The organism is Citrobacter sp. CK185 (assembly GCF_030333565.1).
In the GTDB taxonomy this organism is placed as follows: Bacteria; Pseudomonadota; Gammaproteobacteria; order Enterobacterales; family Enterobacteriaceae; genus Citrobacter_B; species Citrobacter_B koseri.
On the sequence record NZ_JAOWFR010000015.1, the window covers coordinates 57672 to 114224 of the forward strand.

General features: G+C 57.2%; 57 protein-coding genes and 1 riboswitch (2 of these 58 running past the window's edge). Of the genes, 22 read left to right on the forward strand and 35 right to left on the reverse strand.

Going from position 1 to position 56553, the window contains the following annotated elements; all coding sequences use genetic code 11:
• A protein-coding gene (gene pitA, locus OGV79_RS02540) for an inorganic phosphate transporter PitA (protein ID WP_012135626.1) crosses the window boundary here: on the reverse strand, nt 1–605 show its 5' end (the start). 892 nt of this gene lie to the left of the window's left edge; the window shows 605 of its 1497 coding nt (coding positions 1–605); the start codon lies at nt 603–605; its stop codon lies beyond the left edge, outside the window.
• A 230-nt stretch (nt 606–835) separates the two neighbouring features.
• Between pitA and OGV79_RS02545 the strand changes: the two genes are divergently transcribed.
• The gene (locus tag OGV79_RS02545) at nt 836–2029 is read left to right on the forward strand and encodes a BaiN/RdsA family NAD(P)/FAD-dependent oxidoreductase (RefSeq protein WP_047460455.1); all 1194 of its coding nucleotides are present in this window, start codon (nt 836–838) and stop codon (nt 2027–2029) included.
• A 37-nt stretch (nt 2030–2066) separates the two neighbouring features.
• Here the strand turns inward: OGV79_RS02545 and OGV79_RS02550 are convergent, their stop codons facing one another.
• The gene (locus tag OGV79_RS02550; protein WP_049011520.1) at nt 2067–3080 is read right to left on the reverse strand and encodes a magnesium transporter; all 1014 of its coding nucleotides are present in this window, start codon (nt 3078–3080) and stop codon (nt 2067–2069) included.
• 56 nt (nt 3081–3136) lie between these two features.
• Nucleotides 3137–3320, reverse strand: a riboswitch (M-box (ykoK) riboswitch).
• Nucleotides 3321–3733: 413 nt separating this feature from the next.
• On the opposite strand from OGV79_RS02550, the gene OGV79_RS02555 reads away from it, so the two are divergent.
• From OGV79_RS02555 to OGV79_RS02565, 3 genes are read left to right on the forward strand one after another with little or no spacing between them, the layout of a single operon-like run.
• A complete protein-coding gene (locus OGV79_RS02555; protein WP_012135621.1) occupies nt 3734–4801 on the forward strand; it encodes an HlyD family secretion protein in 1068 nt (355 codons plus the stop codon).
• Nucleotides 4798–7545: a ribosome-associated ATPase/putative transporter RbbA gene (gene rbbA, locus OGV79_RS02560; protein ID WP_200075915.1), complete on the forward strand. Its 2748-nt coding sequence runs from the start codon at nt 4798–4800 to the stop codon at nt 7543–7545. Before OGV79_RS02555 ends, rbbA begins: the two co-directional genes overlap by 4 nt.
• On the forward strand, nt 7545–8669 hold the full coding sequence (locus OGV79_RS02565; RefSeq protein ID WP_049011518.1) for an ABC transporter permease: 1125 nt from the start codon (nt 7545–7547) through the stop codon (nt 8667–8669). The genes rbbA and OGV79_RS02565 overlap by 1 nt, the downstream gene beginning before the upstream one ends.
• Nucleotides 8670–8773: 104 nt before the next feature.
• On the opposite strand, the gene nikR is transcribed toward OGV79_RS02565, so the two are convergent.
• The 26 genes from nikR to OGV79_RS02695 all read right to left on the reverse strand — a co-directional run bounded on the left by nikR (nt 8774) and on the right by OGV79_RS02695 (nt 31480).
• Entirely contained in the window at nt 8774–9175 is a 402-nt protein-coding gene (gene nikR, locus OGV79_RS02570; RefSeq protein ID WP_012135616.1) for a nickel-responsive transcriptional regulator NikR, read from the reverse strand.
• A 5-nt stretch (nt 9176–9180) separates the two neighbouring features.
• Nucleotides 9181–9987 carry a nickel import ATP-binding protein NikE gene (gene nikE, locus OGV79_RS02575; RefSeq protein WP_104868070.1) on the reverse strand — a complete coding sequence of 269 codons (807 nt, stop codon included), beginning with the start codon at nt 9985–9987 and terminating at the stop codon, nt 9181–9183.
• Nucleotides 9984–10748: a nickel import ATP-binding protein NikD gene (gene nikD / locus OGV79_RS02580; protein WP_012135614.1), complete on the reverse strand. Its 765-nt coding sequence runs from the start codon at nt 10746–10748 to the stop codon at nt 9984–9986. Before nikD ends, nikE begins: the two co-directional genes overlap by 4 nt.
• On the reverse strand, nt 10748–11581 hold the full coding sequence (gene nikC / locus OGV79_RS02585; protein WP_012135613.1) for a nickel ABC transporter permease subunit NikC: 834 nt from the start codon (nt 11579–11581) through the stop codon (nt 10748–10750). The genes nikD and nikC overlap by 1 nt, the downstream gene beginning before the upstream one ends.
• Complete coding sequence (gene nikB, locus OGV79_RS02590; protein WP_012135612.1) at nt 11578–12522, reverse strand: nickel ABC transporter permease subunit NikB; 945 nt, start codon at nt 12520–12522, stop codon at nt 11578–11580. Before nikB ends, nikC begins: the two co-directional genes overlap by 4 nt.
• Nucleotides 12522–14096 carry a nickel ABC transporter substrate-binding protein gene (gene nikA / locus OGV79_RS02595; protein WP_047460476.1) on the reverse strand — a complete coding sequence of 525 codons (1575 nt, stop codon included), beginning with the start codon at nt 14094–14096 and terminating at the stop codon, nt 12522–12524. Before nikA ends, nikB begins: the two co-directional genes overlap by 1 nt.
• Nucleotides 14097–14271: 175 nt before the next feature.
• On the reverse strand, nt 14272–14859 hold the full coding sequence (gene acpT, locus OGV79_RS02600) for a 4'-phosphopantetheinyl transferase AcpT (protein WP_012135610.1): 588 nt from the start codon (nt 14857–14859) through the stop codon (nt 14272–14274).
• Nucleotide 14860: 1 nt separating this feature from the next.
• Nucleotides 14861–16090, reverse strand: a complete 1230-nt coding sequence (locus OGV79_RS02605) for a beta-ketoacyl-ACP synthase (RefSeq protein WP_286467088.1) — start codon at nt 16088–16090, stop codon at nt 14861–14863.
• On the reverse strand, nt 16087–16818 hold the full coding sequence (locus tag OGV79_RS02610; RefSeq protein WP_104868075.1) for a 3-ketoacyl-ACP reductase FabG2: 732 nt from the start codon (nt 16816–16818) through the stop codon (nt 16087–16089). The genes OGV79_RS02605 and OGV79_RS02610 overlap by 4 nt, the downstream gene beginning before the upstream one ends.
• Nucleotides 16815–17291: a hotdog family protein gene (locus OGV79_RS02615; RefSeq protein ID WP_286467093.1), complete on the reverse strand. Its 477-nt coding sequence runs from the start codon at nt 17289–17291 to the stop codon at nt 16815–16817. Before OGV79_RS02615 ends, OGV79_RS02610 begins: the two co-directional genes overlap by 4 nt.
• Nucleotides 17288–18457, reverse strand: coding sequence for a beta-ketoacyl-[acyl-carrier-protein] synthase family protein (locus OGV79_RS02620; RefSeq protein ID WP_200093147.1), 1170 nt, complete (start codon nt 18455–18457; stop codon nt 17288–17290). The genes OGV79_RS02615 and OGV79_RS02620 overlap by 4 nt, the downstream gene beginning before the upstream one ends.
• A 1-nt stretch (nt 18458) precedes the next feature.
• Nucleotides 18459–19010, reverse strand: a complete 552-nt coding sequence (locus tag OGV79_RS02625) for a DUF3261 domain-containing protein (RefSeq protein ID WP_198448740.1) — start codon at nt 19008–19010, stop codon at nt 18459–18461.
• Between the two features lie 122 nt (nt 19011–19132).
• Nucleotides 19133–21457: an MMPL family transporter gene (locus OGV79_RS02630; RefSeq protein ID WP_286467104.1), complete on the reverse strand. Its 2325-nt coding sequence runs from the start codon at nt 21455–21457 to the stop codon at nt 19133–19135.
• The gene (locus OGV79_RS02635) at nt 21426–22031 is read right to left on the reverse strand and encodes a LolA family protein (protein ID WP_047460500.1); all 606 of its coding nucleotides are present in this window, start codon (nt 22029–22031) and stop codon (nt 21426–21428) included. Before OGV79_RS02635 ends, OGV79_RS02630 begins: the two co-directional genes overlap by 32 nt.
• Nucleotides 22028–22450 carry an acyl-CoA thioesterase gene (locus OGV79_RS02640; protein WP_012135602.1) on the reverse strand — a complete coding sequence of 141 codons (423 nt, stop codon included), beginning with the start codon at nt 22448–22450 and terminating at the stop codon, nt 22028–22030. The genes OGV79_RS02635 and OGV79_RS02640 overlap by 4 nt, the downstream gene beginning before the upstream one ends.
• Nucleotides 22451–22453: 3 nt before the next feature.
• A complete protein-coding gene (locus tag OGV79_RS02645) occupies nt 22454–24145 on the reverse strand; it encodes a glycosyltransferase family 2 protein (protein WP_286467108.1) in 1692 nt (563 codons plus the stop codon).
• Nucleotides 24136–24489, reverse strand: coding sequence for an ApeI family dehydratase (locus tag OGV79_RS02650; protein ID WP_200075922.1), 354 nt, complete (start codon nt 24487–24489; stop codon nt 24136–24138). Before OGV79_RS02650 ends, OGV79_RS02645 begins: the two co-directional genes overlap by 10 nt.
• Nucleotides 24476–25837, reverse strand: a complete 1362-nt coding sequence (locus OGV79_RS02655) for a class I adenylate-forming enzyme family protein (RefSeq protein WP_115626009.1) — start codon at nt 25835–25837, stop codon at nt 24476–24478. The genes OGV79_RS02650 and OGV79_RS02655 overlap by 14 nt, the downstream gene beginning before the upstream one ends.
• Nucleotides 25834–26415 (reverse strand): COG4648 family protein, encoded by a 582-nt coding sequence (locus OGV79_RS02660; protein WP_024131036.1) that lies wholly within the window; start codon nt 26413–26415, stop codon nt 25834–25836. Before OGV79_RS02660 ends, OGV79_RS02655 begins: the two co-directional genes overlap by 4 nt.
• A gap of 6 nt (nt 26416–26421) precedes the next feature.
• Nucleotides 26422–26673, reverse strand: coding sequence for an acyl carrier protein (locus tag OGV79_RS02665; RefSeq protein ID WP_012135597.1), 252 nt, complete (start codon nt 26671–26673; stop codon nt 26422–26424).
• A gap of 12 nt (nt 26674–26685) precedes the next feature.
• Nucleotides 26686–26943 (reverse strand): phosphopantetheine-binding protein, encoded by a 258-nt coding sequence (locus OGV79_RS02670; RefSeq protein ID WP_024131035.1) that lies wholly within the window; start codon nt 26941–26943, stop codon nt 26686–26688.
• Nucleotides 26924–27694, reverse strand: a complete 771-nt coding sequence (locus OGV79_RS02675; protein ID WP_502873212.1) for a lysophospholipid acyltransferase family protein — start codon at nt 27692–27694, stop codon at nt 26924–26926. The genes OGV79_RS02670 and OGV79_RS02675 overlap by 20 nt, the downstream gene beginning before the upstream one ends.
• A gap of 41 nt (nt 27695–27735) precedes the next feature.
• Nucleotides 27736–28458, reverse strand: a complete 723-nt coding sequence (locus tag OGV79_RS02680; protein ID WP_114848077.1) for a beta-ketoacyl synthase chain length factor — start codon at nt 28456–28458, stop codon at nt 27736–27738.
• Between the two features lie 57 nt (nt 28459–28515).
• Nucleotides 28516–29577, reverse strand: coding sequence for a class I SAM-dependent methyltransferase (locus OGV79_RS02685; RefSeq protein WP_012135593.1), 1062 nt, complete (start codon nt 29575–29577; stop codon nt 28516–28518).
• A gap of 151 nt (nt 29578–29728) precedes the next feature.
• Nucleotides 29729–30106 (reverse strand): hypothetical protein, encoded by a 378-nt coding sequence (locus tag OGV79_RS02690; RefSeq protein WP_130028288.1) that lies wholly within the window; start codon nt 30104–30106, stop codon nt 29729–29731.
• Nucleotides 30107–30430: 324 nt separating this feature from the next.
• Entirely contained in the window at nt 30431–31480 is a 1050-nt protein-coding gene (locus OGV79_RS02695) for an AI-2E family transporter (RefSeq protein WP_047460519.1), read from the reverse strand.
• Nucleotides 31481–31611: 131 nt separating this feature from the next.
• On the opposite strand from OGV79_RS02695, the gene OGV79_RS02700 reads away from it, so the two are divergent.
• On the forward strand, nt 31612–32829 hold the full coding sequence (locus tag OGV79_RS02700) for an MFS transporter (RefSeq protein WP_012135588.1): 1218 nt from the start codon (nt 31612–31614) through the stop codon (nt 32827–32829).
• A 3-nt stretch (nt 32830–32832) separates the two neighbouring features.
• Here OGV79_RS02700 and OGV79_RS02705 read toward each other — a convergent pair whose 3' ends face one another.
• Both OGV79_RS02705 and OGV79_RS02710 read right to left on the reverse strand, forming a co-directional pair.
• Nucleotides 32833–33390: a DcrB family lipoprotein gene (locus tag OGV79_RS02705; RefSeq protein WP_024131033.1), complete on the reverse strand. Its 558-nt coding sequence runs from the start codon at nt 33388–33390 to the stop codon at nt 32833–32835.
• A gap of 72 nt (nt 33391–33462) precedes the next feature.
• Nucleotides 33463–34128 carry a 7-cyano-7-deazaguanine/7-aminomethyl-7-deazaguanine transporter gene (locus tag OGV79_RS02710; RefSeq protein WP_012135586.1) on the reverse strand — a complete coding sequence of 222 codons (666 nt, stop codon included), beginning with the start codon at nt 34126–34128 and terminating at the stop codon, nt 33463–33465.
• A 170-nt stretch (nt 34129–34298) separates the two neighbouring features.
• On the opposite strand from OGV79_RS02710, the gene tusA reads away from it, so the two are divergent.
• Both tusA and OGV79_RS02720 read left to right on the forward strand, forming a co-directional pair.
• Nucleotides 34299–34544: a sulfurtransferase TusA gene (gene tusA, locus OGV79_RS02715; RefSeq protein WP_012135585.1), complete on the forward strand. Its 246-nt coding sequence runs from the start codon at nt 34299–34301 to the stop codon at nt 34542–34544.
• Between the two features lie 176 nt (nt 34545–34720).
• Nucleotides 34721–35704, forward strand: a complete 984-nt coding sequence (locus tag OGV79_RS02720) for a TRAP transporter substrate-binding protein (RefSeq protein ID WP_012135584.1) — start codon at nt 34721–34723, stop codon at nt 35702–35704.
• Nucleotides 35705–35794: 90 nt separating this feature from the next.
• Here OGV79_RS02720 and zntA read toward each other — a convergent pair whose 3' ends face one another.
• A complete protein-coding gene (gene zntA, locus OGV79_RS02725) occupies nt 35795–37993 on the reverse strand; it encodes a Zn(II)/Cd(II)/Pb(II) translocating P-type ATPase ZntA (RefSeq protein ID WP_286467129.1) in 2199 nt (732 codons plus the stop codon).
• A 76-nt stretch (nt 37994–38069) separates the two neighbouring features.
• Complete coding sequence (locus OGV79_RS02730; protein WP_012135582.1) at nt 38070–38696, reverse strand: lysoplasmalogenase; 627 nt, start codon at nt 38694–38696, stop codon at nt 38070–38072.
• 141 nt (nt 38697–38837) lie between these two features.
• On the opposite strand from OGV79_RS02730, the gene OGV79_RS02735 reads away from it, so the two are divergent.
• Nucleotides 38838–39197 (forward strand): DUF2500 domain-containing protein, encoded by a 360-nt coding sequence (locus OGV79_RS02735; RefSeq protein ID WP_104868086.1) that lies wholly within the window; start codon nt 38838–38840, stop codon nt 39195–39197.
• An 88-nt stretch (nt 39198–39285) separates the two neighbouring features.
• Here the strand turns inward: OGV79_RS02735 and OGV79_RS02740 are convergent, their stop codons facing one another.
• On the reverse strand, nt 39286–39555 hold the full coding sequence (locus tag OGV79_RS02740) for a DUF1145 family protein (protein ID WP_012135579.1): 270 nt from the start codon (nt 39553–39555) through the stop codon (nt 39286–39288).
• Nucleotides 39545–40141 carry a 16S rRNA (guanine(966)-N(2))-methyltransferase gene (gene rsmD / locus OGV79_RS02745; protein ID WP_012135578.1) on the reverse strand — a complete coding sequence of 199 codons (597 nt, stop codon included), beginning with the start codon at nt 40139–40141 and terminating at the stop codon, nt 39545–39547. Before rsmD ends, OGV79_RS02740 begins: the two co-directional genes overlap by 11 nt.
• A gap of 136 nt (nt 40142–40277) precedes the next feature.
• Here rsmD and ftsY point away from each other — a divergent pair, with 136 nt between their 5' ends.
• The 6 genes from ftsY to livJ all read left to right on the forward strand — a co-directional run bounded on the left by ftsY (nt 40278) and on the right by livJ (nt 47415).
• A complete protein-coding gene (gene ftsY / locus OGV79_RS02750) occupies nt 40278–41780 on the forward strand; it encodes a signal recognition particle-docking protein FtsY (RefSeq protein ID WP_200075926.1) in 1503 nt (500 codons plus the stop codon).
• 2 nt (nt 41781–41782) lie between these two features.
• The gene (gene ftsE, locus OGV79_RS02755; protein WP_012135575.1) at nt 41783–42451 is read left to right on the forward strand and encodes a cell division ATP-binding protein FtsE; all 669 of its coding nucleotides are present in this window, start codon (nt 41783–41785) and stop codon (nt 42449–42451) included.
• Complete coding sequence (gene ftsX, locus OGV79_RS02760; protein ID WP_286450127.1) at nt 42444–43502, forward strand: permease-like cell division protein FtsX; 1059 nt, start codon at nt 42444–42446, stop codon at nt 43500–43502. Before ftsE ends, ftsX begins: the two co-directional genes overlap by 8 nt.
• A 258-nt stretch (nt 43503–43760) precedes the next feature.
• Nucleotides 43761–44615 carry an RNA polymerase sigma factor RpoH gene (gene rpoH / locus OGV79_RS02765; protein WP_012135571.1) on the forward strand — a complete coding sequence of 285 codons (855 nt, stop codon included), beginning with the start codon at nt 43761–43763 and terminating at the stop codon, nt 44613–44615.
• A 224-nt stretch (nt 44616–44839) separates the two neighbouring features.
• Nucleotides 44840–46105 (forward strand): 4-aminobutyrate--2-oxoglutarate transaminase, encoded by a 1266-nt coding sequence (locus tag OGV79_RS02770; protein WP_286467139.1) that lies wholly within the window; start codon nt 44840–44842, stop codon nt 46103–46105.
• Nucleotides 46106–46311: 206 nt separating this feature from the next.
• Nucleotides 46312–47415 (forward strand): branched chain amino acid ABC transporter substrate-binding protein LivJ, encoded by a 1104-nt coding sequence (livJ, locus tag OGV79_RS02775; protein WP_024131030.1) that lies wholly within the window; start codon nt 46312–46314, stop codon nt 47413–47415.
• Between the two features lie 100 nt (nt 47416–47515).
• Here the strand turns inward: livJ and panM are convergent, their stop codons facing one another.
• Nucleotides 47516–47899, reverse strand: a complete 384-nt coding sequence (panM, locus tag OGV79_RS02780) for an aspartate 1-decarboxylase autocleavage activator PanM (RefSeq protein WP_024131029.1) — start codon at nt 47897–47899, stop codon at nt 47516–47518.
• 545 nt (nt 47900–48444) lie between these two features.
• On the opposite strand from panM, the gene livK reads away from it, so the two are divergent.
• The 8 genes from livK to ugpE form a co-directional block, all read left to right on the forward strand.
• Nucleotides 48445–49554, forward strand: a complete 1110-nt coding sequence (livK, locus tag OGV79_RS02785; RefSeq protein WP_012135565.1) for a high-affinity branched-chain amino acid ABC transporter substrate-binding protein LivK — start codon at nt 48445–48447, stop codon at nt 49552–49554.
• 61 nt (nt 49555–49615) lie between these two features.
• Nucleotides 49616–50542, forward strand: a complete 927-nt coding sequence (gene livH, locus OGV79_RS02790; RefSeq protein WP_012135564.1) for a high-affinity branched-chain amino acid ABC transporter permease LivH — start codon at nt 49616–49618, stop codon at nt 50540–50542.
• Entirely contained in the window at nt 50539–51816 is a 1278-nt protein-coding gene (livM, locus tag OGV79_RS02795) for a branched chain amino acid ABC transporter permease LivM (RefSeq protein ID WP_012135563.1), read from the forward strand. Before livH ends, livM begins: the two co-directional genes overlap by 4 nt.
• Nucleotides 51813–52580 (forward strand): high-affinity branched-chain amino acid ABC transporter ATP-binding protein LivG, encoded by a 768-nt coding sequence (gene livG, locus OGV79_RS02800; protein WP_047460588.1) that lies wholly within the window; start codon nt 51813–51815, stop codon nt 52578–52580. The genes livM and livG overlap by 4 nt, the downstream gene beginning before the upstream one ends.
• A gap of 17 nt (nt 52581–52597) precedes the next feature.
• Nucleotides 52598–53311: a high-affinity branched-chain amino acid ABC transporter ATP-binding protein LivF gene (gene livF, locus OGV79_RS02805; protein WP_047463875.1), complete on the forward strand. Its 714-nt coding sequence runs from the start codon at nt 52598–52600 to the stop codon at nt 53309–53311.
• 206 nt (nt 53312–53517) lie between these two features.
• A complete protein-coding gene (gene ugpB / locus OGV79_RS02810) occupies nt 53518–54834 on the forward strand; it encodes a sn-glycerol-3-phosphate ABC transporter substrate-binding protein UgpB (RefSeq protein ID WP_024131025.1) in 1317 nt (438 codons plus the stop codon).
• A gap of 100 nt (nt 54835–54934) precedes the next feature.
• Nucleotides 54935–55822, forward strand: a complete 888-nt coding sequence (gene ugpA, locus OGV79_RS02815) for a sn-glycerol-3-phosphate ABC transporter permease UgpA (RefSeq protein WP_024131024.1) — start codon at nt 54935–54937, stop codon at nt 55820–55822.
• Nucleotides 55819–56553: the 5' portion of a sn-glycerol-3-phosphate ABC transporter permease UgpE gene (ugpE, locus tag OGV79_RS02820; protein ID WP_012135557.1), read on the forward strand. It continues 111 nt past the right edge of the window; the window shows 735 of its 846 coding nt (coding positions 1–735); the start codon lies at nt 55819–55821; the stop codon falls past the right edge of the window. The genes ugpA and ugpE overlap by 4 nt, the downstream gene beginning before the upstream one ends.

Genomic DNA, 56553 nt, shown 5'->3' on the forward strand with positions numbered 1-56553 from the left:
CCGTCTTTCTTTTCACGTTCAGCAGGGGTCAGGTGGATACGTGCGCGCTTTTTAGTGCCGCTCCAGTAGCGACGCAGCAAAAAGATCAGACCGCCAGCAAACACCAAGCCTACGATAGGGGAGACAATCAATGACCCAAAGATATTGATAACTTTAGGTATATTTAGCGCATCCACCACTGAAGTGCCGGTCATCATTGCATTGGTTAAACCGATACCAATGATGGCGCCAATCAGCGTATGGGAACTGGAGGCAGGCAGACCAAAGTACCATGTACCGAGGTTCCAGATAATGGCCGCCAGCAACATAGAGAACACCATAGCGAGGCCATGTGCGGAACCCATGTTAAGCAGCAAATCCGTAGGCAACATATGCACGATGGCATAGGCTACACTCAGACCGCCCAGTAGAACGCCAAAGAAGTTAAAGACCGCAGCCATAACAACCGCCAGTTGCGAACGCATCGCACGGGTATAAATCACGGTTGCCACTGCGTTGGCTGTATCATGGAAGCCGTTAATCGCTTCGTAGAACAGCACAAAAGCCAGAGCAAGCAATAATAAAAGCCCGGTATGTAAATCCAGGCCAGCAAACAAATGTAGCATAGGACGTTACGCCATTTTGAGGACATGAACGCGGCGCATTATCAGTGACTTTCGCGGCGCGGGCAAAGTGAAATATAGACTTTTTTTGATATAACGCCTGCTTAATGTCATGCCACTAAAGAATTATCTTATAGAATTCAATTAAATACTCATATCCATTGATTTTGTCGCTGGTGCGACCACTGAGGAATCTTTACAATTCACGCCCTGTTTTCAGAGAGGATCGCAAAGTGGAAAGGTTTGATGCCGTTATTATAGGCGCTGGCGCGGCGGGTATGTTCTGTGCGGCGCAGGCCGGTCAGGCGGGTCGCCGCGTGCTGCTCATCGATAATGGTAAAAAACCGGGGCGTAAGATCCTGATGTCCGGCGGCGGGCGCTGCAACTTCACGAATCTGTATGTCGAACCTGCTGCCTATCTGAGCCAGAACCCCCATTTCTGCAAATCGGCGCTGGCGCGTTACACCCAGTGGGACTTTATCGATCTGGTGGGCAAACACGGCATCGCCTGGCATGAAAAAACGCTCGGCCAGCTGTTCTGCGACGACTCTGCGCAGCAAATTGTCGATATGCTGGTGGCGGAATGCGCAAAGGGCAACGTGACGATGCGCCTGCGCAGCGAAGTGCTCAGCATTGCGCGTGATGACGAAGGGTTTACCCTGGAACTGAACGGCATGACGGTCGCGGCGAAAAAAGTGGTGATCGCCACGGGCGGTCTCTCCATGCCCGGTCTGGGCGCGTCGCCGTTGGGTTATAAAATTGCCGAACAGTTTGGTCTGGATGTCCTGCCGACCCGCGCCGGGCTGGTGCCCTTCACGTTGCATAAACCGCTGCTGGAGCAGCTTCAGGTGTTATCCGGCGTTTCGGTGCCTGCGGTGATCGCGGCGCAGGACGGTACGGTATTCCGTGAAAATCTGCTCTTTACCCACCGCGGGCTGTCAGGCCCGGCGGTTTTACAGATTTCGAGTTTCTGGCAGCCCGGCGAATTTGTCAGCATCAATTTGCTGCCGGAGGTCGATCCTGATGATTTCCTCAATGAACAACGTTGCGCGCACCCGAATCAAAGCCTGAAAAATACGCTGGCGATGCAGTTGCCGAAGCGCCTGGTGGAATGTTTACAGCAGCTTGGGCAGATCCCGGATGTTTCCCTGAAACAGTTGAACGCACGCGAGCAGCAAGCGCTGATTGAAACGCTGACCGAATGGCGCGTACAGCCTAATGGTACGGAAGGCTATCGCACGGCGGAAGTGACGCTTGGCGGCGTGAACACCGATGAACTTTCTTCGCGCACGATGGAGGCCCGAAAAGTGCCGGGGCTTTATTTTATCGGCGAGGTGATGGATGTCACCGGTTGGCTGGGGGGCTATAACTTCCAGTGGGCCTGGTCGAGCGCGTGGGCATGCGCGCAGGCGCTGAGCGAAGGATAACGGGTTTGCCCGACCAGAGAGCGGTCGGGCGAAATTGTCAGTTCAGGCCAAGAAAATACTGGGCGATTTTAAAGTAGATAATCAGTCCGGTGCCGTCGATCAGCGTGGCGATAAACGGCGCAGAGACCACCGCAGGGTCGATGCCGATGCGCTTGAGCACCATCGGGATCACTGATGACACCACCGCGCTCCACAGCGTAATGCATACCAGCGTCAGGCTGACGATCAGCGTGATTTCCACGCCGATACCCATCATCCAGGCGCGCAGACAACCCGCCAGGCCCAGCGTTATGGCGATCAGCAGCGAGGTCGATGCCTCTTTGCGAATGACCCGCCCCATGTCGCGCAGCCGCACTTCGCCCAGCGCCATTGCGCGCACCAGCGTAGAGGTTATTTGCGTGCCGCTGTTGCCGCCGGTGCCAATCAGCAGGGGAATGAAGAAGGCCAGCGCAATCGCTGACTCCAGCGCCTCTTCGAAATGTTGCAGTACGCTACTGGTATAGGCTTCCGCCACAAACAGCAACAGCAGCCACACAGAACGTTTCTTCCACAGCGTCCACGGGCTGATGTCCAGATACGGTTTCTCCAGCGGCAGCGTCGCCCCCTGGCGCTGCACGTCTTCAGTGACGTCATCTTCCAGAAGATGGGCAATCTCTTTTTCCATCAGGCAGCCGACCAGCTCGCCTTTATCGACGACCGGCACCAGATCGAGCTGGCGTTCGGTCAGCTCGGCAATGATGTGTGGACGTTCGTCGTCGGGTTTGACGCGAAACAGGCAACTGTCCATTAAGGCGCGGATAGATTGCGCCGTGTCGCTTGCCTGCAAAAGTTTCTTGATGGATAAAACCCCGCGCAGCTGTTTTTCCGCAACCACAAACACCTGGCCGGGAATATCATCTGAGGTGAGTTGCGACACAAAGAATTCACGCGCCTCATGAACGCTGAGATGATCCGGCAGCGTAATAAAATCGGTACGCATATATTGCGCGATAGCGTCGCCGTCAAAAGCCGGAGCCGGGTGATGTGCGTTGCAAACGTGGATGGATGACATTGATGTAATTCCCTATAAAAAGCTCTCATAGGGGCGAACAAGACAGGATGAGCACAGGCAGATCCCTACGTCCTGGTTTTAGCACTGCACAACGTATCTGCCCGATAGTGATATCGTCAGAAGTTACCTTGGCAACACCTTGATTCGATGGATGCCTGTATTTCCCTGAGTGGTCTCTCTCGATACCAGCAGGGCGGTAACTTATATTTGTGCAGGAGCCTCGCCATAACGAGATCAATAAAATGAGCCGCCAGTATAGAGAATGTTAACCATTCACAATGTTTATAATTTAGATGGTTTATCAACGGTTGATATACCACATCGTCTCTCTGCCAATAAAAGCCAGCGAAACCCATTAAAGAATGAAGTGAATAGACATCACGGGTATTGGTGTTAGTATTTCATTGATAGTACATATGAGTATGCGTGTTTCATTTACGGCCAGGAACGCTGATGATGACAACATTAGTACCCGTTTTTCGAGCATTTCCGTCATTCACTTTCCTTTACGGCGAGCGCCGCGCTGACGCCTGCATGCCGTCTGGCCATTTTCTTTTTTTCCTTCTTATCCCGGATGGAATATCCCGCTGAACATGTGTTCGGGGGTGTTGTGACACGCATTGTTGGCTAACAGGGATCACGGCGGGTCGGATATGGACAAAATAAAGCGTCATCTGGTGTGGTGGAGTGTTGGCATCCTGGTGGCAATAGCAGCCGTAGCGTGGTGGATGCTACGTCCTGCTGGCGTACCGGATGGCTTTGCCGCCAGCAACGGCAGAATTGAGGCAACAGAAGTCGATATTGCCACCAAAATCGCCGGTCGAATTGACACCATTCTGGTGTCGGAAGGGCAGTTTGTGCGCCAGGGCGAGGTGCTGGCGAAGATGGACACCCGCGTGTTGCAGGAACAGCGGCTGGAAGCCATCGCGCAAATCAAAGAGGCTGAAAGCGCGGTTGCCGCCGCGCGCGCCCTGCTGGAGCAACGCCAGAGCGAAACGCGCGCCGCCCAGTCGGTGGTGAAGCAGCGTGAAGCCGAGCTGGATTCGGTCTCCAAACGTCATGTGCGTTCCCGCTCGCTGTCGCAGCGCGGTGCGGTTTCCGCTCAACAGCTGGATGACGATCGCGCCGCTGCCGAAAGCGCTCGCGCCGCGCTGGAATCCGCCAAAGCCCAGGTCTCTGCGACGAAAGCGGCGATTGAAGCGGCCCGCACCAGCATTATTCAGGCGCAGACCCGCGTAGACGCGGCGCAGGCTACCGAACGACGCATTGTGGCGGACATCGATGACAGTGAATTAAAAGCGCCGCGAGATGGCCGCGTCCAGTACCGCGTTGCCGAACCGGGAGAGGTGCTGTCTGCGGGCGGCCGGGTGCTGAATATGGTCGATCTCAGCGATGTCTACATGACCTTCTTCCTGCCGACCGAGCAGGCCGGCCTGCTGAAAATTGGCGGAGAAGCGCGCCTGGTGCTGGATGCCGCGCCCAGCCTGCGCATTCCGGCCACCATCAGTTTTGTCGCCAGCGTCGCGCAGTTCACGCCGAAAACCGTCGAAACCAGCGATGAACGGCTGAAGCTGATGTTCCGCGTGAAGGCGCGTATCCCGCCAGCGCTGTTACAGCAGCATCTGGAATACGTGAAAACCGGTTTGCCGGGTATGGCATGGGTGCGGCTGGATGAACAGCGCCCCTGGCCTGACGATCTGGCGGTGAGGCTACCGCAATGACGAACCTGGCGCGTCTTCCCATTCCTCCCGTGGCGCACCTTGACGGCGTGAGTCAGCATTACGGGGCAACGGTGGCGCTGAACAACATCACGCTGGATATCCCCGCTCGCTGTATGGTGGGGCTGATTGGCCCGGATGGCGTCGGTAAGTCGAGCCTGCTGTCGCTTATCTCCGGCGCGCGCGTTATCGAGCAGGGCAATGTGCGGGTGCTGGGCGGCGACATGCGCGACGCGACGCACCGCCGCGATGTCTGCCCACGGATAGCCTGGATGCCGCAGGGGCTGGGAAAGAACCTCTACCATACGCTGTCGGTGTATGAGAACGTCGATTTCTTCGCGCGTCTCTTCGGGCATGATAAAGCGGAGCGTGAAGCGCGAATTACCGATCTGCTGAACAGCACCGGGCTGGCGCCGTTTCGCGATCGCCCGGCGGGGAAGCTCTCGGGCGGCATGAAACAAAAACTGGGGCTGTGCTGCGCGCTGATCCATGACCCGGAACTGCTGATTCTTGATGAGCCTACCACCGGGGTTGACCCGCTTTCCCGCGCCCAGTTCTGGGCGTTGATCGACAGCATTCGTCAGCGGCAGACTAACATGAGCGTGCTGGTCGCCACGGCCTATATGGAAGAAGCCGAGCGTTTCGACTGGCTGGTGGCGATGAACGCAGGTGAAGTGATGGCGACGGGCAGTGCGCAAGAACTGCGGGACAAAACCGGCAGCGCCACGCTGGAGCAGGCGTTTATCGCCCTGTTGCCAGAGGCGCAGCGCCAGGCGCACAAACCCGTTGTTATCCCGCCTTATGATGCGACGCAGGAAGAGATCGCTATTGAGGCGAAAGATCTGACCATGCGGTTTGGCAATTTCGTCGCCGTCGATCACGTCAATTTCCGCATCCCGCGCGGAGAGATTTTTGGTTTTCTGGGCTCGAACGGCTGCGGCAAGTCCACCACCATGAAAATGCTCACCGGGCTGCTGCCTGCCAGCGAAGGGGAAGCCTGGCTGTTCGGACAGGCGGTTGACCCGAAGGATATCGAAACCCGCCGCCGGGTGGGTTACATGTCGCAGGCGTTTTCACTCTACAGCGAGCTGACCGTGCGGCAAAACCTGGAGCTACATGCCCGCCTGTTCCACATCCCGGACGCAGAGATTCCGCAGCGCGTAGCGCAGATGAGCGAGCGTTTTATGCTCTCTGACGTCGAAGATATGCTGCCGGAGGCGCTGCCGCTCGGTATTCGCCAGCGTTTGTCGCTGGCGGTGGCGGTGATCCATCGCCCGGAAATGCTGATTCTGGATGAGCCGACCTCCGGCGTGGACCCGGTCGCCAGGGATATGTTCTGGCAGTTGATGGTGGATCTGTCGCGCCAGGATAAGGTGACCATTTTTATCTCCACCCACTTTATGAACGAAGCGGAACGCTGTGACCGTATGTCGCTGATGCACGCCGGAAAGGTGCTTGCCAGCGGCACGCCGCAGGAACTGGTAGAGCGGCGGGGCGCTGCCAGTCTTGAAGAGGCGTTTATCTCCTGGTTACAGGAAGCCGCAGGGCCAGCGCCAGTATCACCGCTGCCGACAGCGGACGCGCCAGACGTGCATAAAGCGGGTAAACCGCCGCGCCAGGGTTTTAGTCTGCGACGCCTGTTCAGCTACAGCCGCCGTGAAGCGCTGGAGCTGCGCCGCGATCCGGTACGATCAACGCTGGCCTTGCTGGGGACGGTCATTTTGATGCTGATCATGGGCTACGGTATCAGCATGGATGTGGAAAACCTGCGCTTTGCCGTGCTCGATCGCGATCGGACCGTCAGCAGCCAGGCCTGGTCGTTGAACCTGGCGGGGTCTCGCTATTTTATCGAGCAGCCGCCGCTCACCAGCTATGACGATCTTGACCGGCGTATGCGCTCGGGCGAGGTGGCGGTCGCGATAGAACTTCCGCCCAATTTTGGACGGGATATCGCCCGCGGCACGCCGGTGCAGATTGGCGTGTGGGTAGATGGCGCAATGCCCAGTCGCGCCGAAACGGTAAGGGGATACGTACAGGCGATGCACCAGAGCTGGCTACAGGATGTGGCGAGCCGTCAGCCGAATGCCAGCAGCCAGGGCGGGCTGATGACCATTGAAACGCGCTATCGCTACAACCCGGATGTGAAAAGCCTGCCAGCGATTGTGCCGGCGGTGATTCCGCTGCTGTTGATGATGATCCCGTCGATGCTCAGCGCCCTGAGCGTGGTGCGTGAAAAAGAGCTGGGATCGATTATTAACTTGTATGTGACGCCGACCACCCGCAGCGAATTTTTACTCGGTAAACAGTTGCCGTACATCGCGCTGGGGATGCTGAACTTCCTGTTGCTCTGTGCGCTGTCGGTGTTTGTTTTTGGCGTGCCGCATAAGGGCAGCTTCCTGACGCTCACCCTGGCGGCGCTGCTTTACGTCACCATCGCCACCGGGATGGGGCTGCTGATTTCGACGTTTATGAAAAGCCAGATCGCCGCGATTTTCGGCACCTCGATCATTACGCTGATCCCGGCGACGCAGTTCTCCGGGATGATCGACCCGGTGGCGTCGCTGGAAGGGCCGGGGAGATGGATCGGCGAGATCTACCCGACCAGCCATTTTCTGACGATCGCGCGCGGTACGTTCTCGAAAGCACTGGATCTGATGGATCTCTGGCCGCTGTTCGTGCCGTTGGCGATCGCCATTCCGCTGGTGATTGGCCTGAGCGTATTGCTGCTGAAAAAACAGGAGGGGTGATGCGCCGATTACGCAATATTTATAACCTCGGCATCAAAGAGTTACGCAGCCTGCTGGGGGATAAGGCAATGCTGACGCTGATTGTCTTTGCCTTCACGATTTCGGTGTACTCCTCCGCCACCGTTCTGCCGGGTTCGCTGCACCTTGCGCCAATCGCGATTGCCGATATGGACCAGTCTCAGCTGTCGAATCGCATTGTGAACAGCTTCTATCGCCCGTGGTTCCTGCCGCCGGAGATGATCACCGCCGATGAGATGGACGCCGGACTGGATGCCGGACGTTACACCTTTGCCGTCAATATTCCGCCCAATTTCCAACGGGATGTGCTGGCGGGGCGGCAGCCGGATATTCAGGTGAACGTCGATGCGACGCGCATGAGTCAGGCGTTTACCGGCAACAGCTATATCCAGAACATCATCAGCGGCGAGGTGAACAGCTTTGTGGCGCGTTACCGCGACAATAGCGAGCCGCTGGTCTCGCTGGAAACCCGGATGCGCTTCAACCCGAATCTGGACCCGGCATGGTTCGGCGGCGTAATGGCGATTATTAATAACATCACCATGCTGGCGATTGTGCTGACCGGCTCGGCGCTGATCCGCGAGCGGGAGCACGGGACGATTGAACACCTGCTGGTGATGCCGATCACCCCGTTTGAGATCATGATGGCGAAGGTCTGGTCGATGGGGCTGGTGGTGCTGGTGGTTTCCGGGCTGTCGCTGATGCTGATGGTAAAGGGGGCACTCGGCGTGCCGATTGAGGGCTCCATTCCGCTGTTTATGCTGGGTGTCGCGTTAAGCCTGTTCGCCACCACGTCTATCGGCATTTTTATGGGCACCCTGGCGCGTTCGATGCCGCAACTGGGGCTGCTGATGATTCTGGTGCTGCTGCCGTTGCAGATGCTCTCCGGCGGTTCCACGCCGCGTGAAAGTATGCCGCAGATGGTGCAGGACATCATGCTGACGATGCCGACCACTCACTTTGTCAGCCTCGCGCAGGCGATACTTTATCGCGGCGCCGGGTTTGGCATCGTCTGGCCGCAGTTTCTGACGCTGCTGGCGATCGGCAGCGCTTTCTTCCTGATAGCACTGCTGCGTTTCAGAAAGACGATTGGCACGATGGCGTAAACATTATTGCCGGATGGCGGCTGCGCCTTATCCGGCCTGTGAACTACCAACGGAAACGGACGTAGGCCGGGCAAGCGAAGCGCCCCCGGCAACGAAACGGGCAATCACTCTTCCTTCGGCAAACACTGCAAATGACCGTGGCGCACGCCGCGCTGGGCGATGACGTCATCGGCAAAATGCTGAACGTCGCCCATGTCGCCTTTCAGTACGGCGATCTCCAGACAGTCGTCGTGATTAATGTGTACATGCAGCGTCGCCACCGACAAATCATGGTGATGATGCTGAGTGGAAACGATGCGGCTGGCTAAATCGCGTTTCTCATGCTCATAAACATACGAGAGCACCGCGAAGCCCTGGGTGCCGTGCTCCTGCGTGGCCTCCTGCGCCAGCGCGCCGCGCAGAATGTCACGAATCGCTTCGGAGCGGTTGTTGTAGCCCCGGCGCTGGCTCAGGCTATCCAGCGTTTCGAGTAAATCATCATCGAGAGTAATAGTGACACGTTGCATCTGAATTAAACCTTTTCTGTTGCGCGACGGCGCACGGGAAATGCGGGAAGTACCGCATTTTGTAACACACGCCCGGCGTCAGAGGAAAAGGTTAATGTGTCACCTACGGTTCGCGTCTCAACAATCTGCCCTTCATCCATCACCATTACCCGGTGGCAAAAACGTTCCACCAGACGTAAATCGTGGGTGATAAACAGACAGGCGGTGCCGAACTGCTGTTGCAGCTTTTTGAGCAGACGAATGACGCCCGCCTGCAATACCAGATCGAGGTTGGAGACCGCTTCATCCAGAATCAGTAATTTGGGTTCGACCGCCAGCGCCCGCGCCAGGCAGACGCGCTGTAATTGCCCGCCGCTCAGCTGTGGCGGACGTTTATCCAGAAGCGTGTCGTCCAGATCCACCGCCCGCAGCATCTCGCTGGCGCGCGCGATTTGCTCGGCTCTGGAAAGCGACAGCAAATGGCGCATCGGTTCACGCAGGATCTCGCGTACGGTTTTACGCGGGTTTACCGCGCTGATTGAGTCCTGAAACACCATCTGGATATCACGGCGAAACGCTTTTTGTCTGGCCCGGTTAAGCGTGGAGAGCGGCTCGCCCTGCCAGCAGACGCGGCCCTGCGTCGGCGATTCCAGCCCGACCAGCAGGCGGGCAAGCGTGCTTTTCCCGCAGCCGCTACGCCCCAATAACGCCACGGTTTCGCCGCTTTTCAGGCTTAATGACACCTCTTTCAGCACCGTGTGATGCTGATGTTTGCCGCTGAGGTTAGCGTGCGCGTATTGATGGGAAATACCGCTTACCGTCAGTAACGTCATGAGGCTAACTCCATACCGTACAGCGCGAGATGCGCCGAAACCAGATTACGCGTCACGCTATGCTGCGGAGTGCGGAATAACGTTTCAACGTCACCCAGTTCTACGATCTTGCCGTTGTCCATTACTGCCACATCGTCCGCCAGTCGCGCGACGACGCCCATATCATGAGTGACCAGCAGCATACCGGGCGCGCGGCTGCGCATAATGCTTTCCAGGAGATCGAGAATTCGTGCCTGGGCGACCACGTCCAGGTCGGTTGTTGGTTCGTCCGCGATGATGAACGGCGCGTCGCACAGCAGCGCCATTGCAATCATCATGCGTTGCAGCATGCCGCCGCTCATCTCGAACGGATAAAGCTTCAGCACCCGCGCGGCATTTTCCAGACCTACCGCCTCCAGCGCCGCGATAAGCGTGGCGTCATCCGCCGGTTTACCTGACGCCAGGCAGGTTTCTTTTGCGTGGGCCGCCATCGTGTGCAGCGGATTAAAGGCGCTGCGCGGGTTCTGCATGATGGTCGCGACCTTAATTCCACGCAGCTTGCAGGGGGAAATCGGCTGACCATCGGCCAGAATGGCGCCCGCTGTCTGACGCACGCCTGCGGGCAGGATGCCCAGCGCCGCCGCGCAGGTCAGCGATTTACCGCTGCCGCTGCCGCCCACCAGCGCCAGTACGCGCCCGCGCCTGAGCGCTAACGACACGCCGTGCACCAACGGTCTGTCTGCTTGCAACACAATGTTTTGTAATTCAATTTGTTGTGGCATCAGTGGGCATGCTCCGTCACCAGATGAGGGTCGAGGTGATCGCGCAGGGCGTCACCCACCATGTTAAAGGCCATCACGCTGATAAACAGCGCCAGTCCCGGCCAGAACATCTGTAGCGGCTGAGTCCAGATATACTGGCGCGCATCGTTAATCATTACGCCCCATTCCGGCGTTGGCGCAGTGACGCCGAGGCCGAGGAATGACATCCCGGCGACGTGCAGCATCATATGACCGATATCCAGCGTCGCCAGCACGAGCAGGGAGGGGATCACCGCCCCGGCCAGGTGGTCGATAAACACGCGCACATGCCCGGCGCCGGAAAGGCGCGAGGCGAGCACAAATTCACGCTGGCGCAGGGAGATCACCAGGCTGCGCACCATCCGCGCATACCAGGCCCAGTGCGACAGGGCGATTGCGATGATGACGTTGGTCAACCCCGTCCCCAACACGCCCACGAGGAAAAAAGAGAGGATGGAGGTCGGGAACGTCATAAAGATATCCGCGACGCGCATGGTGAACTGATCGACGCGACCGCCCATCAGTCCGGCGCTGCCGCCGACGATCAGCCCCAGCGCTAACACCAGCAACAAACAGGCGATTACGGAACCGAGCGAGACGCGGGTTGCCGCCAGCAGGCGGGAGAAAATATCGCGCCCCAGATGGTCGGTGCCCAGCCAGTGCTGGCTGTCCGGCGACAGTAAACGTGACGGTAAATCAATCGCCTGCGGATCGTACGGCAACCACCACTGGCTGGTGAGCGCGATGATCGCCAGCAAAGCGATAATGAGGAGCGCCAGGCGCACCGGCCAGCGTGCAGAGAGAAAAAAATTCACGAATGCGCTCCTTCATGGCGACGAATGCGCGGGTCCAGCGCGGCGTTCAGCAGGTCAACAATCAGGTTACAGACCACGAAAACCACCACCATAATGAGCGTAAAGCACTGAATGACCGGGTAGTCGCGGTTAAAAATGGCTGACACCGCATAGCGCCCGACGCCCGGCCAGGCGAAGATGTTTTCGATAATCATCGTGCCGCCAATCAGTTCGCCAATGTGCATCCCGACGGCGGTAATCATGGGTAGCGACGCGTTACGCAGAATATGGCGGCGCTCGGTTTGTTTCGCGTTCAGGCCGCGCAGACGCGCCCATGTGACGTGGCGCTGACCGGCGACTTCCAGCATGCTGGCGCGCAGCAGGCGGGCGTTAATCGCCAGCGACATAAACGCAATCGACACCGCAGGCAGAATGATGTGCTGCCAGCCGCCGTAGCCCATTGCCGGTAGCCACTTTAAATACACCGAGAAGAACATCACCAGCAGGAAGGCGAGCCAGAAGTTGGGCATTGATACGCCGAGAAACGCGATCAGCCGCACGATGAAGTCCGGCAGACGGTCACGATGGCGCGCCGCCCAGATCCCCAGCGGTACAGACGTGAGCAGGATCAGCACCAGCGCCGCGCCCGCCAGCTGTAGCGTGGCGGGCAGAAAGTTCAGTACGTCCTCCAGCACCGGGCGCTGAGTGGCGAAAGAGATGCCAAAATCCAGATGCAGCGCTTTCCACAGCCAGGAGCCGTACTGCACGACCAGCGGTTGATCCAACCCCAGCATAACCCGCGTGGAGGCGACCATCTCTGGCGTTGGCGGTAAGTTAGAGAGCCGCAGATAGTCGAGCGCCGGGTCGCCGGTGCCCATGCGCAGCATTAAAAAGATAATTACCGACGCGGCGAAAATCATCGGGATCAGCAGCAAAATGCGCCGCACAATATAACGCAGCATCAGGGTTTCACCGGGTTGATCTGTTCAAATGGGATCTCGGAGGTAATGGGCGCATAAGGAATTTTCCCCAGCTCGGGTTTCGCCACCACCATCATCGACATATAGCTGATGGGCAGATACACCGCATCGTTATGCAGACGCGTCAGGATGTCGCGATACAGAGACTTACGCTGCGCCTCATCGGTGGTGGTGAGCACCTCGCCAATTTCTTTATCAATTTGCGCTTTGTCCGGCAGCCCAAGCTGCGCCTGATAATCGGCGTGGGACGGTACGCGCATTGAGCTCATAAACGCATGCGGATCGTATGGCGCGCCCCAGGTGCGGGAGAAAATCATCCCGAAACGGCCATCGCGCATACGGGCATAAATACTGCTCTCTTCCTCGCCTACCAGCGACACATCGACGCCCACTTTGCGCATATCGGCCTGGATGATTTCCGCCATCGATTTGCTCAGCGCGTCGGTGCCGATATAGGCCAGCTCAACGTGCAGCGGTTGACCGGCTTTTTCACGAATGGTTTTCCCGGCAGGCAATGTCCAGCCCGCTTTTTCCAGCAGCGCGTTAGCCTGTTGGGGATCGTACTGGCGTGGTTTCAGGCCAATGTCGGCGTAAGGCACGGAGGGGGCAAACAGCGTATCGGCGATCTGCTGGGTGCCGTACAGGGCATTATCGATCAGCGATTTTTTATTTACCGCATAGTTCAGCGCTTCACGCACCGCCAGCTCGTTGGTTGGCGCTTTGGCGGAGTTCAGCGCCAGCATGACGGTCTCAACCGGCGCGGAAAGCTGGGTACGGTATTCCGGCGTCTGGCTGAAACGGGCGAAGGTATCGAGCGGCAGCAGTCCTTCATTGCCATACAGCAGGTCAATATCGCCGGTCTCAAAGGCCACCGCGCGGGTCGTCGGGTCCGGGATCACTTTAATCGTTATCTGGCGGATCGCGGGCTTCTCGCCCCAGTAGTGGTCATTGCGTACCAGCACGTCGTACTGGTTGAGCTTCGACGCTTTCAGAACCCACGGCCCGGTTCCGACAGGCGCTTTAATGCCGTTCATCGTTTCGTTATTTTTAAACTGGGACGGGGCGATAAAGCGGAAAGGGCGCGGCAGGGCGAGTTCTTGCAGGAAAGGATAATAGGCGCTTTTCAGGGTGATTTGCAGTTCGGTTTTACTCAGCGCTTTGACGTCGGTGATTTGGTTCGTCAGCTCCAGCCAGGCATGGCGCTGGCGGTTATCAAGCACCGCGCGGAAATTCTCTGCTGCGGCCTGGGCGTCAAACGCTTCGCCGTTAGAGAAGGTTACGTCATCGCGCAGCGTAAACACCCAGGTTTTGCCATCTGCCGAGTGGGTCCAGCTTTTTGCCAGCCAGGGTTTTACTGAACCATCCGCCTGATACTTCACCAGCGGTTCATACACCATGCTCTGGGCGAACATCTGGTTAGGCGTATAAAGGTGCGGGTTTAGCGGCCCTACGTTTACCGGCCATGCGGTGGTGATCTCGTCAGGTGCGGCGGCATGCGCGAGGAATGACGCACAGGCCAGCAGCGCAAAAAGTGTGCGGCGTAGTCTGGACAAAATGGTGGCCCCGATTAAAAAGAGGTACGACTAAATGAGTATGACGATTCTAAAGATTCATCATACTTTTGACGTGTTCTGGATCAATAGTTGGGCGGTCAAAGGGGAAAGGTATACGAAAATCATATGGTAGCGGCGGCGGAAGGGACACCGGGTGCGCCCCTTTTCCGCAACAAATTTACGCGATGGATTCCAGGCGCTGCACGCAATCGGCGGTCAGCGTGAACGGTGTCGGCGTGCAGACCGCCAGACTCAGGGTATCGAGCTGGCACTGGCTGACCGACAACGCCGAGTTGAGCGTGCTGTCCACGCTGACGATTTGCCAGGCGCTGCCGCCGCGCTGTTTTACGATAGCCTCTTTGCGCGTCCAGATGCGCCAGAACGCCGTCAACTGTTGTTCGGGATGTTCGGCTTCTACTTCCGCATGTTCGCCAAGGCTGAACACCGCGTTGGCCAGCGACCGCCAGTTATCTCGCGGGCGGATCACTTCAATGTCGCAGCCGACTTCGCCCTCGTCGCTCAGCAGCAGGGCGATATCGTCCCCGCTATGACTCAGGTTAAACCAGAGCCGGGTGTCAGGAGAAAAAGCAGGTTTTCCCTGTTCGCCATACACAATCTCCGGCAATGGCGAAAGGGCATGGGAAAGCAGTACGCGACCGGCCAGCCAGCGCGCGCGGCGCGCGCCCTGCGGCGCCTGTGCGTACAGTGGCGACGGCAGCGCGCCTGTGCTCAGTGTCGAAACTTTTCCCAGAACAATCCGGTACATATCAGGGCCAACGTTTAATAATGATAGAAGTATTGATGCCGCCAAACGCAAAGTTGTTGCTTTGCAAAAATTCACAATCAATCTTGCGGGCTTCACCCATGATGTAATCCAGCGCGCCGCATTGGGTATCCGGCTGACTCAAGTTTAGCGTAGGTGCAAACCAACCTTCACGCATCATTTGCAGACTCATCCAGGCTTCCAGTGCCCCGCAGGCGCCAAGGGTATGCCCAAAGTAGCTTTTTAGCGAGGAGATCGGCACATTATCGCTATAAATTGCGGCCGTTGCCTGACTTTCTGCGATATCGCCCCGATCGGTCGCCGTGCCGTGGGCGGAAATGTACCCTATATCCTGTGCGCTTAAACCTGCTATTTTCAGCGATTGTTCCATGCAAATCTGCATGGTTTCACGCTGTGGCTGGGTGATATGCGCGGCGTCGCAGTTAGTGGCAAAGCCGATGATTTCGCCGTAAATGGTCGCCCCTCGGGCTTTGGCATGTTCCAGTTCTTCGAGAATCAGCGTCCCTGCGCCTTCGCCAATTACCAGCCCATCGCGCTTTTCATCGAACGGCGAAGGCGTCGTTTTCGGTTCGTCATTGCGCTGGCTGGTGGCGAACAGCGTGTCAAAAACCGCCGCTTCAGACGGGCATAACTCTTCTGCGCCGCCGGCGACCATCACCGTCTGGTAGCCGTGACGAATCGCTTCCCAGGCATAACCAATCGCCTGACTGCCGGAGGTGCAGGCGCTGGACGTCGGGATCACGCGGCCCCGCAGGCCAAAGAACAGCCCGGTGTTGACGGCGGTGGTGTGCGGCATCATCTGCACGTAAGTGGTGCCGGTGATGTTGTTGGTGTGTTTTTCCGTCAGCATGGTGGCGAATTCGCTCACCGGGCCGGTACTGCCGGTAGAAGAACCATAGGCAATCCCGGTTTCGCCGTTGGTCAGCACCGTATCGTCGATAAGCCCTGCCTGTTCCAGCGCCAATTCGGTGGCGCGGGTGGACATGAGCGACACACGGCCCATCGCCCGAATACGCTTGCGGGTATAGTGTGCCGGTAGGGTGAAATCATCGACTGGCGCGCCGAGCAGCGTATGCAGTCCGTCATAAACCTGCCATTCCGGCATCTGGCGCACGGCGTTTTCGTAAGCGTTCAGTCTGGTGGAAACGTCCTGCCAGTTCTCGCCAAACGCGGTGACGCCGCCCATGCCTGTAATCACAACGCGACGCGTCATAACATCCCTCCATTGATGGATATGACCTGGCGGGTAACGTAACCCGCAATATCCGACATTAAATAACTGGCCAGCCCTGCCACTTCATCTGCCTGGCCCATACGTTTCATTGGGATGATGGACATCGCCTCTTTCAGCGCGGCCTCTTCCATTGCGATCATGCCGGTGTCAATCAGCCCCGGCGCGATGCAGTTGACGGTGATTTTACGTTTTGCCAGCTCAATCGCCAGCGCTTTTGTCGCACCGATAATGCCCGCTTTTGCGGCGCTGTAGTTAACCTGACCACGGTTGCCCATCACGCCGGAAACGGATGACAGGGTAATGATCCGTCCACCCTGACGTGCGCTAATCATCGGCATGATGCACGGCTGAATCACATTGTAAAAGCTGTCGAGATTGGTGTGGATCACGGCATCCCAGTCGTCGTCGCTCAGCGCCGGAAAGGCAGCGTCGCGGGTGATCCCGGCGTTGCTGACTATGCCATACCACGGGCCATGCGCGTCGATATCCTGCTCCAGTACCTCGCGGCACTGCTCGCGACTGGCGACGTCAAAACTGAGCAGACGGCCTGCGCCGCCGACGGCGAGAATGGCATCCAGCGTTTCTTGCGCGCCCTGCGCGTCACGGTGATAGTGAACCCCGACAACAAAGCCGTCAGCCGCCAGTTGACGGGCGATGGCGCGACCGATGCCTTTGCTGGCCCCGGTAACCAGAACGGAACGACTCATGTTGCAGCTCCCTGTTGAAATAGCGTGGTGAGTTCTTCCTGCGTGGGCTGGAACGTATTTACGCGGCCTGTCGCCAGCGTGTCATCCCCCACGTCGATTGTGCATTCAAAGCTGCCGAAACGCTCATCCTGCATGAGTAATGTGGCCCTGATGGTCAGCGTTTCCCCGGCGGGGAGGGCGCCTGCGGCGCAGACGAGTTCACGCGCGCCGAGCACCATGCCCAAAGAGATGGCGCTCTGACCCTGTTGATGACGATGCCAGCCTGACCAGACGCCGACGGTTTGCGCCATCAGTTCCAGCGCGAACCAGCCGGGCAGATTGCCCTGCGGGTCAAGAAACGGGGCCAGCACGCTGCCTGGCGCCACGGTGACGCGGCAGGCGGCGGACTCGTCCGTGACGTACTCGACGTCTTCGAGCAGCAACATGGGGGCGTCATGCGGCAGATACTCGCCGGGTGATAAATAGCGACTCATGAAACCCTCCCGAGCAGAATGCTGGCGTTGTTGCCGCCAAAGGCGAACGAGTTAGATAAGATCACCGGGCGTTCAAGCGCGCGCGGTTGTTCGATGATGCCGCAGCGCGGCAACGCCGGGTCACGCGGCGAATCGCTGAAATCCTGCGGCGGCAGCGGCAAGTCGCGTTGCAGAATCAACATGCTGAGGGCGGCTTCGGTGATTCCTGCTGCGCCCAGTGTGTGCCCGGTCAGATGTTTGGTGGAGCTACAGGGCACATTCTCGCCAAACAGTTCACTCACGACTTTCGATTCGATCTGGTCGTTGAGCGGCGTGGCGGTGCCGTGCAGGTTGATATAACCCACCTGCGTCGGCGTGATGCCTGCGTCATTGAGCGCCTGGGTAATCGCGCGAATCGCGCCTTCACCTTGCGGATGCGGCGCGGAAATATGGTACGCGTCGCTGGACTCGCCGACGCCCAGCAGCGCGACAGGCTGCGGTTCGCGGGTCAGCAGCATCAGCGCGGCCCCTTCACCGATGGTAATGCCGCTGCGATCCCGGCCGAACGGCAGGCATCGCGTTGGAGAGAGCGACTCCAGGCTGTGGAAGCCGTTAATCGGCATCCGGCTTAAGGTGTCCGCGCCGCCGACAATCGCCACGTCTGCCAGACCGGCTTCGATCAGTCGGCGTCCGCTGATGATCGCTCTGGCGCTGGAGGAACAGGCGGTGGAAAGGGTGAACGCCGGGCCATCAAGCGCCAGCCAGTGGCTGAGAAAGCGCGACGGATCGCCCAGCTCCTGCTGCGGGTACTGCCAGGAGAGGCTTTCCTGGCCGTTTAGCGTCAGGTTGACATGGGCATCACCCTCGTCGAGGCCGGAGGTGCTGGTGCCGAGCACCACGGCGACGCGATCGCGGCCATACTGCGCGATGGCTTCATCCACCCGGGGCTGGATCTGCGCGAGCGCGGCCAGCAGCAGCTGATTGTTGCGCGAACGGTGAGCGGCAAAGTCATCGGGGATGGCGGGCAGTTCGCCGTCAACACCGGCGAGCACCGCCTGTGGATGCCCCTGTAGCCAGCCGGGGCGAGGGCGCATACCAGGCGCCACGCCGCGCGTCAGGTTCGTGGCGATCTCATCCGTATCGTTGCCCAGCGCGTTGATCATACCGACCGCAGAAATATAGATCATATCAGTCACCCAGATATTGAATGGTGATGTGGTATTTGAACACATGCTGCTCAATGCTGATTGGCTCGCGTTTGCCTTTGCGGTTCAGATAGATAATTTCCGTCACCAGCTTACCGCTGGCATTGCGCAGCTCGCGTTTGTCGCCGTTGTCGGTGAGCGTCCAGCCCGTCGGCAACTGCGGCTGCCAGGCGCTAATCGGCCAGTGGCTGAGCATTACGTCGGCCAGAACCTGGCTGGCGGGCGGCAACTGCGGCACCACGATGGACTGCTCGGTGTGCAGCCCTTTCTCATCATAGGTGACAAGGAACAGGCGGATGCCAACCGACGACAGTCCGGCAAGGGTGATTTTTTGCTCGTCGGCATTGAGCATCACCAGCAGCGACTGGGTTTTGCCGTTAAAGCTGCCGGTGAGCAGTTGTTGCGAACTGACCGCCGGAGAGATGCCCGGCGCAGGCAGCGTGACGCGCGCGCCGGGTTCCAGCCACGCCTGCGGGCGGCCTTCCGGCGCTTTCTGCGAGTGGCTGCATCCGGTCAGAACGAGTGCCGCGGTCATCAGCAGAAATTGCCGGATGGCACTATGCTTATCCGGCCTGCGGTTTGTGCGCTGGCGTAGGCCGGATAAGGCAAAGCCGCCATCCGGCAAAAGGTGTCTCAACCAGCGCGCTGTTTGTTTGATCATCTTCTTTTTTTCTCTTTTTTACCGGGCATTGCCAGAGGCGATAACAGAAATGCGGTGAAAATCCCGCTGACCAGTACGATACCGAAACTGCTGATGGCCTGGGTGGCGCTAAAGACCAGCATGCCGAGGGTCAGCAGCGTGGTCATCATCGCCAGCGTAATCGCCAGTAGTGAGGTCAGCGGCGTTCCGCGTGGGTTGCTGAAAAACAGCGTATAGTTGATGCCAATCCCCAGCACCAGCACCAGCGCCAATAGCGAGAACAGATTGACCGCATGGCCGCTCAATGTCAGCGCCGCCAGACCGCAGCCCAGCGACAGCACTGACGGCACCAGGCTTACCAGCCCTTTGCGCCAGCCAAGCCTGATCATCGCGCCGCAGGCAATGACCGCCAGCGCCACAAACAGCAGTCCCGTCAGCACATTGCGATAGAGGGCGAACAGTGTGTCGAAGGTGCTTTTTCGGTCAACCCACGCCACGCCGGAATATTGCGTGGCGAGGGCGTTCAGCGCGGCGCTTCGCTTCACGCCGTCTACCGGCACCAGCACGCCGCTTTCGCCATTCTCCCGCGTCAACCACAGCAGCCGCCAGCCTTCGCTGGCCGGGCTGGCAAGCCAGGCGTCCACCGTTACCGGCATGGCGTTCAGATCCGGGTTAACCGTGGAAAGCCCGGCATTCTGTAGCGCGCGGCTCACCGCCGGAGCGGCGTTTTTCAGTAGCCTCAGATCCTGCTGCTGACGGGCGAGCGAGTTGATCGGAAGCGTGCGATAGCCGCTGAGCAGCCCGTCACGTTTTGCCTGTTCCAGCGCTGGGGTAAAGGCTTCCAGCCGCTCCAGCGTTTGCTGTGCGGACTGACCGTAAACCACAAACCATTTCTGATCGACGCTCTGCCCGGTCAGGGCGGTGATCGCTTTTTCCTGCGCCAGTATTTGCTGCGGCAGCGCCTGTAGCTGTGAAATATCGTCATCCACATGCAGCGTTGCGATGCCCGCCAGCGAGAAGATCGCCAGCGCCACAGGCAGGCCGATGGACAGTTTTTTATTGCGCCGCCACGCCGCCAGCCAGCGCAACATCAGCACCATTGCCGGAACGGGGCGCACAGGCAGCCCGCGACACAGCCACGGATGCCAGAAAATGACCGTCAGGCAGGAGGCGCTTAATCCCACGGCGGCAAATACCGCCATCTGGCGAATGCCGGGGAAAGGAGCGAGCATCATGATCAGATACGCCGCGACGGTGGTCAGCAGCGCCAGCAGCAGGGCGTTACGCACTTTGGCGAGGCTCTGCCACGGCGACGCGTCGTTGCCGTGCACCATGCGCTCGGTCAGGTAATAAAGCGTATAGTCGGCCGAAATGCCGATGATGCTCATGCTCATCACCAGCGTCATCAGGTGCAGCTCGCCAAAAATCAGCAGGGTGACGACGGTTCCGGCCAGCGCGCCGACGCCAATTGATATCAGGCACAGCAGCAGCGGGCGCAGCGAGCGAAAGACCGCCACGATCAGCAGAATCACGCCCAGAACCGTCGCCACGCCAAGGGTGGAAACATCCTGTTTCGCCTGCTGGCTGGCGTAATCACTGTAAAAAACCGTACCGCGCGACAGCAGCTGCGCCTGCGGATAACGCGTTTTTAGTTCACCTTCCAGCGCGCTGAGCGTGGTGACGAGCTGGTGCGTTTGCTGCATATCAAACGACGAACCGGCCAGCTCGCCGTGCAGCAGATACCAGTAGTGCCCCTGCTCATCCTGAGTGACCAGCCAGCCGTCCATCAGCCGCAGACGCTGGCCGTTTTTCGCCATCGCCAGCTGCGAACCGCGCATCAGCATCAGCGGATCGTTTTGCAGCTCTTTACCGCTCACCCCGGAGAAGGCGGAATACAGCTGAGACAGAATCCACTGCGCCTGCGCGTCGCCGCCGTTTTGCAGACGAGCGCGGGTGGCCTCATCGATCAGGCCGTTGCGATGCTGCCAGAAAAAGGCGCCCCATGCCTGCTGGCTGTCGGCGTCCATCGGGCCTTTGACGTCCGCCAGCGCGTGGGATTTTTGCAACAGCGCGAGCCAGTCGCGCGCCACCTGCGGATCGGCCTGTTTACCTGGACTTACCAGCCAGACCAACTGTTGGTCGAGGCGCTGCATGAAACCGTCGTTCAGGCCAGGCGGAATGTTCCCTAAAGCCTGTTTTGGCAGCATTGCCAGCACGCTGCTGTTCAGCCGTGACTGGGGCAGCAGCGTCAGCAATGCACCCAACATAATCAGGCAGGCGACACCCCATAGCAGCGCGAGGCTTTTACGGTTATTGCGCGGTAAAACGTTGGCGTTCGTCATCAGTCAGTTGAGCGGGCGTCAGTTGGTGTTGAGTGAGTGCGATATCTGTGCGATCGCCTTGTTTATCATTCAGTTGGATTGACTCCAGATACGTTTGTCCGGCCAGGTCAATCGTGGCGAAAATCTTGTCCAGCGGCGTGGTGATCGGCGTTAGCCGCAGCGCCCAGCGCCCCTCGCCTTTATCGGCGAAATCGACGCGGAAGTTCTGCTCCAGCACGCTGCGGTCAGCCTGGAACAGCGCGCGCAGCAGGTGGTTAAACTGGAACATCTGCGGGTTGTTTTCGGCGGTGATGACCTGCGGCGGCTGGCCGTTGATCACCTGCACCATCCGTTTGTCGTCCAGCAGCAGCTGCATCGGGAACGGGGCGGTTTGATCCCACAGCAGCCCCTGGTCGCGAGCGATCAGCATCCTGCCCTGGGATCGCAGCGGCTGCGGCAGATCCTTAATCGTCCGGGTTTGATCGAAGTGGGCGCGGACAACCGGCTGTTCGGTAAAGCGCTGTTGCAGATCGTCGAGCGTCAGAGCGCTCACGAACGGGCTGATGATCAGCGCCAGCAGCGGCAGGAATCTCATGGCGTTACTCCCATACGTTCAAACAAAATATCCGGGCTGACGAAGCACATCTCGCGGCTTTTCTCTTCTACCGCAACCTGGATGGTGTAACCCGTCGTGGCGCGTTTTCCCGTCTGCGCATCAAAAATTTCGTAGCCGATGCGCAGGCGGTTTTCGTACTCTTCAAGACGGGCGCGCACCCGAATGCGTTGTTCGAATGTCAGCGCGTTGCGGTACTTCACGCGGGTATCGACCACGGGCCACAGGTAGCCGGACGCTTTCATCTGGCGGTAGCCGTAGTCGAACTGGTTGAGCAGCGCCTCACGGGCAATCTCGAAGTAGCGGAAATAGTTGCCGTGCCACGCGACGCCCATCATATCGACGTCGTGGAACGGAATGGTCAGTTCTACTTCAGCAGTAAAACGGGGATCGTTAAGCACCCTTTACTCCTTGTTTTTGGCATCCGGCAACTGCCAGAAATCGAAAAAATTAAACCAGTCGAGTGGCGACTGTAGCGCGTAGTGCTCAAGGCGTTCGGCGTAGCGGTCGATGGCCTGCTGTAATGCCTGCTGGCGTTCGGCGCGCGGCAACAGCAGCGGGTCGGCGAACGGTTCACAGTGGATATGCCGTTTCCCGTTCTGGCGCAGAGCGAAAATAAGCTGAACCGGGCAGCGCAGGATGGAGGCCAGAATAAATGGCCCCTGCGGAAACGGCGCGGGCTGGCCCATAAAACGGCTCCAGCAGACGCGCCACTCGCCGCCACGCTGTGGGTTAACCGCAATACGGTCGCCAACAATGGCGATCCACTCGCCGCGTTCCAGCTTCTCTTTCAGCAGGATGGCGGTGTCCGGGCCGATGTCGGTGACGGGCATCAGGTTCAGCCCGGCCTGCGGCGCCATCTCGTCCATGATCTGTTTAAAACGTTGGGCATTGTCGCTGAACACCAGAGCGTTGATGGTTTTGCTGCCCTGCAATTGCGCCAGCGCGCGGCAGGCTTCGACATCGCCCAGATGCGAGGCCAGCAACAGTTTGCCCGTTGGCGCCGTGATGTTGAGCGTCTCTTCTGCGCCCGGCGCAAAGACCACATCGCGGCCAAACTGTAGCTCCCCGCGCCAGCTGGCGATTTTATCCAGCATCGCCTCGCCAAAACGCAGAAAGTGGTGGAAGCTGGTCAGCCGGGACGGAACGGGGCGCTGGCGTGACGTCAGCTGCGTTCGCACGCGGGTCAGCCAGTGTTGCGACGCGTTGCGGGCGTGCGCTGCCGTCAGCCAGTAGATGCCGACCACCGGATAAAGCAGCAGCGAGAACGCCTTACGCCCAAGCAGACGCCAGACCAGCAGCATCAGGCGCATTCCCCACAGCCCTTTAACTTCCTGTTGGCGCGCCCAGTGCGGCGACGAGCGGCGAAACAGCAAAGACGGGATGCGCGGCAGCATGCCGAAGAACAAGCGGGTGTGCATCAGTGAAATTCGGCAGTTGTCTTTTAGCGCGTCAAAATGGGACAGTCCATCCAGCGGATAGGTAACGCGGGTCGGGACAAAATAGCTGGTGTTGCCCTGCCAGTAGAGGCGCACCATGACTTCGGTGTCGAAGTCCATCCGTTTGCCGAGCGTGACGCGCTGCGCCAGTTGCAGCACAGGGGCGACCGGATACACGCGAAACCCGCACATGCTGTCTTTCAACTGGAACGAAAGCGTTTCAATCCATACCCAGACGTGGGTTATCCAGCGACCGTACAGGCGCGAACGGGGAATGGAATCGTCATAGATCGGCTGCCCGGAGATCAGCGCGGCTGGGTTTTCCTGCGCCAGTTCGAGCAGCTTCGGAATATCTTCAATGGCATGCTGGCCGTCGGCGTCCACCTGCACCGCGTGGGTAAATCCCGCGTCTGAGGCTGCCTGTAGCCCACGAATCACCGCAGCGCCTTTGCCCGCGTTTTCCGGCAGGCGGATCAGCGTCAGGTTCGGTTCCTGAGCCGCCAGCTGTGCTAATCGCTGACGTGTTGTTTCGTCACTGCCGTCATCCACCACAATGCAGGGCAGATTAAACGGCTGTAGCCGCGCCAGCACCCGCGCCATCATCGCGCCGTGGTTGTAGCAGGGGATGAGCACGCAGGGAGTGAAGGTCAACGGCATAACCGGATCTTCCCGCTGCTGGCGGTATGCCGCGCGTCGCCATTGTGACGCTGATAGCTAAACGTCAGGAGCTGGCGGGTTTCCTGCCAGCTCAGGGTCAGCGTCACCGTGGTTTCAGGCAGCAGCGGCGCCTGGAATTTGACGTTCTGGATGCTGTGAAAACGCCAGCCGGGCGTGAGCAGCGTGGTGGCGTAATGCATCACCCAGTCCAGCTGCGCGACGCCGGGCAACAGCGGCTGCACGGTAAAGTGGCCGCTGAACCAGAACAGGGAAGGGTCGAGATGCAGGACGATCTCAAGCTGTTGGGGTTGTGCCTGATGGCGCTCAATTTCATGGGGTATCATGAAATAACTCCTGTAATTGCGCATAGACACGCTTGTTCATACTGTTGACCGGGATCTCGTCGATCACGCGCCAGTAGCGAGGTACGGCAACCGGCTCCAGCCACGGCAGCAGCGAACGACGCCAGGTCAGCTCCTGGGCTTTGCCGCCGCAGCGCTGCCATTGTTGGCGGGTTTCGTCATCCAGCACCAGCAGAACGCCAATGCCCTGACGACCGCCGCGTGAAACAGGCAGCGCGACCGCCTCGCGGATGCCCTTCAGCTCCAGCAGCCGCTGTTCAACTTCGCTGAGCGAGATCCGTTTCTCTTCAATTTTGACGACGCGCCCCCGGCGTCCCATCAGGCGGAACTGGCCGTTCTCATCAAACTGGAGGATATCGTCGAGCAACAGGCCGTCCTGCTGCACGATCAGCGGCGAAAAGGCGCGAAATGCTTCGCCCTCCGGCTGAAAATGTACGCCGGGGAAGGGGAGCCAGGCGATCTCCTCCTGCTGGCGGTAGCGCCAGGCGAGAATGCCGGTTTCGGTGCTGCCATAGATTTCATCCGGCCAGATATTGAGCCAGGCGGCAGTTTGCGTGACATCGCCCCAGGGCAGCATACCGCCTGCGGAAAGGATCATGTTGACCGGCGGCGGCGTGAGCCGGTGGTCGAGGCGTTTCAGGAACGCCGGACTGCTGATAAACGCATAGCGGTGGTCGTGGCTTAGCGCGGCAAGCTGCTCTGCGTAGTAGAGCATTGCGGCATGAAGCGGCAGGCCGAGTGCCATCGGCAGGAAAATACGGAAAGTCAGACCGTACAGATGCTGAGGAACGACTGACGCCACGACGCGACAGCCTGCCAGGCGGTCGGCAAAACGCATCGCCAGCAGTTCGGCCTCGCAATCCAGCCGCGCGATGGGTTTGATGATGCGCTTGGGCTGACCGGTGGAGCCAGAGGTAAACAATTCAACGAAGGCATCGGCGTCAATATCGTCGAATGTGAAGGCTTCTGCGCTGAACTGTCGTGATGTATTGACCACCAGCAGCGGGCCGTGCCAGCCAGACGTCTTATCGCTGAGCACGCCGTTGAACAGCGCGCGCTGCTCATCCAGCAGAGAGACGCGGTTATGCCCCGGAATAACGGGCGTTTTTCCGCTATGCAGCGTTGCCAGCAGCGCAACAATAAACAGATAGCTGTTCTCAAAACACAGCGCCCAGCGCTCGCCCTCCTGCTGTTGCAGGTGTTTCACCAACTGCGCGACGTCATGGCGCAGGTGGCCCAGCGTCCAGGTGTCCTCACCCAGCCAGGCAACAGGCGTTTCATCCGGGCGTGGCGCGGTGAGCCAGCGGGAGAGCGGAAGGGTCTGCTTCATTGTGTTTCTCGTTTAATCACCTGGCGGCGCACCAGCCACTCGCCCGCCATCAACGCGCCCATCAGCAGATAGGCAATCATGCCGTTCCAGGCAGTCCATAGCGCCATGTCGCCGTGTAGCGCGGTAAAGAGCGCAATACCGCCGTTGCCGATGAAAAAAGCGCACCAGATTTGTGTTACGCGACGGGTGTAGCGCACTGCGGCTTCCGGCAGCGCAGGTTCACGCAGTCGCGCCAGACGTTCGACAATCGGCATGGATGTCCACAGCGAGCCGCCAAAAACGGCAAGCATGACGCCGTTAACAACAACCGGGTAAAACAGCAGCAGTTGATGTGTTTTAAGCAGATAGCTGGCGACGCAAAGCGCTATGCCCGCCACCGCCGCCACCTGAGTGACGACGCGCAGCGGCCCCGCCTGTCGCCGGGTCTGACGAAAGCGTAAAAAGAGCAGCAACGCCATCAGCGGCAGCAGCCAGTGGAGGCTGTTATGCGTCAGCCCAAACCAGATCAAAAATGGCCAGGCCAGCAGCATCAGGCCGGTCAGCAACTGAATACCCATACGCGCGTGAGCGCCTGACATGGCGTATTACGCTTCTTTCAGCAGGCGTTCTACGGCGTCGACGACATCCTGCACGGTACGCACCGCTTTGAACTCTTCCGGCTTGATTTTCTTACCGGTTTTCTTTTGCAGATGCACGATCATGTCGACGGCGTCGATGCTGTCCAGCTCCAGATCTTCATACAGGCGCGCCTCAGGTTTGATGTCCTGAGGGTCGATTTCAAACAGTTTGACCAGAAGCGCGGAGACTTCTTCATAAATGGCATGTTGTTCTGTCATAACGGACTCGCCTCAGGCACGTTGAGCGTGAATGAAAGATGCCAGCGTGGCGACGGAAAAGAAGTGCTGACGCATCTCTTCGCTCTCTGCGGAGAGCACCACGCCATACTGGTTTTTCACCGCCAGCCCCAGCTCAAGGGCATCGATCGAATCCAGTCCTAAACCATCACCAAAGAGCGCCGCCTCGGTATCGATATCGTCAGCGGACAGCTCGTCCAGATTCAGCGTATTTATTATGAGATTTTTAATTTCAAGGTAGAGCGCTTGCATCATTAATTCCTGAAAGAGGTGTAGCACCTGGTTGTAATTGAAGCAAAAGATGCCGGTTCAACTGCCTTGCCGCCAGCGCCGGTTCTTGTAAATTTGCATCGTTAAACGGGTCGATCGCGATCCGCTCGCGCACCTCTACGGTAAACAGAGGTTTCGCGGGAGGCACGTCATACCATTTGCTCTGCTTATCCAGCAGATGCTCGCTACAGTGGATAGTCACTACGCGTAAATCGCTGCCGCAGCGCACGGCGATATTGGCCGCGCCGCGTTGCAGCGTCATTTTTTCACCGGGTCGCGTTCGCGTCCCTTCGGGGAAAATCAATATTGTGTCGCCCTGATCCAGACGCTGCTGGCAGGCCGGTAACAGCGCGTCGGCCTGGCTGTTTATCAGGTAGTCCGCCGCGCGAATAACGCCGCTGACGAACGGGTTTTTCAGCAGTGCGCTCTTCACCAGGCAGTCGGTTTCGGGCATGACGGAAGCCAGCAGCACGTAATCGATAAGCGTGGGATGGTTCGCCACCACCAGACACCCTTTCTCCTGTCGCAGCACGTCACTCCCCTCAATGCGGTAGTCCAGAACGCCAAGCGTTTTCGCTACCGTTAAAAAGGCGCGAAAACTGGCCGCAATGCTGCGACGGGCCAGGCGGCGGCGTCTGACGGGGTTACATACCAATAGTAACAATAAGTTGAACCACACGACAGAAAGCAACAGCCCGCCGATGCCGAACAGGGCAAAACAAAAACCGGTCATCACCAGTCGCCATGCCCAATCCAGGCGCGCCAGAAGCGTATTCACGCGCGGCTCCACTGCCACTCTACCCGCTCGCCCGGCAGCGTAAAGGCGTCGGCGTTTTGTAAGTAACGCTGTAAAAACAGCAGGCTTTGCGGAAGCGGCGTTTCATCCTGAGGCGCGCCGGGACGCGTGGCGCAGGACAGCGAATTCCCCGCTTCAATGACAAAGGCGACGGCGTAAGGCCAGGTCGGCATCTGCGGCGGTAATCGCGGATGGTAAAACTCGGGCAGGAAGCCGTCGAAATCGACCATCAATACCCGCTGATAACCCGCCTGAAGCAGGCACATCACTTCGCACAACCCTTGCTGGAAGGTGTCTCTCCCGGCGGAAAGCGAGGATGAGACAACTGGCTGTTTTGCGGCAATGGTCAGATTACCGACCGCGGAATTGTGTACTGACAGGGCGAAATCGGTGGGAGAAAGCGCCTGTTCCATCGCCAGCGCGTGCAGGATGCGGTAGTTACGCTCCAGTTCGCCGTGGCGGCTGGTATAGAGCACCGCGTCGATATCGTGGCGACGCAGCATGGCCAGCCCGCACTCTACCGCCAGTTTGCTGCCGGAACTGAGCCGCCGGGCGGTCATCATCGGGAGTTCGTGCAGTTTTGCCTGCGGCGCGGCGGGATCGATGGCGTACGGCTCCCGCGACCACTGCTGCCAGTGGGTCGCTTCGCTAAGTCCTGGGGCTCTGGCCTGCCAGTCTGTTATGTTTAGTGCAAATTTCATCAACGCGCGTCCGCGGTAATCCGGTGATACCAGTGACGTTTTTTTAACGTCACTTTGTTATTTTTTCTTTTGGCATATCAATAAAGTATGCCCAACGCCCAGGTTGTCATGGCGTTCATCCACCTGAAACCCTGCCATGTCCAGATAGTGATAAAACTTCTCTACGCTGTAGAAACGGCTGTTGCCATTTGCCATACAGGTAAAATAAAGCGAAGACGCATTCAGGCTAAAAGAGGCCGCTTCAAATTTCTGCGCATCCCAGAACAGCTCCATAATGCACAGCCTTGCGCCGGGTTTCATCACGCGGGCAACGTTACTGAGCATGGTGATAATCTGTTCCGGTGAAAAGCAGTCCAGAAATTGGCTCATCCACCAGATATCGGCCTCTCCAGGTAAAGGCGTATCACCCAGCATATCCACTGCATGGAAATCTATGCGATGAGATAATCCTGCATTTTCGATATTTTTACGGGCAAGTGCAATTTGTTGTGGCAAATCTAATAAAGTGACCGCGATATTTTCATCGTACTGGCAGCAGCGTAATGCCCATTTCCCGGTATTTCCGCCCACATCGTACAGGGTTGCCGGGCGACTGGCGAATACATAAGGCAGCGCGGCGTCAAATGCGCCGTCGGAATAGTAATGATCGAAGGCGAACCAGCTGTCACGCGCCGCCTGCGGTAATTGCGACAGCGCGGGATAAATCGTTGGCCAGTCGCCGAATATTTTCAGTCCTGACGGTTTGCCTTCCTTTAGCGCATTTTCCAGATAAAACAGCCCCTGATAGCAAACATCCTGGGTGAAATCCATATTTATGCGGGTCATGGCGTCATGCAGAAGAAAATGCCCCACCTTCGCGAGATAATAATGCCCCTCTTTGTGAGTAATAATACGTCCGCTTAATCCCATATCCAGCAGTACGCTGGCGGCATATTCATTGATGCTGCTGTTTTCAGTGATATCGTCGAGCGTTGCGCCGCGTTTACCCTGCCGATCCAGATATGTCAGCACACCCGCGTTACGCAGACACAATGCGGCCTGGAAAAGCATGGGGGCGAAGGCGATACGTTGTGCTTCCGTGATGGCATCCAGTGCGCTGAGCGAGTCCTGTTCGTACATAATGGGGACAACCTGTTAAGAGGGGGTAAAAGCGAGTTATCGGGCCGTCTTCGACCCGACTTTAATAATCCGCGTCATCTTTCAGGCCGCCGCTTTTGACGCGTGAACGTTCAGCTCAATGCCGCCTGAATGAAAGTGCGTACCGCCTGAATTACAGACCCGCGCCTGCGGACAAGTTAACCTGGATGTCTTTGTCCAGGTTATGTACCCAGCGGTTGTAGTTTTTGTGAATTTTGCCGCCGGAAGCCTGCAAATTGAGGCTGCTGTCGTATTTGATGTCGTAGCCGGTGGTGGAGTAGGTAATGCGCACTTCAGCGACGTGGTTGCGCGTCTGCTGACGTCCTTTGATAACGCCTGGCCCGACTTCAGACATGATCCATTGACGTTGAACGCCGGCCTTCAGAATGGCGTTTTTGACCTGCTCCTGAGTATGGCCCGCGCTCACGCTGGAGTGAACCTGATCGATAGGCGCAGTACGCGCGCAACCCGCCAGAGCACCCACAACCGCAATAGCGGCAAACCATTTAATGAATTGTTTCATGAAAACTCCCTATCAATTAACTAGTTGACTAATAATGTGCTTATTAATTTATTAATAACGAACGCCAGCCATAATGGCGTCGGTTTTTATTTTATGCATTTTTCATTTCACGCGAAAACCGACTGAATGCGGTATTGTTATATCTGTTTGAGTTAAGTCGCTTTATTCCGGTGAATGCTGTTTCTTATTTATTAAATAACGGGCGGCAGGACATATTTCATTTAAGGTAAACTGCCACATATATTTAAAACGCATGACAGTTTACCGGGCAGGTGCGTAGATAAAAACTACCCTGGTTGGTAGGTAAATTAATTATCCGGGCAACCGACTTTTCGGGCGACCCGGCCCCAGCAAAATCGCCAGCTTGCTGCCGCCTTTGGTGGTCTCCATCCAGATCTTACAGACGCTGGTAAGCGGAACGGAAAGCAGCATCCCTACCGGGCCTAATAACCATCCCCACACCAGTAAAGAGAGGAACACCACCAGCGTGGACATTCCCAGGCGGTGGCCCATCATGCGTGGTTCCAGGATATTGCCGATGATCATATGCACCACCAGAAAGAGCGCGCCGACCAGAACGCATTCGTAGAAACCGTTGAACAGCAGTGCCTGAATCATCGGCGGCACTGCTGAAATGACCGAACCAATATTAGGGACATAGTTGAGTAAAAACGCCAGCACGCCCCACATCAGCGCAAACTGGATGTCCATCAGCGCCAGCCCCAGCCAGACAATCACGCCGGTCCACAGGCTCAGCAGCGTTTTCAGCGCCAGATAGTGCGACACGCCTTTGAGCGCCCGGTGTAAACCCGCAATGTGAATTTGCGGGTTGTTCAGCGCGAAACGCAGTTTGTAGGGAACGTGGCGGACTTCGAACAGCATAAACACCACCGTCATCACCAGCAGGACTACGCTTGCCATCGCCCCGGAAAGGCCAGTCATCAGTGTGGTGGTGAAGGTCATCAGTTTATCGGAGTCGATGCGTTGCAGCAGGCGTTCCGGCGACATGTGCAGGTTGAGGAAGGGCAGCATCTCCTGCAAATGCAGAACCTTACGCGTCAGCTCCTTGTTGTATTTCGGCAGCATGGCGACGAATTCATTGATTGACGCAGCCAGTACGCCGATCAGCGCCGTCAGCACGATAAGCATCACGACCACCACGAGGGTAATCGCCACCGGGCGGTTAACGCCGCGACGAATAAACCAGGTTACCAGCGGGTTGAGGACAATGGCGAAAAAGAGCGCCAGTAAGAGCTGTACAATAATATCTGCTGCGGCATGAAGCCCTGCCAGTATGACGACCAACGACGCCAGTTTGAGCAGAATATGCATCCCCGTTTTGTCGGGTTGAGGGGTTGTCATGTCATCTTCCTTTTTGCATTTTTTCTAAGTGTAGCGCCTGGCCTGAGACCAATATTCTTAATCTTGCTACTGATTTTCGCGACTCAGCATGATAAAAATGAAACACTGTTGTAAAAACGTGGTGACCTCCCATGCCCGAACCCGTCGCTGAACCGGCGCTTAGCGGATTGCGCCTCAATCTACGTATTGTTTCTGTTGTGATTTTTAACTTCGCCAGTTATCTGACGATCGGTTTGCCGCTCGCAGTCCTGCCGGGCTATGTCCATGATGTGATGGGGTTTAGCGCCTTCTGGGCGGGGCTGGTCATAAGCTTACAATATTTTGCGACGCTCGTGAGCCGCCCTCATGCGGGGCGCTACGCTGACCTGCTGGGGCCGAAAAAGGTTGTCGTCTTTGGTTTGTGCGGCTGCTTTCTGAGCGGTCTGAGCTATCTCCTGGCGGGATTCGCCAGCGGCTGGCCGATTGCAAGCCTGCTGCTGTTATGCCTGGGGCGTGTCATTCTGGGCATTGGACAAAGCTTCGCCGGAACCGGATCAACGCTCTGGGGCGTAGGCGTAGTGGGGTCGCTGCATATTGGCCGGGTGATTTCGTGGAACGGTATTGTCACGTATGGCGCGATGGCGATGGGCGCCCCGCTTGGCGTGTTGTTTTACGCCTGGGGCGGGTTACAGGGGCTGGCGTTGACGATCATGGGCGTGGCGCTGCTGGCCGTGCTGTTTGCGCTCCCGCGCCCGGCGGTGAAAGCCAGTAAGGGCAAACCGCTGCCGTTTCGCGCCGTGCTTGGGCGCGTCTGGCTGTATGGAATGGCGCTGGCGCTGGCATCCGCGGGATTCGGCGTTATCGCCACCTTCATCACGCTGTTTTATGACGCGAAAGGGTGGGATGGCGCCGCCTTCGCGCTCACGCTGTTTAGCTGTGCGTTTGTGGGCGCCCGTTTATTGTTCCCCAATGGCATCAATCGGTTAGGCGGCTTAAACGTGGCGATGATCTGCTTTAGCGTGGAGATTATTGGGTTGCTGCTGGTGGGCGTTGCGCTGATGCCGTGGATGGCGAAAATTGGCGTGCTACTGGCGGGGGCGGGGTTCTCGCTGGTCTTCCCGGCGCTGGGCGTGGTGGCGGTAAAGGCGGTGCCGCAGCAGAATCAAGGGGCGGCGCTGGCGACCTATACGGTGTTTATGGATTTATCGTTGGGCGTGACCGGGCCGCTGGCGGGGCTGCTGATGACCTGGGCGGGTGTGCCGGTTATCTATCTGGCGGCGGCGGGTCTGGTGGCGATTGCGCTGTTGCTGACCTGGCGGTTAAAAAAACGGCCTCCGGCGGTATCGCAGGAGGCCGTGTCATCGTCTTAACCGTTACTGGATAACCAGTGTGTTAATGATGTTTTCAGCGGCGGTTTGCGCCTTCTGCTGATCGTCTGCTGGCAGCGTGATTTGCAGGGTCAGCAGTTGGTTATCCACTTTGCCCAGCAGTACGGAAGAGTACGCGGTCTGGCCTTTCGCAGAGATAATGCTGTCCAGCTGTTGCAGCGTGTGGCCTTTCAGCTCGATGGCTTTATTGGTCACGACCTGCAACTGCGGGTCGCGGCTGCGCTGTTGGTCTTCCAGACGTTTCGCCAGCACGGCGAGGTCTTCATTGGTGTTATCGCCAACAATCACGATCACCGCTTTCTGGCCTGTCGCGTCAGAGTAGACGTGCATATTATTGGCCTGAGTGCCCAGCTTGCCGCTCTGGTCGGTCATATCCGCTGGCAGTGAGAACGTCAGCTTACCGTCCAGCAGGCTGACAGGTTGTCCGGTTGCGTTGCTTTCCGTAGAGGTTCCCTCTGCCGGAGCATTGGTATCGTTGTTATCACAGGCCGCAAGCCCCATAACCAGCAGGCCAATACCGACATATTTAACCAGATTGCGCATTGACTTCTTCCTTTCGATAAACGGCCATAACGGCTCATTCATCCATCTTATCACAACTCGGAAAATGAACCTTTAACTCGTCTGCAATGCCGAGATTTCAGATTTATCTGCCAGCCTTTTCAGCAACATATTCAGCAATACGCCATACATCGGCAGGAAGAAAATAATGCTGATGAGCACCTTGAAGCAGTAATCGACAAGGGCGATTTCCATCCAGTGCTCGGCCATAAAGGCATCGGGGCTGCGCCAGAAAGCGATGAAGAAGAAGGCGAGGGTATCGCTGACGTTGCCAAACAGCGTGGAGGCCGTAGGAGCCATCCACCAGCGGCGGTTCTGGCGCAGGCGGTTAAAGACGTGTACATCCAGAATCTGGCCCAGCGCATACGCCATAAAGCTGGCGGTGGCGATACGCGCGACAAACAGGTTGAAGTGCAGCAGCGCGCCAAATCCCTGCCAGGAACCCATATAAAACAGCGATGAGATGACATAGGAGATGAGCAGCGCCGGGATCATCACCGCAAAGATTATCCGTCGTGCCAGCGGTGCGCCAAAAATGCGCACGGTCAGGTCGGTCGCGAGAAAAATAAAGGGAAAGCTAAAGGCGCCCCACGTCGTGTGGAACCCGAAAACAGAAATCGGAAGCTGTACCAGATAGTTACTGGAGGTGATCACCAGTAAGTGGAATAGCGATAGCCAGAACAACGCTTTTACGCGCTGTATTTGAGTAAAGGAGTTCATATTGTACCTTTTTGATCGATATTTGGGGTGAGGGAACCCAATAAAACCGCCGCATCATACTGCTTTGAAAACGTATTGCAATGGTTGTTTTTCACGCAATCGTTAACTTGATTTGCTTACGGGCAAACAGGGCGTAAACTACAGCCGTTTTTTTAGTGAATGAGACGAAGATGACCGATCTGTTTTCCTCCCCCGACCATACGCTTGATGCCCAGGGGCTACGCTGCCCGGAACCGGTAATGATGGTGCGTAAAACCGTGCGTAACATGCAAACGGGCGAAACGCTGCTGATTATTGCCGACGATCCGGCGACAACCCGCGATATTCCTGGCTTTTGTACGTTTATGGAACATGAGCTGATGGCGAAAGAGACGGATTCGCTGCCGTATCGTTATTTGCTGCGTAAAAAGCATTGAGTCTCAGTCGGATAAAACCGGCGTGACCGCTGCGACATTTTTAAACCATCGTTTCAATTTTTCCTGCTTTTTTGTGAAGCACTTCACCTTCATCTTTCAGGGCATCGGCTACGGTTTAAGCGTAAAAACTAAAACAATGTTTTAACGCTACCCTCTCAACCTCTGGAGCTGACCCGATGAAAGTGACTCTCAAGCCGCTCGCGGCTTCCCTGTGCCTGGCTACCGCGTCAATACTGTTTTCCCATTCCGTTTTCGCGCAGGTCATTAAAGCGGCGGATGTCCATCCGCAGGGCTATCCGAATGTCGTCGCCGTGCAGAAAATGGGCGAAAAACTCAAACAACAAACCGACGGCAAACTGGAAATTAAAGTGTTCCCGGGCGGCGTGCTGGGCGATGAAAAACAGATGATCGAACAGGCGCAAATCGGCGCGATTGATATGATTCGCGTATCGATGGCGCCGGTGGCGGCTATTCTGCCGGATATCGAAGTCTTTACGCTGCCCTATGTGTTTCGCGACGAAGACCACATGCACAAAATTATTGATGGCGATATCGGGAAAAGCATTGGCGATAAGCTGACGAACAACCCGAAATCACGTCTGGTGTTTCTTGGCTGGATGGACTCCGGGACGCGCAACCTGATTACCAAAAACCCGGTGGAAAAGCCGGAAGATCTCCACGGTATGAAGATTCGCGTGCAGGGAAGCCCGGTGGCGCTGGATACACTGAAAGACATGGGGGCGAACTCGGTGGCGATGGGGGTGAGCGAGGTGTTTAGCGGTATGCAGACCGGCGTGATTGACGGTGCGGAAAACAACCCGCCGACTTTTGTCGCGCATAACTACATGCCGGTTGCGAAGAATTACACCCTCAGCGGGCACTTTATCACCCCGGAAATGCTGCTCTATTCCAAAGTGAAGTGGGACAAGCTGACTGCGGATGAGCAGCAGAAGATCCTGACGCTGGCGCGCGAAGCGCAGTTTGAGCAGCGTAAATTGTGGGATGCCTATAATCAGGAGGCATTAGCGAAGATGAAGGCTGGCGGCGTGCAGTTCCACGAAATTGATAAAGCGTATTTCGTGAAGGCCACCGAGCCGGTGCGCGCGCAGTATGGCGAAAAACACCAGGCGTTGATGAAGGCGATTGCCGACGTGCAGTAAGCGCCTTCGCTTCGCCGGATGAGCAGGCCTGCGTGGGTTCGTGCCATGATCCCCGTAGGCCTGATAAGCCTGGCGCCATCAGGCGACAATCTACCCTTTACGCAATAGCCGCAGCGCGTTGGCGGTCACCAGCACCGTCGCCCCGGTATCCGCCAGCACGGCCAGCCACAGACCGGTTATGCCGAGCAGCGTGGTGATGAGGAAGATCCCTTTCAGCCCCAGGGCAATCGCGATGTTCTGACGAATATTGGCGTGGGTGGCGCGCGCCAGCTGGATCATCTGTACCAGCCCGCGCAGGCGGTTATGCGTCAGGGCGGCGTCTGCCGTTTCCAGCGCGACATCCGTTCCGCTTCCCATCGCAATACCTATCGCGGCGGCCTTCATTGCGGGGGCGTCGTTAATGCCGTCACCCACCATCGCCAGCGGGGCGTGCTGATTGAGCGCCGTCACCGCCCGGACTTTATCTTCCGGCAGCAGGCCCGCTTTAAACGTCAGGCCCAGCTCTCCGGCAATGGCCGCTGCCGCGCGTGGGTTATCGCCGGTCAGGATCACGCCTTTCACCCCTAACTGATTAAGCTCGCCGATCGCGGTGCGGGCGTCATCGCGCAGCGTATCCTGTAGGGCGAGCACGCCGAGTACGTCGTCGTTGCGCAGCACCAGCACGACCGTCTGTCCGGCGCTTTCCAGTTCGCTGATTTGCCCGGCAAAGGCTTCCGCCGGGCGTTTGCCTGCGGCGCAAATCAGGATGCGCTCGCCATTAACCTGAGCTTCGATACCCGAACCGACCAGCGCGCGCTGCTCCAGCGCTGGCGGAATGGTCAGCTCACGCGTCTGCGCTTCACGCACAATGGCCTGCGCCAGTGGGTGCGTCGCGCCTTGTTCCACCGCCGCCGCCAGCGCCAGCAGCTCCGCTTCGCCGATCCCGCTTGCTGGATGGATGGCGGTGACGCGCGGTTTCCCTACGGTCAGGGTGCCGGTTTTATCGAACGCCACCTGAGTGACTCTGCCTAGCTGCTCCAGCGCTGCGCCGCCTTTAATCAACGCCCCGCGACGTGCCGCCGCCGCCAGCCCGGAGGTGATGGCCGCCGGGGTGGAAATGACCAGCGCACACGGGCAGCCAATCAGCAACAGCGTGAGTCCCTTATAAATCCACTCTTGCCAGGACGCGGCAAACAGCAGCGGCGGCACCAGCGTGACCAGCAGCGCGACGGCCATAATCACCGGGGTGTAAATCCGGCTGAAGCGGTCAATAAAACGCTCAATGGGCGCGCGGCGTTCTTCAGCTTCTTCAATCAGCTTCAGGATACGGTCAATCGCGCTGGCGCCCGGTTCTGACAGCACTTCCAGCGTAACGAGCCGATCCACGCTGGTGGCGCCGGCGGGGACTTTCTCGCCCGTTGAGCGCTCGACCGGAATCGACTCGCCGGTGAGCGCGCTCTCATCAAAACTGGCGAAACCGGAGACCAGCCTGCCGTCGGCGGGTAAGCGCCCACCTGCCGCCACTTCGATAATGTCGCCGGGTTGCAGGGTGTTGATCGCCACCTCTTCGCGCACGCCATCGCGCAGGCGCGTGGCGGTTTCCGGTTTGAGGGCCATCAGCGCGCTGACCCCTTTGCGGGCGCGGCTGGCGGCCCACCCTTCGAGGCGTTCGCCGATCAGAAATAACAGCAGCACCATCGCCGCTTCCGCCGTCGCGCCAATAAACAGCGCGCCAATTGCCGCCACGCTCATCAGCGTTTCGATGGCGAACCAGCTGCCGGTTTTCGTCAGGCGCAGCGCCTGACGGGCAATGGGATACAGGCCGACCAGCGTGGTGGCGATAAACGCCAGTTGGCCGAACGGATGGTTGAATTGCTCCAGCCCCCAGCTAATCGCCATCATAATGATGAGCGTGATCAGCGGCAGGTTTTCTTGCAGCCGGGATTCGCGCGCCTCTGCTGTGGCCTGTTCATCACGCAGGGTATAGCCCGCCTTTTGTACGGCGCGTTCAACGTGTTGGCGGATATCGGCATTCGCATCCACCACCAGTTTCTCGGTGGCGAACAGCACCTGTACTTGATTGACGCCCCCGACCTGGCGCACGGCGTTTTCGACTTTACGGGCGCAGGCGGCGCAGTCCATACCGGCGACTTTCCAGGTGTAACGCGTCCCTTCGATGGTGTCGGGGACGAGAGCTTCCGTTGCGCAGGCACCCTCACAGCAGCAGTCATCTACCTTCCGGGGGGCTGGCGCCAGTTTGAAGGATGAAAATTGTGGGACTTTTTTGCCATCAGTATCGGGTGTCAACATGGCATCCTCCGGTTGATGATAATTTTCTCATTAACCGGAGGATACACTCTGGAGTCGACTCCAGAGTCAAGCGTTATTAAAGATAAAGTGAGCGGACAATCAGGAAGTGCCCGGCAAAGTAGCAGGCGGCGGAAATAGCGTTATCCGCGCGGAAGCGGCAGCGGTAATGGCTGCCCAGCCAGACGATGTTGCCGAGGAATAACAACGATGCGCCCATAAAAGCAGAGAGCGCCGGGGCGGTCGGGCGGAAGAACCACAGTTCACCGGCCAGCCAGACCATCATGAGCGTCATGGCGATAAAGGTGCATATCGGCCAGCGCAGCTCTTCCAGACGCGTCCAGATCACCGCAATCAGCAACCCGCCCAACACCAGCAGCACTAACGGCAATGGCCAGAAGAACGACAGCGTCATCTGGCTGGCGAAATAGAGGGTGTACAGCAGGTGCGACAGGAAGAATGCGCCAATGGCGTACAGCAGACGTTGGCGCGGCAACAGCGTCAACGCATCGCCCAGCAACGAGGCGCACAGGCCCGCCAGCACAAGGTAGCTGATCGCGTCGAACATCGGCGCTTGCCAGGCGAGTAAAAGAAGGAGAATCAGGGTGAGAGGTTTAAAGACCCAGCGCTGCCACGCTGGCCCACGATACGATGCGTCCACAAATAGCCATGCGGAAAGACAGACAGCGATAAACGACCAAAGCATCTTAGTTCCTTGAATTCGTTATTTTTTCGCGAGCGGTATGCTCACGGCCCTGTTGTCCAGTGTAGAGGTCGGCGCAGGCAGATGACAACACCATAACGGGCAGGGTATGCTTATTTCTGCATTTTCTGATGGGTTAAAATGATGAGTAAACCACCACTTTTTTTCATTGTTATCATTGGCTTGATTGTTATCGCCGCGTCGTTTCGCTTTGTTTCGCAGCGGCGAGAAAAAGCCGATAACGATGCCGCGCCATTGCAGCAAAAGCAGGTAGTGGTGAGCAATAAGCGCGAAAAGCCGATCAACGAGCGGCGCTCGCGTCAGCAGCAGGTGACGCCAGCGGGCACCAGTATGCGCTATGAAGTTAGCTTTAAACCGCAACGCGGCGGGCTTGAGCAGACGTTTCGTCTGGATGCCCAACAGTACCATGCGTTAACGGTCGGGGATAAAGGCACGCTGAGCTACAAAGGTTCGCGGTTTGTCGATTTTGTCGCCCAGCCATAAGATTTCGCCCGATGGCGTGTTGCTTATCGGGCCTACGGTCTGAGGGGTTTGTAGGTCGGATAAGGCGCAGTCGCCATCCGGCAAAAGGTTATTTTTTAACGTTAAATTTCTTCTGCCATACCAGCAGCTCAAACACGCCGAACAGGAAAATGCGGATTTTCTCGCCGGTGGTCATCTGCGGGCCATCTTTAGGCATGGTGCTTTTTAACAGTGCCAGCTGCATACCGTGCATCAGCACCATAAAGACCAGTGCGACGTTAACGAAGATGTTGAGCGGGCGTGGAAAGGGTTGGAAAATATTCAGTAGTAAAAATGCCCAGACGCACAGCATCAGCAGACGTCCCAGATTAATCAGCATCGCTTTCTCCTTGTGCTTCCCGTTGATACAGGCGGTATGCGACCTGCCCGGCCACTTTTTCACGATACAAAGACCAGTTTGCCGGGACGGGCGGCAGACCGTTTTCGACTTCGCTTTCAACGTAAATATACGCGTCATCAGCCAGCCAGCCGTGCGTTTCCAGCAGGCTTAACGTCTCTTCCAGCAGCCCTTTGCGAAACGGGGGATCGACAAACACCACGTTGTGCGGCGTACCGGTCTGCGCCAGAAAGGCCAGCGTATTGGCGTTGACCACGCGGGCGTTGCCTGCCTTTAGCGTAGCAAGATTCTTTTGTAACTGCTGTGACACGGCGCGATCCATCTCCAGCAACGTCGCGCCCGCCGCATAGCGGGAAAGCGCTTCCAGCCCCAGCGCGCCGCTTCCGGCGAAACAATCCAGACAGTGGGCGTCTACCATGACCGGCGCCAGCCAGTTAAACAGCGTCTCGCGAACCCGGTCGGTTGTCGGGCGCAGCCCTGGGCTGTCGGGAACCGGAAGTTTACGGCCCCGCCATTGTCCGCCAATAATGCGGATTTGACCGCTGCCAGAGTGATTCGGTTTTTTCATTTCTATTGCTCAATCCGCTGCTGACGTGTCATTCCAGGCGGTGATGTGAATTAAGTTAAGTGGTAGACTATTTCATCATTTTTTTAGCTTCCATGTATATAGCGCCAGATATTAACCGCGAGGAGTACAGTCGCAGATGGCAAAACAGAAAAAACGTGGCTTCTTTTCCTGGCTGGGCTTTGGTGAAAAAGAGCAGGAACAGGAACAAAAAACCGAAGAACAACAGCGTGTTGAAGAACAGTTAGCGCCAGAGACGCCGGTTGAGACGGCGGCAGAGGCCGACGCGGAAACGCACGCCCACGGCAAGGCGGAAACCGACGCTTTCGCCGAAGCCGTGGTGAACGTCACCGAACAGGTTCAGGAAAGCGAAAAACCGCAGCCGGTTGAGCCAGAGCCTGTCGTAGAGCCTGTTGTTGACCCCGTGGTTGAAGAAGACATCGTTGAGCCGCAGGCGGTGGTGGAACATGAAGAACTGCCGCTGCCGGAAGAGGTGAACGTCGAAGAGACGTCGCCTGAAGAGTGGCAGGCCGAAGCGGAAACGGTAGAGATCGTGGAGGCGGTAGAAGAAGAGGCGCAAAACGAACCGCAACTGACCGACGAAGAACGGGAAGCGCAGGCGCTGGTGGTGGAAGCGGCGGAAGACGCGGTGGTTGTCGTGCCGGCGGCAGAAGAAGAGACGCCGGTTGAGGAGGTGATTCAGGAGCAAGAGAAGCCGACAAAAGAGGGTTTCTTTGCGCGCCTGAAACGTAGTCTTCTGAAAACAAAAGAAAATCTCGGTTCAGGATTTATCAGTCTGTTCCGTGGTAAGAAAATCGACGATGATCTGTTTGAAGAACTGGAAGAGCAGTTACTGATTGCCGATGTGGGCGTGGAAACCACCCGCAAGATCATCGCTAACCTGACAGAGGGCGCCAGCCGCAAACAGCTGCATGACGCCGAAGCGCTGTATGGCCTGCTGAAAGACGAGATGGGCGATATCCTCGCAAAAGTTGACGAACCGCTTAATATTGAAGGCAAAACGCCATTTGTTATTCTGATGGTTGGCGTTAACGGCGTGGGGAAAACCACCACGATCGGTAAGCTGGCGCGTCAGTTCGAGCAGCAGGGCAAATCCGTGATGCTGGCGGCGGGGGATACCTTCCGTGCGGCGGCGGTAGAGCAGTTGCAGGTCTGGGGCCAGCGTAACAACATTCCGGTTATCGCCCAGCATACCGGCGCGGATTCCGCTTCCGTTATCTTTGACGCCATCCAGGCGGCGAAAGCGCGTAATGTGGATGTGCTGATTGCCGATACCGCAGGTCGCTTGCAGAACAAAGCGCACCTGATGGAAGAACTGAAAAAAATCGTTCGCGTGATGAAGAAACTCGACGAAGATGCGCCGCATGAAGTGATGCTGACCATCGACGCCAGCACCGGGCAGAATGCGATAAGCCAGGCCAAACTGTTCCATGAAGCGGTTGGCCTGACCGGTATCACCCTGACCAAGCTGGATGGCACGGCGAAGGGTGGGGTTATCTTCTCGGTTGCCGATCAGTTTGGCATTCCTATCCGCTATATTGGTGTGGGCGAACGTATCGAGGATTTACGTCCGTTTAAGGCGGACGATTTTATAGAGGCACTTTTTGCCCGAGAGGATTAACAATGATTCGCTTTGAACATGTCAGCAAGGCCTATCTCGGTGGGAGACAAGCGCTGCAAGGAGTCACATTCCACATGCAGCCAGGCGAGATGGCGTTTCTGACCGGCCACTCAGGCGCGGGGAAAAGTACCCTGCTGAAGCTTATCTGTGGGATTGAACGGCCGAGCGCCGGGAAAATCTTCTTCAGCGGGCATGACATTACGCGCCTGAAAAACCGTGAAGTGCCGTTTCTGCGTCGTCAGATCGGAATGATTTTCCAGGATCACCACCTGCTGATGGATCGTACGGTCTATGACAACGTGGCGATCCCGTTGATTATCGCTGGCGCCAGCGGGGACGACATCCGTCGTCGTGTGTCGGCGGCGCTGGATAAAGTCGGGCTGCTGGACAAAGCGAGGAATTTTCCCATTCAACTCTCTGGCGGTGAGCAGCAGCGCGTGGGGATTGCCCGTGCGGTGGTGAACAAGCCTGCGGTGCTGCTGGCGGATGAACCGACCGGGAACCTGGATGATGCCTTATCGGAAGGGATTTTACGTCTGTTTGAAGAGTTTAACCGCGTTGGGGTGACGGTATTGATGGCGACGCACGACATCGGGCTTATCTCCCGTCGTTCGTACCGTATGCTCACCCTGAGCGAAGGTCATTTGCATGGAGGCCTGGTCAGTGAATAAGCGTGACGCTATCAACCAAATCAGGCAGTTTGGCGGCAGACTGGACCGTTTTCGTAAATCTGGCGGTTCGTCCGGCGACAGCGGCCGCAATGCGCCGAGACGCGCAAAGCCCTCGCCAAAGCCGAACTCGCGTAAAACCAACGTCTTTAACGAGCAGGTGCGCTATGCGTTCCAGGGCGCGTTACAGGATCTGAAAAGCAAGCCGCTGGCGACGTTTCTGACGGTGATGGTGATTGCCATCTCTCTGACGCTGCCAAGCGTCTGCTACATGGTCTATAAGAACGTCAACCAGGCGGCGACGCAGTACTATCCGTCCCCGCAGATCACCGTTTATCTGCAAAAGACGCTGGATGACGACGCAGCCGCCGGGGTGGTCGCACAGCTCCAGGCCGAGCAGGGGGTGGAGAAGGTCAACTATCTCTCCCGCGACGATGCATTGGGCGAGTTCCGCAACTGGTCCGGCTTTGGCGGCGCGCTGGACATGCTGGAAGAGAATCCGCTTCCGGCAGTGGCGGTGGTGATCCCAAAACTGGATTTCCAGGGAACGGAGTCGCTGAATACGCTACGCGATCGCATCTCGCAGATTAACGGCATTGATGAAGTGCGTATGGATGACAGCTGGTTTGCACGTCTGGCGGCGCTGACCGGGCTGGTAGGGCGCGTTTCCGCGATGATCGGCGTGCTGATGGTGGCGGCGGTGTTCCTCGTCATCGGCAACAGCGTGCGTCTGAGCATTTTCGCCCGCCGCGACACCATCAACGTGCAGAAACTGATTGGCGCGACGGATGGATTTATCCTGCGACCGTTCCTGTACGGCGGCGCGCTGCTCGGCTTTTCAGGGGCATTTCTTTCACTGATTTTGTCAGAAATTTTGGTGATGCGCTTGTCGTCAGCGGTGACGGAAGTGGCGCAGGTTTTCGGCACGAAGTTTGATATCAATGGCTTATCGTTCGATGAGTGCCTGTTGCTGCTGCTGGTGTGCTCGATGATCGGCTGGGTTGCGGCGTGGCTTGCCACTGTGCAACATTTACGTCACTTTACTCCCGATTAATAAAAGCGTGGTATACTCTTTCCCTGCAATGAGTTCCCGTTCGCAGGGAAAGAGCATCAAAACATCTCATTCCCCTGCCCACAGTGTTTTTTCATAGCGGTGTCACATTTTGTGCGTAATTTATTCACAACGTTGCATTGAACTTGTGGATAAAATCACTGTCTGATAAAAGAGTGAGTGCTATTCTCGTTGCTCATAAACGCTGGCACGTTTGTTGCTCATTTGCAGTGCCAGACGATATAAATTGAGAGGATTTGAATGACCAAAGAAATGCAAAATTTAGCTTTAGCCCCTGTTGGTAACCTGGAATCTTACATCCGGGCTGCAAACGCGTGGCCGATGTTATCGGCTGACGAAGAACGGGCACTGGCTGAAAAGCTGCATTACCAGGGCGATCTGGAAGCAGCTAAGACGCTGATTCTGTCTCACCTGCGCTTTGTTGTTCATGTTGCTCGTAACTATGCGGGCTATGGCCTGCCGCAGGCGGATCTGATTCAGGAAGGTAACATCGGCCTGATGAAAGCCGTGCGCCGTTTTAACCCTGAAGTGGGTGTGCGCCTGGTTTCTTTCGCCGTGCACTGGATCAAAGCGGAGATCCACGAATACGTATTGCGTAACTGGCGTATCGTTAAAGTCGCAACCACCAAAGCACAGCGTAAGCTGTTCTTTAACCTGCGTAAAACCAAGCAGCGTCTGGGCTGGTTTAATCAGGATGAAGTGGAAATGGTGGCGCGCGAACTGGGCGTAACCAGCAAAGACGTTCGCGAGATGGAATCCCGTATGGCGGCGCAGGACATGACGTTTGACATGTCTTCGGACGACGAGTCTGACAGCCAGCCGATGGCGCCAGTGCTGTATTTGCAGGATAAAACCTCTAACTTTGCCGACGGCATTGAAGAGGATAACTGGGAAGATCAGGCGGCAAACAAACTGACCCACGCAATGGAAGGTCTGGACGAGCGTAGCCAGGACATCATTCGCGCCCGTTGGCTGGACGAAGACAATAAGTCCACGCTACAGGAGCTGGCCGACCGCTATGGCGTTTCTGCTGAACGTGTACGTCAGCTTGAAAAGAACGCGATGAAGAAACTGCGCGCCGCTATCGAAGCGTAATTTCCGCGAAGTGCCCGAAAAACCCTGGATGAGAATCCGGGGTTTTTTGTTTTCCAGGCCGAATAAGGCACCGCCGCCATCCGGCAAACAGGCCGACATAAATGCCCGATGGCGCTTCGCTTATCGGGCTACGGGGATAACGCTTTTTTTCTCCCCCACTCTGGCGAATTCTTCCCCCCTGGCAAACACTTACCGATGGGTTGTGCGCATCTTAGGGGGAGAAGGTGAAAAATAACGAACTGAATGAAAGACGGTTACAGGCGACGCCGCGCGGCATCGGGGTGATGTGCGGTTTCTATGCCGACAGAGCGGAAAATGCCACGCTGTGGGATATTGAAGGCAATGAGGTGATTGATTTCGCCGCCGGAATTGCCGTGTTGAACACCGGGCACCGTCATCCAAAAGTCATCGCGGCAATTGAAAAACAGCTCCAGTCATTTACCCATACCGCGTATCAAATCGTGCCTTATGCAAGCTACGTTACGCTTGCCGAGCGTATTAACAAGCGCGTGCCGGTCAACGGCCCGGCGAAAACGGCTTTCTTCTCCACCGGCGCGGAGGCGGTCGAAAACGCGGTGAAAATTGCGCGCGCCTGTACCCGACGACCGGGGCTGATTACCTTTGGCGGCGCGTTTCACGGGCGAACCTTTATGACGATGGCGCTCACCGGTAAGGTCGCGCCCTACAAAATTGGCTTTGGGCCGTTCCCGGGATCGGTCTATCACGCGCAATATCCGAATCCTTTGCATGGCGTTACCACGGCGGATGCGCTGAACAGTCTCGAACGGATTTTTAAAGCCGATATTGCGCCGGACCAGGTGGCGGCCATTATCCTGGAACCGGTGCAGGGGGAAGGGGGCTTTAACGTCGCGCCAACGGATTTCATGCAGGCGCTGCGTACGTTATGCGATACCCACGGCATCTTGCTGATCGCCGATGAAGTGCAGACCGGTTTTGCCCGTACAGGCAAACTGTTTGCGATGGAGCACCACGGCGTTCAGCCGGATCTCATCACGATGGCTAAAAGTCTGGCTGGCGGTATGCCGCTGTCGGCGGTATCCGGTCGCGCCGAGGTGATGGATGCGCCTGCGCCGGGCGGTCTTGGCGGCACCTACGCCGGAAACCCGCTGGCGGTGGCCGCCGCGCATGCGGTGCTTGATGTGATTGAAGAAGACGATCTCTGCACTCGCGCCACGCAGCTTGGTCAGCATCTGGTTGAGGTGTTGAACAAAGCGAAAGCCGCCTGCCCGTTCATTGCCGAGATCCGCGCGCAGGGCTCGATGGTGGCGGTAGAGTTTACCGATCCGCAGACCGGCCAGCCGTCCCCGGAATTTACCCGGCAGGTGCAGGATCGCGCGTTGCAGGAGGGTCTGCTGCTACTCAGCTGCGGTGTTTACGGCAACGTGATCCGCTTCCTCTATCCGCTGACGATCCCCGATGCGCAGTTCCGTAAAGCGCTGGAGATCATTACGCGTTCGCTGACACGATAAACCGATGCCGCCCGTTGCGGCGGTGCCCCGTTTTGTCATCAACTTGTTATCTGACTGTCAAATTAGCTATTCCAAAATCATAAAAATCGGGTATGTTTTAGCAGAGTATGCTGCTAAAGCACGGGTGGCTTACCATTAATTGAAATAAAGTGCTGAACAACAACATCACAACATACGTAATAACCACAATAATGGGGATTCTCAGGATGAATATGAAGGGTAAAGCGTTATTGGCAGGATGTATCGCCCTGTCTTTGAGCAATATGGCGTTTGCTAAGGATATCAAAGTGGCCGTTGTCGGCGCGATGTCCGGCCCGGTAGCGCAGTACGGCGATCAGGAATTTACCGGCGCGGAGCAGGCGATTGCCGATATCAACGCGAAAGGCGGCATCAAGGGCGATAAGCTGGTTGCCGTGAAATATGATGATGCCTGCGACCCGAAACAAGCGGTAGCCGTAGCCAACAAAGTGGTCAACGACGGCATTAAATATGTTATCGGCCACCTGTGCTCCTCATCCACGCAGCCTGCGTCTGATATCTATGAAGACGAAGGCATTCTGATGATTACTCCGGCTGCGACCGCCCCGGAACTGACCGCGCGCGGTTATCAGCTGATCCTGCGCACCACCGGTCTGGACTCCGATCAGGGGCCGACGGCGGCGAAATATATTCTGGAAAGCGTGAAGCCGCAGCGCATCGCCATTATTCACGATAAGCAGCAGTACGGTGAAGGCCTGGCGCGCGCGGTGCAGGATGGCCTGAAAAAAGGCAACGCCAACGTGGTGTTCTTCGACGGGATTACCGCCGGCGAGAAAGATTTCTCCACCCTGGTGGCGCGCCTGAAGAAAGAGAACATCGACTTTGTGTATTACGGCGGCTACCACCCTGAGATGGGGCAGATCCTGCGCCAGGCTCGCGCTGCTGGCCTGAAAACGAAGTTTATGGGGCCGGAAGGGGTAGCGAACGTGTCGCTGTCTAACATTGCCGGTGAGTCTGCCGAGGGGATGCTGGTCACCAAGCCGAAGAACTACGATCAGGTTCCGGCGAACAAACCGATTGTAGACGCGATCAAAGCGAAGAAACAGGACCCAAGCGGCGCGTTTGTGTGGACCACTTACGCGGCGTTGCAGTCATTGCAGGCGGGTCTGAATCAGTCCGACGATCCGGCTGAAATCGCCAAATACCTGAAAGCGAATACCGTAGAAACCGTTATGGGGCCGTTGTCCTGGGATGAGAAGGGCGATCTGAAAGGCTTTGAGTTCGGCGTCTTTACCTGGCATGCCGACGGTACGGCAACCGACGCCAGGTAATTGAGTGCCGGGTGGCGGCTTCGCCTTACCCCCTGGAAAATTGCGTGAGAGTTGCAAAACACGTAGGCCGGATAAGCGTCAGCGCCATCCGGCTTTTTTATTACCGTTTTTCCCAGCCGTCCGCCTGCGCCGTAAACCCTAATGCCTGCATAAACGCCGCCATTACGCCTCGCTCTTCGACGCCGACATCTGCCATCCACCAGGCTGAAACGCCCGGATTATTGCGGATCACCTCTTCCACCAGATACTGCCCCACGCCGCGACGACGCGTGATCTCGCGAACCCGCAATGAATCCAGCGCGCCTTGCGTACCGCTTAGCGTTACCCGCACAGCGCCCAACAGACGCTCGTTGAAACGCGCTGCGTAGATCCGGTGAGTATCATCTACGCTTAAAGACGAGGCGGAGTATTCCGGCCAGATTTTACCCAGATCGATGAGATCCTGGGCGCTAAAGTTTTCTAAACGAACGATGGTCAGCTTCATCGACAGCATGTCCAAATCACCAAAGAGAGAACCAGTGTACCGAAATAATGTGTTCCGACACTTTCTCTTTTTTATTTCATTTACCAGGCGATTAGTTTTTTGGCAACGATAAGTACAGTTTGAAACATCAGAGAATGAAAAACAGGCAGGATAATCCCCTGGGAGGCAGTGTTTTATTCCGCTCTTTGTACCGTTATTTTATGCTGACAAGTGCGCTTTTTTTTGTTTATCTATAGCTGAAATCAGAATATTATCTTTTCTTAATCGACTGAAAAATAGAGTATTTGCTCTGATTTTGCATAAAAATCTGTGCTAAACCATTAATGCAACAGGTAAAAATAGCATAGTTCAAAAAAAGCACAGTCTGCTTTTTAACCACATAAATACAAAATATATACACAAAATCATTCAAGGTGCATCAAGGCGGCAAGAGCGTGAATCCCCAGGTGCTTACATAAGTTAGTGACTGGGGTGAACGCACGTAGCCAACACCGGGGCAGCGTGAAGGATGAAGTGTAATAACGTCACGAATGGGGATTCAGTAAATGAAACGGAATGCGAAAACGATCATCGCAGGAGTGGTTGCACTGGCGATGTCGCATACGGCAATGGCGGACGATATTAAAGTCGCCGTTGTCGGGGCGATGTCCGGCCCGGTAGCGCAGTGGGGCGATATGGAATTTAACGGCGCGCGTCAGGCCATTAAAGACATCAACGCCAAAGGCGGCATCAAAGGCGATAAGCTGGTGGGCGTTGAGTATGACGACGCCTGTGACCCGAAACAGGCTGTCGCGGTGGCGAACAAAATCGTCAACGACGGCATTCAGTACGTTATCGGCCACCTGTGCTCCTCTTCCACACAGCCCGCGTCTGATATCTATGAAGATGAAGGCATCCTGATGATCTCCCCGGGCGCCACAAACCCGGAACTGACGCAGCGCGGCTACGAACACATCATGCGTACGGCGGGCCTGGACTCCTCCCAGGGGCCAACGGCGGCGAAATACATTCTTGAGAAAGTGAAGCCGCAGCGTATCGCCATTATTCATGATAAGCAGCAGTACGGCGAAGGTCTGGCGCGTTCCGTACAGGACAGCCTGAAAGCGGGCAACGCCAATATCGTGTTCTTTGACGGGATTACCGCTGGCGAGAAAGACTTTTCCGCGCTGATTGCCCGCCTGCAAAAAGAGAATATCGACTTCGTTTATTACGGCGGTTACTACCCGGAAATGGGCCAGATGCTGCGCCAGGCGCGAGCTATCGGCCTGAAAACCCAGTTTATGGGGCCAGAGGGTGTGGGCAATGCCTCACTGTCCAACATTGCTGGCGCGGCGGCAGAAGGCATGCTGGTGACGATGCCAAAACGCTATGACCAGGACCCGGCGAACAAAGGCATTGTCGATGCCCTTAAAGCCGACAAAAAAGATCCTACCGGCCCTTACGTGTGGATCACCTACGCTGCGGTGCAGTCGCTGGCAACCGCAATGGATCGTACCGGCAGCAAAGCGCCGCTCGATCTGGTGAAAGATCTGAAAGCACACGGGGCTGATACCGTGATTGGGCCGCTGAACTGGGATGAAAAAGGCGATCTGAAGGGATTTGAGTTTGGTGTCTTCCAGTGGCATGCCGACGGCTCATCGACCGTTGCCAAATAACGCCTGAAGACAAGTTATCCCTCCGCCCGCGCAAAACGGGCGGGTTGAGAAAGGTTACCTTATGTCCGAGCAGTTTCTCTATTTCTTGCAGCAGATGTTTAACGGCGTCACGCTGGGAAGCACCTATGCGCTGATCGCTATCGGCTATACGATGGTTTACGGCATTATCGGCATGATCAACTTCGCCCACGGCGAGGTCTATATGATCGGCAGCTATGTCTCTTTCATGATCATCGCCGCGCTCATGATGATGGGCATTGATACCAGCTGGCTGCTGGTCGCCGCCGGGTTCGTCGGGGCTATCATTATCGCCAGCGCCTATGGCTGGAGTATTGAACGGGTGGCCTATCGGCCAGTGCGCAGTTCCAAGCGACTGATTGCGCTCATCTCCGCGATCGGGATGTCTATTTTCCTGCAAAACTACGTCAGTCTTACCGAAGGTTCGCGTGACGTGGCGCTCCCCAGTCTGTTTAACGGCCAGTGGATTATCGGCAGCAGTGAGAACTTCGCCGCCAGCATTACCACCATGCAGTTGGTCATCTGGATTGTCACTTTCCTGGCGATGCTGGCGCTGACGCTGTTCATCCGTTACTCCCGTATGGGACGCGCCTGCCGCGCCTGTGCGGAAGACCTGAAAATGGCGAGTCTGCTGGGCATTAATACCGACCGCGTGATTGCGCTGACCTTTGTGATTGGCGCGGCGATGGCGGCGGTGGCGGGCGTGCTGCTCGGTCAGTTCTATGGCGTTATCAACCCGTATATTGGCTTTATGGCCGGGATGAAGGCCTTCACCGCCGCGGTGCTTGGCGGCATCGGCAGCATTCCTGGCGCGATGATTGGCGGCCTGATTCTGGGCGTCGCCGAAGCGCTCTCCTCTGCGTACCTGAGTACCGAATATAAAGATGTGGTGTCGTTTGCGCTGCTGATTCTGGTGCTGCTGGTCATGCCGACCGGTATCCTGGGCCGCCCGGAGGTAGAGAAAGTATGAAACCGATGCATTTTGCGATGGCGCTGCTCTCTGCCGCCATGTTCTTCGTACTGGCGGGCGTCTTTATGGGCGTTCAACTGGAACTCGATGGCACCAAACTGGTGGTGGGGACTGCTGCGGATATTCGCTGGCAGTGGGTGTTTATCGGTACTGCCGTGGTCTTTTTCTTCCAGTTGCTGCGACCGATTTTCCAGAAAAGCCTGAAGGGCATTTCCGGGCCTAAATTTGTTCTGCCAGCGATTGATGGCTCAACCGTGAAGCAGAAGCTGTTCCTGATTGCGCTGCTGGTCATCGCCGTCGTGTGGCCGTTTATGGTGTCGCGCGGCACCGTTGATATCGCCACGCTGACCATGATTTACATCATCCTCGGTCTTGGGCTGAACGTGGTGGTGGGGCTGTCTGGTCTGCTGGTGCTGGGCTACGGCGGTTTCTACGCCATTGGCGCGTATACCTTCGCGTTGCTGAATCACTATTACGGTCTGGGGTTCTGGACCTGCCTGCCGCTGGCGGGGCTGGTTGCGGCGGCGGCGGGCTTCCTGCTTGGCTTCCCGGTATTGCGCCTGCGCGGCGACTACCTGGCGATAGTGACCTTAGGATTTGGCGAGATTGTGCGCATCCTGCTGCTCAATAACACCGAAGTGACCGGCGGGCCGAACGGTATCAGCCAGATCCCGAAACCGACATTCTTTGGTCTGGAGTTCAGCCGTACCGCCCGTGAAGGCGGCTGGGATACCTTCAGCAACTTCTTCGGCGTGAAATACGATCCATCCGACCGCGTGATTTGGCTTTACCTGGTGGCGTTGCTGCTGGTCGTCTTCTCACTGTTTGTGATCAACCGTCTGCTGCGTATGCCGCTGGGGCGGGCATGGGAAGCGCTGCGTGAAGATGAAATTGCCTGCCGTTCATTAGGCTTAAGCCCGACGCGCATCAAGCTGACGGCGTTTACCATCAGCGCCGCGTTTGCGGGGTTCGCCGGAACGCTGTTCGCCGCGCGCCAGGGCTTTGTCAGCCCGGAGTCGTTCACCTTCGCCGAATCCGCTTTTGTACTGGCGATTGTGGTGCTTGGCGGCATGGGTTCGCAGTTCGCGGTTATTCTCGCCGCTATCCTGCTGGTGGTATCGCGCGAGCTGATGCGTGACTTCAACGAATACAGCATGTTGATGCTCGGTGGTTTGATGGTACTGATGATGATCTGGCGTCCGCAGGGCTTGCTGCCGATGACCCGTCCGCAGTTGAAACTGAAAAACGGGGAAGCGAAAGGAGAGCAGGCATGAGTCAGCCATTATTATCCGTTAACGGCCTGATGATGCGCTTTGGCGGTCTGCTGGCGGTAAACAACGTTGAACTGGAGTTGCATCCACGCGAAATCGTCTCATTGATCGGGCCAAACGGCGCCGGGAAAACCACGGTCTTTAACTGCCTGACCGGTTTCTATAAACCGACCGGTGGCACCATTATGCTGCGCGATCAGCATCTGGAAGGGCTGCCGGGTCAGCAGATTGCCCGTATGGGCGTGGTGCGTACCTTCCAGCACGTCCGCCTGTTCCGTGAGATGACGGTGATTGAAAACCTGCTGGTTGCGCAACATCAGCAGTTGAAAACCGGCGTCTTTTCGGGCCTGTTGAAGACTCCGGCGTTCCGTCGGGCGCAGAGTGAAGCGCTCGATCGCGCCGCCACCTGGCTGGAGCGTATCGGCCTGCTGGAGCACGCCAACCGCCAGGCCAGCAATCTGGCCTACGGCGACCAGCGTCGTCTGGAGATCGCCCGCTGCATGGTGACGCAGCCGGAGATCCTGATGCTGGATGAACCGGCGGCGGGTCTGAACCCGAAAGAGACCAAAGAGCTGGACGAATTAATTGCGGAGCTGCGTAACCATCACAACACCACCATTCTGCTGATTGAGCATGATATGAAGCTGGTGATGGGGATTTCCGATCGCATTTACGTGGTGAACCAGGGAACGCCGCTGGCGAACGGGACGCCGGAAGAAGTTCGCAACAACCCGGACGTGATCCGCGCCTATTTAGGTGAAGCATAATGGTGGTGACGCATAAGATGGAAAAAGTCATGTTGTCCTTTGACAAAGTCAGTGCCCACTACGGCAAAATCCAGGCGCTGCACGAGGTGAGTCTGCATATTCGTCAGGGAGAAATCGTCACCCTGATTGGCGCCAACGGCGCGGGTAAAACCACGCTGCTCGGCACGTTATGCGGCGATCCGCGCGCCACCAGCGGGCGGATTGTGTTTGATGGCAAAGACATTACCGACTGGCAGACGGCGAAAATCATGCGTGAAGCGGTGGCGATTGTCCCGGAAGGGCGTCGCGTCTTTTCCCGTATGACGGTGGAGGAGAACCTGGCGATGGGCGGTTTTTTCGCCGAGCGCGACCAGTTTCAGGAGCGCATTAAGTGGGTTTACGCGCTGTTCCCGCGCTTGCATGAGCGTCGTATCCAGCGTGCGGGCACCATGTCCGGCGGTGAACAGCAGATGCTGGCGATTGGCCGTGCATTGATGAGTCAGCCGCGTTTGCTGCTGCTGGATGAACCGTCCCTGGGTCTGGCGCCGATCATCATCCAGCAGATTTTCGATACCATCGAACAGCTGCGCGAGCAGGGAATGACCATCTTCCTCGTCGAGCAGAACGCGAATCAGGCGCTGAAGCTGGCGGATCGCGGCTATGTGCTGGAAAACGGTCATGTGGTGCTGGAAGATACCGGCGATGCGTTGCTGGCCAACGAAGCGGTGCGCAGCGCATACCTCGGAGGCTGAACCGTCTGTGTGCCCGGTGGCGCTACGCTTACCGGGCCTACATATTATCTTCACCATTCCATCATCTTCTTATCATCCTGCTGACGTTTGGCTGTCATTTATTTGTAACTAAAAAGTTATTTTTCTGTCATTCGCGCATGTCATGTTACCTCGCGAGCATAAAACGCGTGATATCGCGCATCCGGCACAACAAGAGAGATAAGCGAATGACATCGTTACGACATACAGCGTTAGGACTGGCGTTAAGCCTGGCATTCGTGGGAAACGCCATGGCCGTTACCACCATTCCATTCTGGCATTCTATGGAAGGCGAGCTGGGGAAAGAGGTTGATTCTCTGGCGCAACGTTTCAATGCGGCCAATCCTGATTACAAGATTGTGCCGGTGTATAAGGGCAACTATGAACAGAGCCTGAGCGCGGGTATCGCCGCGTTTCGTACCGGCAACGCTCCGGCGCTGTTGCAGGTTTATGAAGTCGGCACCGCGACTATGATGGCGTCGAAAGCGATTAAACCGGTCTATGAAGTGTTCAGCGACGCGGGCATCAGTTTCGATGAGTCGCAGTTTGTACCGACGGTGTCCGGTTACTACACCGATTCCAAAAGCGGACATCTGTTGTCCCAGCCGTTTAACAGCTCCACGCCGGTGCTGTACTACAACAAAGACGCTTTCAAAAAGGCCGGTTTAGATCCAGAGCAGCCGCCGAAAACCTGGCAGGATCTGGCGGAGTACACCGCGAAGCTGAAGGCGGCGGGAATGAAGTGCGGCTACGCCAGCGGCTGGCAGGGCTGGATTCAGATTGAAAACTTCAGCGCCTGGCATGGTCTGCCGGTCGCCACTCAAAATAACGGCTTTGACGGTACTGACGCGGTGCTGGAATTTAACAAGCCGGAGCAGGTGAAACATATCGCGCTGCTGGAAGAACTGAACAAGAAGGGTGATTTCAGCTACTTCGGGCGTAAAGACGAATCCACTGAGAAGTTCTACAACGGCGATTGCGCCATCACCACCGCCTCTTCCGGTTCTCTGGCGGATATCCGCCACTACGCCAAATTTAATTACGGCGTAGGCATGATGCCTTATGACGCGGATGCCAAAGATGCGCCGCAAAACGCCATTATCGGCGGGGCGAGCCTGTGGGTGATGCAGGGTAAAGACAAAGAGACCTACACCGGCGTGGCGAAATTCCTCGACTTCCTGGCGAAGCCGGAAAATGCCGCTGAATGGCATCAGAAAACCGGCTATCTGCCGATCACCAAAGCGGCTTACGACCTGACCCGCGAGCAGGGATTCTATGACAAGAACCCCGGCGCGGATATTGCCACGCGCCAGATGCTGAACAAGCCGCCGTTGCCGTTCACCAAAGGTCTGCGTCTGGGCAACATGCCGCAGATCCGCACCATTGTGGATGAGGAGCTGGAAAGCGTGTGGACCGGGAAGAAATCCCCGCAGCAGGCGCTGGATGCCGCCGTTGAGCGTGGTAATCAGCTGCTGCGTCGCTTTGAGCAGTCAACGAAATCGTAACGCATGATATGCCCGGAGGCGCTGCGCTTACCGGGCCTACAAGACCGTAGGCCGGGTAAGGCGAAGCCGCCACCCGGCACTGTTCAGGAATCAAATCTTCATGTCATCATCCCGTCCGGTGTTTCGCTCGCGTTGGCTGCCGTATTTGCTGGTTGCGCCGCAACTGGCGATCACCGTCATTTTCTTTATCTGGCCTGCGGGCGAAGCGCTGTGGTATTCGCTGCAAAGCGTCGATCCGTTTGGGCTGTCCAGCCAGTTTGTCGGTCTGGATAACTTTGTCGCCTTATTCCATGACAGCTACTACCTCGACTCCTTCTGGACGACGATGAAATTCAGTGCGCTGGTGACGGTAAGCGGCCTGTTGGTCTCACTGTTTTTCGCCGCGCTGGTGGATTACGTGGTACGCGCAAGCCGCCTGTATCAAACGCTGATGCTGCTGCCTTACGCCGTTGCGCCAGCGGTGGCCGCCGTACTGTGGATCTTCCTGTTCAACCCCGGGCGCGGGCTAATCACCCATTTTCTTGCCGGGTTCGGCTATGACTGGAACCATGCGCAACACAGCGGCCAGGCCATGTTTTTGGTGGTGTTCGCTTCAGTCTGGAAGCAGATTAGTTACAACTTCCTGTTCTTTTTTGCCGCGTTGCAATCCATTCCCCGCTCGCTGACGGAAGCGGCAGCGATTGATGGGGCGGGGCCGGTTCGGCGCTTCTTTAAACTTTCGCTACCGCTGATTGCGCCGGTGAGTTTCTTCCTGCTGGTGGTCAATCTGGTGTATGCCTTCTTCGACACCTTCCCGGTGATCGACGCCGCTACCGCAGGCGGACCGGTACAGGCGACGACCACGCTGATTTATAAGATTTACCGCGAAGGCTTTGCCGGGCTGGATCTCTCCGCCTCTGCCGCACAGTCGGTGGTGCTGATGTTCCTCGTCATCATTCTGACGGTTATCCAGTTCCGCTATGTGGAAAGTAAGGTGCGTTACCAATGATTGAGAACCGTCGCGGGCTGACGATATTCAGCCACACTATGTTGATTCTGGGGATTGTGGTGATCCTGTTTCCCTTGTACGTCGCCTTTGTGGCGGCGACGCTGGACAACCGCGCGGTGTTCGATACGCCGATGACGCTCATCCCCGGAACGCATCTGCTGGAAAACATGGCAACGATCTGGGTTAACGGCGTGGGCGTGAACAGCGCGCCGTTCTGGCTGATGATGCTTAACAGTTTCATCATGGCTTTTGGCATTACGGTGGGGAAAATCACCGTTTCTATGCTGTCGGCGTTTGCCATTGTCTGGTTTCGTTTTCCGCTGCGTAACCTGTTTTTCTGGATGATCTTTATCACCTTGATGCTGCCGGTTGAGGTGCGTATTTTCCCGACGGTGGAAGTGATCGCCAATCTGAAAATGCTCGACAGCTACGCGGGTCTGACCCTGCCGCTGATGGCCTCAGCGACCGCCACCTTTCTGTTTCGCCAGTTCTTCATGACGCTGCCGGACGAGCTGATTGAAGCGGCGCGCATCGACGGCGCTTCACCGATGCGCTTTTTCCGCGACATCGTGCTGCCGCTGTCAAAAACCAATCTCGCGGCGCTGTTCGTCATCACTTTCATCTACGGCTGGAACCAGTACCTGTGGCCGTTGCTGATTATTACCGACGTTGATCTCGGCACTGCCGTTGCGGGGATTAAAGGCATGATCGCCACCGGGGAAGGCACTACT

What these genes read in the sequence shown, in the direction of transcription:
- OGV79_RS02550 (WP_049011520.1), bottom strand. Translation starts at nt 3,080, where the DNA reads ATGTCATCCATCCACGTTTGCAACGCACATCACCCGGCTCCGGCTTTT.
- OGV79_RS02555 (WP_012135621.1), top strand. Translation starts at nt 3,734, where the DNA reads ATGGACAAAATAAAGCGTCATCTGGTGTGGTGGAGTGTTGGCATCCTG.
- rbbA (WP_200075915.1), top strand. Translation starts at nt 4,798, where the DNA reads ATGACGAACCTGGCGCGTCTTCCCATTCCTCCCGTGGCGCACCTTGAC.
- OGV79_RS02565 (WP_049011518.1), top strand. Translation starts at nt 7,545, where the DNA reads ATGCGCCGATTACGCAATATTTATAACCTCGGCATCAAAGAGTTACGC.
- nikR (WP_012135616.1), bottom strand. Translation starts at nt 9,175, where the DNA reads ATGCAACGTGTCACTATTACTCTCGATGATGATTTACTCGAAACGCTG.
- nikE (WP_104868070.1), bottom strand. Translation starts at nt 9,987, where the DNA reads ATGACGTTACTGACGGTAAGCGGTATTTCCCATCAATACGCGCACGCT.
- nikD (WP_012135614.1), bottom strand. Translation starts at nt 10,748, where the DNA reads ATGCCACAACAAATTGAATTACAAAACATTGTGTTGCAAGCAGACAGA.
- nikB (WP_012135612.1), bottom strand. Translation starts at nt 12,522, where the DNA reads ATGCTGCGTTATATTGTGCGGCGCATTTTGCTGCTGATCCCGATGATT.
- acpT (WP_012135610.1), bottom strand. Translation starts at nt 14,859, where the DNA reads ATGTACCGGATTGTTCTGGGAAAAGTTTCGACACTGAGCACAGGCGCG.
- OGV79_RS02605 (WP_286467088.1), bottom strand. Translation starts at nt 16,090, where the DNA reads ATGACGCGTCGCGTTGTGATTACAGGCATGGGCGGCGTCACCGCGTTT.
- OGV79_RS02610 (WP_104868075.1), bottom strand. Translation starts at nt 16,818, where the DNA reads ATGAGTCGTTCCGTTCTGGTTACCGGGGCCAGCAAAGGCATCGGTCGC.
- OGV79_RS02615 (WP_286467093.1), bottom strand. Translation starts at nt 17,291, where the DNA reads ATGAGTCGCTATTTATCACCCGGCGAGTATCTGCCGCATGACGCCCCC.
- OGV79_RS02620 (WP_200093147.1), bottom strand. Translation starts at nt 18,457, where the DNA reads ATGATCTATATTTCTGCGGTCGGTATGATCAACGCGCTGGGCAACGAT.
- OGV79_RS02625 (WP_198448740.1), bottom strand. Translation starts at nt 19,010, where the DNA reads ATGACCGCGGCACTCGTTCTGACCGGATGCAGCCACTCGCAGAAAGCG.
- OGV79_RS02630 (WP_286467104.1), bottom strand. Translation starts at nt 21,457, where the DNA reads ATGACGAACGCCAACGTTTTACCGCGCAATAACCGTAAAAGCCTCGCG.
- OGV79_RS02635 (WP_047460500.1), bottom strand. Translation starts at nt 22,031, where the DNA reads ATGAGATTCCTGCCGCTGCTGGCGCTGATCATCAGCCCGTTCGTGAGC.
- OGV79_RS02645 (WP_286467108.1), bottom strand. Translation starts at nt 24,145, where the DNA reads ATGCCGTTGACCTTCACTCCCTGCGTGCTCATCCCCTGCTACAACCAC.
- OGV79_RS02650 (WP_200075922.1), bottom strand. Translation starts at nt 24,489, where the DNA reads ATGATACCCCATGAAATTGAGCGCCATCAGGCACAACCCCAACAGCTT.
- OGV79_RS02655 (WP_115626009.1), bottom strand. Translation starts at nt 25,837, where the DNA reads ATGAAGCAGACCCTTCCGCTCTCCCGCTGGCTCACCGCGCCACGCCCG.
- OGV79_RS02660 (WP_024131036.1), bottom strand. Translation starts at nt 26,415, where the DNA reads ATGTCAGGCGCTCACGCGCGTATGGGTATTCAGTTGCTGACCGGCCTG.
- OGV79_RS02665 (WP_012135597.1), bottom strand. Translation starts at nt 26,673, where the DNA reads ATGACAGAACAACATGCCATTTATGAAGAAGTCTCCGCGCTTCTGGTC.
- OGV79_RS02670 (WP_024131035.1), bottom strand. Translation starts at nt 26,943, where the DNA reads ATGCAAGCGCTCTACCTTGAAATTAAAAATCTCATAATAAATACGCTG.
- OGV79_RS02675 (WP_502873212.1), bottom strand. Translation starts at nt 27,694, where the DNA reads ATGACCGGTTTTTGTTTTGCCCTGTTCGGCATCGGCGGGCTGTTGCTT.
- OGV79_RS02680 (WP_114848077.1), bottom strand. Translation starts at nt 28,458, where the DNA reads ATGAAATTTGCACTAAACATAACAGACTGGCAGGCCAGAGCCCCAGGA.
- OGV79_RS02685 (WP_012135593.1), bottom strand. Translation starts at nt 29,577, where the DNA reads ATGTACGAACAGGACTCGCTCAGCGCACTGGATGCCATCACGGAAGCA.
- OGV79_RS02695 (WP_047460519.1), bottom strand. Translation starts at nt 31,480, where the DNA reads ATGACAACCCCTCAACCCGACAAAACGGGGATGCATATTCTGCTCAAA.
- OGV79_RS02700 (WP_012135588.1), top strand. Translation starts at nt 31,612, where the DNA reads ATGCCCGAACCCGTCGCTGAACCGGCGCTTAGCGGATTGCGCCTCAAT.
- OGV79_RS02705 (WP_024131033.1), bottom strand. Translation starts at nt 33,390, where the DNA reads ATGCGCAATCTGGTTAAATATGTCGGTATTGGCCTGCTGGTTATGGGG.
- OGV79_RS02710 (WP_012135586.1), bottom strand. Translation starts at nt 34,128, where the DNA reads ATGAACTCCTTTACTCAAATACAGCGCGTAAAAGCGTTGTTCTGGCTA.
- tusA (WP_012135585.1), top strand. Translation starts at nt 34,299, where the DNA reads ATGACCGATCTGTTTTCCTCCCCCGACCATACGCTTGATGCCCAGGGG.
- OGV79_RS02720 (WP_012135584.1), top strand. Translation starts at nt 34,721, where the DNA reads ATGAAAGTGACTCTCAAGCCGCTCGCGGCTTCCCTGTGCCTGGCTACC.
- zntA (WP_286467129.1), bottom strand. Translation starts at nt 37,993, where the DNA reads ATGTTGACACCCGATACTGATGGCAAAAAAGTCCCACAATTTTCATCC.
- OGV79_RS02730 (WP_012135582.1), bottom strand. Translation starts at nt 38,696, where the DNA reads ATGCTTTGGTCGTTTATCGCTGTCTGTCTTTCCGCATGGCTATTTGTG.
- OGV79_RS02735 (WP_104868086.1), top strand. Translation starts at nt 38,838, where the DNA reads ATGAGTAAACCACCACTTTTTTTCATTGTTATCATTGGCTTGATTGTT.
- OGV79_RS02740 (WP_012135579.1), bottom strand. Translation starts at nt 39,555, where the DNA reads ATGCTGATTAATCTGGGACGTCTGCTGATGCTGTGCGTCTGGGCATTT.
- rsmD (WP_012135578.1), bottom strand. Translation starts at nt 40,141, where the DNA reads ATGAAAAAACCGAATCACTCTGGCAGCGGTCAAATCCGCATTATTGGC.
- ftsY (WP_200075926.1), top strand. Translation starts at nt 40,278, where the DNA reads ATGGCAAAACAGAAAAAACGTGGCTTCTTTTCCTGGCTGGGCTTTGGT.
- ftsE (WP_012135575.1), top strand. Translation starts at nt 41,783, where the DNA reads ATGATTCGCTTTGAACATGTCAGCAAGGCCTATCTCGGTGGGAGACAA.
- rpoH (WP_012135571.1), top strand. Translation starts at nt 43,761, where the DNA reads ATGACCAAAGAAATGCAAAATTTAGCTTTAGCCCCTGTTGGTAACCTG.
- livJ (WP_024131030.1), top strand. Translation starts at nt 46,312, where the DNA reads ATGAATATGAAGGGTAAAGCGTTATTGGCAGGATGTATCGCCCTGTCT.
- panM (WP_024131029.1), bottom strand. Translation starts at nt 47,899, where the DNA reads ATGAAGCTGACCATCGTTCGTTTAGAAAACTTTAGCGCCCAGGATCTC.
- livK (WP_012135565.1), top strand. Translation starts at nt 48,445, where the DNA reads ATGAAACGGAATGCGAAAACGATCATCGCAGGAGTGGTTGCACTGGCG.
- livH (WP_012135564.1), top strand. Translation starts at nt 49,616, where the DNA reads ATGTCCGAGCAGTTTCTCTATTTCTTGCAGCAGATGTTTAACGGCGTC.
- livM (WP_012135563.1), top strand. Translation starts at nt 50,539, where the DNA reads ATGAAACCGATGCATTTTGCGATGGCGCTGCTCTCTGCCGCCATGTTC.
- livG (WP_047460588.1), top strand. Translation starts at nt 51,813, where the DNA reads ATGAGTCAGCCATTATTATCCGTTAACGGCCTGATGATGCGCTTTGGC.
- livF (WP_047463875.1), top strand. Translation starts at nt 52,598, where the DNA reads ATGGAAAAAGTCATGTTGTCCTTTGACAAAGTCAGTGCCCACTACGGC.
- ugpB (WP_024131025.1), top strand. Translation starts at nt 53,518, where the DNA reads ATGACATCGTTACGACATACAGCGTTAGGACTGGCGTTAAGCCTGGCA.
- ugpA (WP_024131024.1), top strand. Translation starts at nt 54,935, where the DNA reads ATGTCATCATCCCGTCCGGTGTTTCGCTCGCGTTGGCTGCCGTATTTG.